The organism is Mesorhizobium sp. M8A.F.Ca.ET.057.01.1.1 (assembly GCF_003952565.1).
Taxonomy (GTDB): Bacteria; Pseudomonadota; Alphaproteobacteria; order Rhizobiales; family Rhizobiaceae; genus Mesorhizobium.
The window spans coordinates 5,006,178-5,062,147 of sequence record NZ_CP034454.1; the positions used below are offsets into that span (position 1 = coordinate 5,006,178).

Sequence of the window (55,970 nt, forward strand, 5' to 3'; positions counted from 1 at the left end):
CCGCTGGCCGCGCTGGAAGCCGAGATTCGGCACCTGGCCAATCCGATGTCGCTCAGCCCGCTGGCCGTTTCGGACGGGATCGAGGACCAGTCGTCGATGGCGCCGCGCGTGGTGGCCAAGACCGCCGAGATCGTCGAACGCCTGCGCTATCTCGTTGCGATGGAACTGATCTTCGCGGCGACGGGCGTTGAATTGCGCGGCGTCGTCGACAGCATGGGCGAAGGACCCCAGCGCACCTTTGCTGCGGTGCGTGCGCTCGTCAGTCCGCTCGACGACGATCGTGAGATGAGCGCCGACATGACGCGGGTCGCCCGTATGGTGGCCGGTCCCCGGGACTGAGACCTCCGGCCTATTTCTGGAAAGGTCCCCGGAGATTGAGGTTCTCGGCCAGAAGGCAGAAGCGGTCGATCAACCGGACAAGCTCGTCGCCCTGTTCGACGACAATCGCGCCTCGCTCGGCAGGCGGGGTATCCGAAAGAGCCTTCCACAGACGGCCTTGCCGATCGCAGAGATCCGCCAGTTCGGCGCAGTCGCTGGAGGTCAGTTTCAAAAGGTGGTCCGCCGTCACAGGTCCGATGCCCGGAGGCGTGGTCGCGCCGAGGGAAAGATAGCCTGGCGGCACGGTGCCTTTCGCATTGGTTACCGATTTGCGGCAAATGACAGCGAATATCTGGTCGACGGCCTGCTTGGCGCCGGCGACGCGCGACGGGTGGTCCGTATCGGCGGCAGCGTGCGGCAGGAGCTCAAGCCTGGCGCCATGCTTCTCGACGAGGCCGAGATAAGGCAGCATCGGCCCGGACAGGCGGCCGGTCGAGGCATCCCTGAACAGATCGGCATCGATCGCCGCATGACGCAGCCGGCCTGTATTCAGAGCTTCATCAAGAGCCTCGATGTCGACAAGTTCACCGCGGTCGTAGTTGACCAGCACCGCGCCCTTGTTCATGCGGGACAAGGCGTCCGCGCCAATGAGCCCGGCATTGGCATAGCGCCCGCTCTGCGTATCCTGCTTGCCCAGGCCGACATGAACGCTGAGCACATCGGCGCCTTCGGCCGCCTCGACAAGGTCCGGGGCAAAGGCAAAGCCCTCGGCTTCTATCCAATCCCGATGCCGAGGCCGCGCGTGGATCACCACGCGCATGCCGAAGGCGCGGGCAAGCTTGGCCACCTCGCGGCCAATATTGCCGTAGCCGATGATCGCGATGGTCTTGCCTTCGAGCTTTTCGGTGGGGAAATTGCGCAGCTCCCTGCCGGTGTCGAAAGCGCCACGCGCCACACGCCCGTGAAGCGTGTCGACCGGAAGAGCGGGCAGCACTTTCAGGATCGCCTTCATCACCATCTGCGCCGTGGCGCGGCTGTTGATGCCGGGCGTGTTCATCAGCACCGCGGTGCCGCCCTCGCCACTGCCGCCACCCCAGGAGCGCGAGCCCATATTGCCGGTGCCGGCGCCGATGCGCACGCCGGCCAGCGGAAAGAAGGTTTCGGCGGGCAGGAAGGTCGCGGCGGTAATGACGGCGTCATAGCGTCCGTCGCCGGCGGCTTCGATCAGCTCCTCCCGGGTGCTGAGATCCGGCTGGTAGAAAAAATGAACGCGCCCGCGTTCCAGAGCGGCCTTGTCGCCGAGTCCGGTCGCATGAAAGCGCCCGCCCTTGGCTTCGATATGGGCCCGCACCTCCGAAGGGTCTGGCTTTCCGTCAGCGTCGAAGCGCAGGCCGATCAGATCGCAGACCAGGACTGCGTAAGCGCGTTGCGGATCGATCGACTCAACGGCGTGTGTGTCTGTGGTCGCGGTCACGTCGTTCCCCTCATGCAGGACGGAAGGCCTACTGGCAGAGCAGGCCCTGAACACTCAGACCCTATCCGCCCGCAACGGCATGAGATCGATCACCGGCGGCAGACCAGCAGCGAGTTGCGACACGATCTTGCCGGTGACCGCGTCGCCGATCAGGCCCCGATGGCCATGGCCGAGATGGCACGCGGCACCCTTCTTCAGGTACAGTGCGATCTCGCCATTGGCCCCTTGAACGGGCAAGCCGGACGCGCGTAAAATCAGGCTATCCAATTGAGTCTGCTACATTCGTTCGGGCTAATGTCCGGATCGGTCTGGGTATTTTCCTTGCACACGGATGCAACCAGCGCGGCCAGGCGCGGCAAATCATTTGCCCATGTGGCGGAAGCCTCCTGGGGCAAGGGCCTCAGCACCTTGCTGCGCATCGTGCGCATGACGCTGCGCCATCCCTGGCAGGTTGCGATCACCCTCATCTCGACCTTTATCGCGGCGACGCTGCAGCTCTTCATTCCGCGCCTCCTGGGACGCGCCATCGATCAGGCGCAAGGCGTGATGGCCGCGGGGGCTGGCACCGCCGCCGAGCAGGCACTCTGGAGTACCGCGCTGACACTGCTGGCCGTCAGCATCCTGCGCGGTCTCTTCACCATGGCGCAGAACTACTATGGCGAGGCCGTCGGCCATCAGACCGGCTATGAGCTGCGGCTCGCCTTCTACGAGAAGATCCAGCGGCTGAGCTTTTCCTTCCACGACAAGGTCCACACCGGCGATCTCATCACGCTCGGGCTGCTCGACCTCGACGGCGTGCGCATGTTCTTTTCCACCGGCATCCTGCGCGTGGTGCTGCTTGGCGTGCTGATCGGCGTCGGCGCCTATCTGTTGATCAGCACCGATCTCGTGCTCGGGTTGTTGAGCCTCAGCTTCGTGCCGTTCGTCGCCTGGCGCTCCTCGGTGACGCAACTCCGGCTGCGCAGCACTTGGCTAACTCTGCAGGAGCGGCTGTCGGTGCTGAGCCGGGTGATGGACGAAAATCTCGGCGGCATCCGTGTCGTGCGCGCCTTCGCGGCGCAGCGGCATGAGCTGGCCAAATTCGACCGCGCCAAGCAGGATGCGCTGGAGCTCGCCAATGAGCGCGTCGACATCCGCGTCTCGAACACCAGCGCGATGAACTTTTCCTTCCTGGCCGCCATGGGCCTGGTCCTCTGGTTCGGCGGCCAGAAAGTGATCTCGGGCCAGATCAGCGTCGGCACGCTGGCCCAGTTTCTCACCTTCATGACCATATTGCAGATGCCGGTGCGCCAGCTCGGCCTGATGGTCAACTCCTTCGCGCGCGCCTCGACCTGTGGCACGCGGCTGTTCGAACTGCTCGACGCCGAACTCGACATCAAGGACGCGCCCGACGCCAGGGAGCTCGTCATCACCGAAGGCGTGCTGCGCTTCGAGAATGTCGGTTTCCGCTATGAGGGCGCGAACGAGCGTCCGACGCTTTCGGGCGTTTCCTTCGAAGCCAGGCCGGGCGAGACCGTCGGTATCGTCGGCCCGCCGGGCAGCGGCAAGTCGACCATCGCGCATCTGATCCCGCGCTTCTACGACGTGACCTCGGGCGCGATCACCATAGACGGACAGGACATCCGCAAGGTCACGCTGCAGTCGCTGCGCAAGGCGGTCGGCGTCGTCCAGCAGGACGCGTTCCTGTTCACCACCTCGATCGAGAACAACATCGCCTATGGCAATCCCTGGGCGCGCGAGACCCGCATCGGCCAGGCCGCCGAGTATGCCCAGCTGCACAACTATATCATTGGCCTTCCGGCCGGCTACACCACGGTCGTCGGTGAACGCGGCGCGTCGCTGTCCGGTGGCCAGCGGCAGCGCCTGACCATCGCGCGCAGCCTGATGCTGCGGCCATCGGTGCTGGTCTTCGACGATTCCACGGCCGCCGTCGACGCCGGCACCGAGCAGCGGATACGAGCGGCGATGAAGCGCTTCGCCCGCGATCGTGTGACGCTCATCATCTCGCACCGGCTGAGTTCGCTGATGCATGCCGACCAGATCCTGTTCGTCGAGGGTGGCCGGATCGTGGAACGTGGCACGCATGAGGAATTGCTGGCGCTCGGCGGACGCTACCGCGCGCTTTACGACCTGCAGCTACGGCCGGACGACGATCGGCTAGAGGGAGCCGCCTGATGTCGACGCAGGACGACGACGAGAAGGAAGACACAAGCCGACGCCCGACCAAGGCGGTCGTCGGCTCGCACCGCGATGAGGAAGAGGTCTTCGGCAAGGCCTACGATCCGCGCATCGTCAGGCGCATCTGGAGCTTCGTCAGACCATATCAGGGCCGGATTTTCATCTCGGTCGCGGCCGTGCTGGTGTTCACGCTGACACAGCTGGCGATCCCGCTGGTCATCCGCTACGCCATCGATCACGGCATGGCGCCGGGCAGGCTCGACCGCTCGGTGATGATCTCCGCGATCGTCGCTTTCACCATGATCATCCTCATCAACTACGCCGCCAGCCATGTGCAGGAAAGCGTCGTCGGCAAGGTGGCCGAGAACGTGCTGTCCGACCTGCGCCGCGCCATGTTCAGCCACCTGCAGCGCGTCTCGCTGAGCTTCATGGACAAGACCGAGGTCGGCCGGCTGATGTCGCGCCTGCAGGGCGATGTCAATTCCATGCAGGAGTTCCTCGAAACGTCCGTCATGTCGGTAGGCGATATCGTGCTTCTTTTCGGCATCGTCACCGTCCTGCTCTGGCTCGATTTCCGGCTCGGACTGCTGACGCTGTCGACCATGCCGATGCTGTTCATCGTGCGCCTGTTCTGGCTGCCGCGGGCCAAGGTCGCCTTCATGGCCGCGCACGAAACCAACTCCATCGCCAACGGAGCGCTGGCCGAAGGTATCCACGGCGTGCGCACGGTGCAGAGCCTGGAGCGTCAGCATGTCAATTTCGACCTTTACGACGAGAAGGTTCTGGCCAATCTCAACGCCCATCTGCGCTCGGCGAAGTATGCGCAGGTGATGGTGCCGATCGTCGACACGCTGACCGGCATCGCCATGGCGACCGTCATCGTCGTTGGTGGTTCGATGGTGCTGTCGCACAGTCTCGATATCGGCGTGATGGTGGCGTTCCTGTTCTACATCCAGCGCTTCTTCGACCCTATCCGCTCGCTCACCATGCAGTACAGTGTCATGCAGCGGGCCATGGCTTCGGGCCAGCGCATCTCCGAAGTGCTCGACGTGCCCGTCGACGTCAGCGACAAGGACGGCGCCATCGCGCTGTCGCGCGACATGGATGGTTCGGTCGAGTTCAGGAACGTCACCTTCGGTTACCGTCAGAATCAGCCGGTGCTGAAGAACATCTCCTTCCGCGTCAGTCCGGGCGAGACGGTCGCGCTTGTCGGCCCGACTGGATCGGGCAAGTCGAGCTCGATGGCGCTGGTGCACCGCTTCTACGATGTCTGGTCGGGCGAGGTCCTGGTCGGCGGCCATGACGTGCGCGACCTGACGCAGGATTCGCTGGGCGACCAGGTGGCCATGGTGCTGCAGGAGCCGTTCCTGTTCTCCGGCACGGTGCTGGAGAACATCCGCTACCACAAGACATCGGCCAGCCGCGAAGAGGTGGTGCGCGCCGCGCAAGCCGTCGGCGCGCACGACTTCATCGAGCAACTGCCCGACGGCTACGACACCGAACTTGAGCAGCGCGGCGGCAATCTCTCGCTCGGCCAGCGCCAGCTGATTAGTTTTGCGCGCGCGCTGGTGGCCGATGCCAAAATCCTGGTGCTCGACGAGGCCACCGCCAGCATCGATTCCTACACCGAGATGCTGATCCAGAAGGCGCTGATCAAACTGCTCGAAGGGCGCACCGGGCTGGTCATCGCGCATCGCCTGGCCACCATCCGCGGCGCCGACCGCATCATCGTCCTGCAGAATGGCGAGATCGTCGAAAGCGGCAACCACGAACAACTGATGCAGAAGAAGGGTCTCTACGCCCGCCTTTACAACATGAACTACGCTTCCTTCGACGACATTTCCGAGGAAGAGATGGGTATGGATGCGGCGGCCGGAAAAGCGACGTGAGCTGGTGCTGGCATGGCGTGAACCGGACGGATTGCTCCATATCCTTGCGGAGAAGACCTTATTTGCGAGATCCCCTGATGTGGCCGCTGACTGCACCCCGTCCTTGGGACCGTGAAAGCCCGATTTCGTGAAGGAACATGTGCAGCGAGGCGCGCGTTCTTTTCCATATGTCTCGAATGAAAAGGAGACATGCTTATGAAAAAGCCAAGCGTATTCCTCTGTTCCATCGTGTTGACGTTGGCGACGAACGTTGTCCCGTTTGCTACAGGCGCCGATGCCGCCGTTGTCAGGCACCACTATGTCCGCGTCACCACCGCCCATAATGGCAACACGCACGCCGCGAACCGCGGACATAGACACCATTACGGTTGGATCGGTAGCGGTTGGACCGGCGAGAATTCGACCGACAACAGCAACTGGATGGACAGCTATTACAATGGCTACGGCAGTTACCGTGGGTATGCCGGCGACTTTTGCGGAACCATCGCATGGACGCTCGAGATATGCAGTCCCCACGGCCCGTAATTCCTCACCGCCGGCGAGACCAACGAAGCTTCACGCCATTTCGGGACGTCTTGAGGCCTCGCGGATCGCCTTGTGCACGCCGCGCTGCAAATCCATGAAGGCCGGCGTTTCCATCACCTCTTCGCGGCGTGGGCGCTCGATGTCGACGTTGAAGGTCTGCATGATGCGTCCCGGGCCGATCCCCATGACGACGATGCGGTCCGACAGATAGACGGCCTCCTCGACGTCATGCGTGACGAACAGCACGGTGAGACGATGCTCTTCCCAGATCTGGGTCAGGAGTTCCTGCATCTGGTGCCGCGTCAAGGCATCGAGCGCGCCGAAGGGCTCATCCATCAGCAGCATTTTGGGGCGATAGGAGAGCGCGCGGGCGATGGCGACGCGCTGCTTCATGCCGCCCGAAAGTTCGGACGGGAAGCGATCGGCGCTTTGGGACAGCTTGACGAGGTCGAGATGCTCGAGCGCGATCTCGCGGCAGGCGGAGCGATCATAGCCGGCGGCCTTGAGGGCAAACTCGATGTTCTGCCGCGCCGTCAGCCAGGGAAGCAGCGTGTAGGACTGGAAGACGACACCACGGTCGAGACCCGGTTGCACGATCGGCGCGCCATCGATGCTGAGATCGCCGGCGTCAAAATCCTGCAGTCCGGCGACGATCGACAGCAACGTGCTCTTGCCGCATCCCGACGTGCCGACGAGGGAGACGAACTCGTTGTCGGCAAGGTCTAGATTGATGTCCCGCAACACTTCCGTGCGCCGCTCGCCCGTGCCGAAGCTCTTGTCGAGACCCGCAATGCGCAATTTGGGAACAGTCATCGGCGGTTCCTCATTGCGAGTGGCCATCCTGCCGGAACAGCACCTTCTCCAACGCCTTCATGACCTGGTCTGTGATGAGGCCAAGCACGCCCAAGAGCAGGATGTAGCCGATGATGGTGTTTGTCTGGAAATAGCGCTGCGATACGGTAATGCGATAGCCCAGACCGGACGTCGCCGCGACCAGTTCGGCCAGCACTAGCCAGGTCCATGCCCAGCCGAGGCTGATGCGCAACGTGTCCCAGATGCCCGGCAAGGCACTGGGCACGACGATGCGCGTCAGGATCTTGCGATCCGGCAGGCCGAGCGTGCGCCCAAGGCCGATGAAATCGGCGGGAACCCGTTTCACATTGTCCATGATCATCAGCACCTGCTGGAAGAAGGTGCCGATGAAGATGATCAGGAATTTCTGGGTATCGCCGGTGCCGGCCCACAGGATGGAGAGCGGTACGAAAGCGACAACCGGCATATAGCGGATGAAATCCACCAGCGGCTCGATCGCAGCCTCCCAGGAGCGGAAACTCCCGATCAGCACGCCGATCGGGATGGACAGTACCGAGGCCAGAAGAAAGCCGATGGAAATGCGGTACATCGAGGCCCTGAGGTCCAGCCACAGCGTGCCGTCGGCCGCGAGCTTGGCGATCTGTGTCGCGACGCTGCCCGGCGACGGCAGGAAGATTGGTTTTACCCATTCCAGCCCGGTCGCCGCCCACCAGGCGAGGCCAAGACCGACAAAGACGGCCACCGCTATCGCCAGAAAACGTGACCGGGCGATCGGCACGCCGATCCCGGAGGATCGGCGGCGCGTGGCCTTCTTCGTGACTGGCTTCGCTGCGGGACGGGCCAGATCGGTTTTCGCGGTGGGCTCTCCGGACATCTCCGTTACCACCGCGATCCGGCCTTCGTCATTCCGCCGCCTTGACGAAGGACGGGTCGATCATCTGCTCCGGCGTCACATCGGCCTGAAGCAGCTTGGCGTTCTTCGCCGCCGCTTCGACATCGGCGAATGTCTTGGTGGTAAAATCGCCAGTGAGCGCCGTCTTGTTTTCGGCCAGGGAATAGTAGCGCACGCCGTCGAAGGCGGTGTTGAGATCCTTGACGTCGGAACCGACCGCCTTGGCGATGATGGCGCGGCCGCCAGGCGTGTCGGCGTTGTAATCCTTCAGCGCGGCGTCCCAGCTCTTGATCATGGCCAGCACCTGGCCGGGCCGCGATTTGATGACCTCGTCGCGCACCACAAGCACGTCGCTGATCAGGCCGGGATCCTCGCCGGCGGTGAACAGCAGCTTGACGTCCTTGTTCTGCGCCATGGCGACGGTGAGATAGGGTTCATAGGTGACCGCGACCGGCACCTGACCCGCGATCAGCGCGCCGCCGGCATCGGACGCCGGCATCGGAACGGCCTTCACGTCGTCGATCGACATGCCGTTCTTGGCGAGCGCGTATTTGAGCAGGATGTCGCTCGTCGTGCCTTCCTCGAAGGCGACCTGCTTGCCCTTGAGGTCCTTGATCGACGTGACGTCCTTGCCGGCGACGATGGCATCGGCCGTCATGGAGACATCGAGCAGCAGCACGATCTTCACCGGCAGGCCGGCCGCAACCATGCCCATCGCCGTGTGGGTGGCGATATTGGCGGCGTCAAGCTGGCCGCTGGCGAGTGCGGCGTTGATATCCTTGTCCTCGGCGAAATTGACGATCTGGACGTCCGAGAGGCCGTTTGTCTTGAACAGGCCCTTGGCATCGGCGACGTGCCACTGGCCATAGCCAAGCCAGGGTTCGATGCCGATCTTGAACGATCCGGCCTCGGGCGTCGTGGGAATGGCCGCATCGGCCGCATAGGCTGTCGGGGCGGCGGTGAGCCCGACGGCAACGGCCATCACCAACGCGCGAAATTGTCCTGCTAGGTTAAGCGTCATCTTCGTTCCCCTTGATGATCAGACCGCTTTTTTACCAGGCATCCGGTCTGGTGAGACTACGGGGTTCTGCTCTTGCGGCACTGTGCCTCGGCGTCTTGCCCGCCACTTCATGGTTGAAGTGCTGACATATTTCAGCGTCAGCGGTAGCGGATGTCAAGGCTAAAATACATACATGCATATACAAGTTGAAGTGACTCAAATTTTGCATTGATTTGGCGCGTCCCCAGCCTGACTAGTCCTGCTTTTCAGGATCGATCCGATCGAGAAAACCGGTCACCCGGTCGGTTCCTCCATCGGGTTCGCTGCCGACCATCACCGCGACTGAAAACCCAATGAGAGACGAGACTGGCGTGTGACTGCGCGCGCCGGCCCGCAGGTTCATCACCAGGGTCGGCGACAGGAACAGCCCCGAGCGCAGCACCGTTCGCCAATCCGCCGGCAGCATGCCGCGACGCCTGAGTTCCAGCAGCAAGGGCCGCCACAGCTCCATCGCCTTCACCTCCAGAAGGTCGCGGCGGATCGGGCTCAAATCCCAGTCCGTGTCGACATGCAGAAAATCGCCATCCAGCCGCGCCCGCGCTTGAAAAGCCTGGGTCGCCATGGCCGGATCGTAGAGCCAGAAGGGATGGGCGAAGATGTTGTGGAACGTCGCCTTCACCTCGGCCAGCAATGTCGGGATGTGCGAGCCGGCAAAGGCTGGATCGAAGAAGGACAGTTCCGCCCTACCTGATTTCTCCACGTACCAGACATTGGCATTGTGGGCGTCGCCATGCGCGACCACGCCGCCGGCATCGGCAAGCCGGTCCGGCCGCAGGCGCTCCGCGGCGGTGCCGAAAAGCGCGCCGATGCTGCTGATGTAGCGCTGCCCATTGATGACGAATTTCAGCCGGGAAAAGCGATCCCAACCGAGCTCCGCACCGGGAAAGACAAACGACTTGCCGACGTAGAAGTCGGCCAGGCGGCCGCCTGGCAACAAACGCGTATCGGCGTCGATCAGCCGCTCATAAAACAGCCGGTGGATCGGCTCCGCCGACACCTGCGCGACGGTCACCGGATGCAGCGTCCCGAGATAGACATCCAGCAGCCTGGCCGACAGGTCACGCTCGGCAAGAACCGCCTCGCGCCGCTTGCCTGCATCGTCCTGCGTATCCAGCGCGAACAGCACATCCGAAAATCTCGGATCCACGCGGCGGCGATAGACAAGGATCTGCTCGCCGGGCTGGGCGGACATGTGGACGGGCTGATCGACCGGCAGGCCGGCGCGCGACAGGATTTCGGCCCGATAATACTCGCCGGCCATCGCCTCTTCCCGTTCCTCCTGATGGAATTTGAAGAAATAGGCTTGGCCATCGCTGTCGAAGACAGCCGTTCAGCGAATTGAGGCTGTATTTGTCGACATTGATGCGGACGTTGCCGGGATTCATCCCGAACAGGTCCCCCAGCAAGGCCGATAGCGCGCGCTGCGCCTCGACGACATCATGCTGCGCGAGAGCCCTGATCCGCGCCGTGCGGCTCATTGCCGGCCTCAACGCCGGGCTCCGCAAACCCGTGCGTCCACCAGCCGAGGCACTCTTATCAAGACATGTATATACATTTTGAACGAAACCTCGGCTTCCATTGGTCGTCGACGTCAGCTTGCCCTGGAAGGCGAGTAGCGGCTGCCTAGCGAGTAGCGGCTGCCGGCATAGGTCAGCTTGCTGATCGTGGCCACGACCGCCCCCGTCCATGTCCGGCGATGCAGGAGAAGGCAGCAACTGCCGACATCGATGCCGAGATGCTGTGCCGTCTCCTTATCGGCCGGGATGGCGGATATGATATGCTCGACCTCGGTGACCGGGGTCTTCTGCATCAGATAGTCATAGGTCGCCGTCCTGGTGAAATCCTGCTTGTCATAATCGGGGATCAGGCCCGGATTGACGAAGCGCTCTTCCAGTTGCACCGGCAGGTCGTTCTCGAAATTGACGACGACGGAGTGATAGATCGAGGTGCGCTTCGCAAACTCGAACGACAGCGCGAGTTCCTTCGTCGGCATGATGGTTTCGAGGACGAGGACTTTGGAGCGATGCCTGTTGCCGCGCTCGACGATCTCGGCGGCGATGTTGTTGATCTCGATCAGCGTCGATTGTGGCCGGGGTGGCGCGATGAATGTTCCGACGCCTTGCAGCCGGATCAGGAATCCCGCGGCGGTCAGTTCCCGCAAGGCCCGGTGAACCGTCATCCGCGACACACCCAGCGAAACCACCAGCTCGTTCTCGGACGGCAGCTTGCGGTCCTTGCCCCATTTGCCCGTTCCGATGTTGGTCAGGATGTAGTCCTTGACCTTCTCGTAAAGGGGGCTCGCCGTATCGGGCAAATCGATCATTTCAAAAATCCTTTCCGGCAGGTTGCCGCGTGCGGATGATTGTTTTCAAGCCATCGCTCTTGCCTGCCAACAGCCGCTCATAGGCGGCCGGAATATCGTCCAGGCCGATCTCGCGGTCGACCAGGGCCAGAAGCGGCTCGCTGAGTTCACCCAGCATGCGGACAGCGTCGGGCAATTCGTCGGCGAAGGCATGGCATCCCAGCAATGCAATCTCGCGCTCGACCAGAAGATTGGGGTCGATGTCGAGCCGGCCATGAAAGATCCCGACCATCGCCACCGCGCTGCCGGGATCGAGAACGCCGAGCAACTGGTTGAACGCAGCGATGCTGCCCGTCGCCTCGACGGCCGCCAGCAGCGGGACCTTGGCGGTGGCTGCCGCAATGGCATCGCGGTCGAGATCGACGATCGTGGCGCCCGTTACCCGCGCCACGCGGGCACAACGTGCCTGGTTTCGGTCGGCGACAAGCACGGTTCCGACGAAGGTTCGGGAGAGCAGCAGCGCGGCAAGACCACCGATCGGCCCACAGCCGACGACAAGCACCGAACCGACCGTTTTCGGCAGACGCCGCACCGCGTGCAGCGCGACCGCGAGGGGTTCGGCCATGGCGGCGACCCGTTCGTCAAGGCCGGCGTCGATGACATGCAGCAAACGTGCGGGCAACACCGCTTGTTCGGCAAAGCCGCCATCGCAGATTTCGCCAACGAAGCCCAGCGCAGCGCAGAGATGCCGTTTGCCGGCTCGGCATTGCGCGCAATCCCCGCACCAGAAGCGGGAATCGGCGACCACTCTGTCGCCGACAGCGATTGTGTCGACGCCCTCGCCCAGCGCGATCACCGTACCGGTCAGCTCATGGCCAGCCGTCGAAGGCGAACGGCTTATCCATTGGCCGGTGCGGAAATTGTGCAGGTCCGAACCGCAGATCCCGGCGGCATCGATCCTGAGCTTTGCCCAGCCGGCATCCGGGACGCCTGGCGCGGCGACATCCTCGATGCGCAGATCCCCCGGTCCATAAAGTCGCGCCGCCTTCATCGCGATGGTCCCCCTCAGCCGGCGAGATAGCGGTCGCGGATCTCCGAAACCGCGTTTTCATGCGAGCTGAAGCCCTCGTAGCGGGCGAGCCGGCGGGCATGCAGCGCCAGTTCCGGATAGGCGGCCGAGGTCACATAGCCAACCGAAGAGCGCTTGACGAAATCCGTCACCGAGAGCGGCCCGTAGGTGCGCGCCCAGCGGCTGGTCGGCAGCACGGCATTCGGCCCGAGAACGAAATTGGCAAGGGTCACCGGCGTGTGCGGACCCATCAGGATTTCCGCCGCCTCGGTGATGTGGCCGAGATGGGCGAACGGCTCCTTCGAGAGGATCTCGAGATGTTCGGGCGCATAGTCGTTGATGAAGCGGTAAGACTCTTCCAGCGACCCGGTCAGCACGATGCCGCCGCGCTTTCCCGTCAGCACCGCGCGCGAGAATTCCACACGCTGTTCGGTCATGCGCGACCAGTGCTGCGGGATAGCGGCCAGGGCGGCCTCGGCAACCTTGCGGCTGTGCGTCACCAGATAGGCAGAGGAATCCGGCCCGTGCTCGGCCTCGATCAGCAAATCGAGCGCGGCAAGGCCTCCATCGACACTGTCGTCGGCAAAGATGATGGCTTCGGACGGTCCGGCCGGCAGACCCGTGTTGATGATCGAGGACAGAACGCTCTTGGCCGCCACCACCCAAGGGCTGCCCGGGCCGACGATCTTGAGTGCCGGCTTCACCGTCTCGGTGCCGTAGGCGACCGCGGCGACGGCCTGGGCGCCGCCGCATTTGTACACGGTCTGGACGCCGGCAAGACGAGCGGCGACCAGTGTGGCCGCGTCCACCGAACCATCCGGGGTTGGTGGCGTCACGATGGCAATCCGCGGCACACCGGCAATGACGGCTGGTACCGACGTCATCATCGTCACCGACGGAAAGGCGCCCTTGCCGCGCGGCACGTAAAGCGCGACCGATGCGATTGGCGTATATCTGTCGCCGGCATACGCGCCCGGGCGGACTTCCTTCAGCCACATGGCTTCCGGCTTCTGCTCCTCGTGAAATTGCCGGATGTTTTCGATGCCGAACCTGATGCTCTCGACGACTTCCTTCTCGACCTTATCGAATGCCGCATCGAATTCCGCTTCCGACACTTTCAGTCCGCCTTCGGCCACGTTGGCCTTGTCGAGGTCCCTGGCGAAGCGGATCAGGGCGGCGTCACCCTCGTCCCTGACCGCCTGGATGATCGGGCGTACCTTTTCGACGAAGACCGACAGATCGCCCTCTGCGCGTTTCAGCAGACCGGCCCGCTGTGCGGCGTCGAGGGATGACAGATCGTGGAAGCTGATGTCGGACATGGATTTTTCCTTCAGTTCAGAGCGCAATGTGCCGACCGGTCACATCTGCGGAAGACGACATTCAAGTCGAAACATCGACGATCTACGTCAGACCGAGGCAAGGAACCCGCCGTCCACCGGAATGGACTGGCCGGTTATGTAGGCGGCGGCATCCGAGGCAAGGAACACGGCGATGCCGTGCAGATCGCGCAGATCGCCGAAACGGTGCTGCGGAATCTTGGCAAGCATGGATTGCTGCCATGCCTCATTGCCGTAGAACACCTCCGTCATCGCCGTCCTGAAATAGCCCGGCGCAATGGCGTTGACCCGGATGCCAAGTTCCGCCCACTCCACTGCCAGCGCCCGTGTCATGCCGAGCAGGCCCGACTTGGAAGAGCCGTACGGCACCGCCGTTGGAATGCCGACTTCTGACGTCAGAGAACAGAGATTGATGATGGCGCCGGGCCGGCCAGCATCCCGCATCTGCCGCGCTGCCGCCTGGGCACAGAAGAACGCCCCCTTGAGATTGGTGTCGACGATCCGGTCCCACAGCGCCTCGTCGACATCGAGCGATGGCCGGACCTCTTCCACCCCGGCATTGTTGACGAGAATGTCAAGGCCGCCAAGCAGGCGGGCTGCCTCGGCAACAGCCGCGCGGCACTGGCCGACATCGGTCACGTCAAGGGCAATGGCGTGCGCAACCCCGCCGCCCGCGCGAATGGCCGCCGCCGTCTCATCAAGCGAGTCCAGACTGCGCGCCGTGACCGCGACGTCGGCGCCGGCAGCACTCAGCGCCTCGGCGATGCTGCGGCCAATGCCGCGGCTGGCGCCGGTGACAAGCGCCTTCCTGCCGGAGAGGTCGAAAAGACCAGCGTTGCGCATGTGATCCTCCTTGGCCGCTCCGGTTGCGTGGCACAGACACTATCAGATCGACTTACATATACAAGCATATACAAACAGCCTGGAGTGCGATAGTGGTGACGTCGCCCGCCCCACGCGCGACCACAAGGTTGGCTCTTTAATACGAGATGCCAAGGGCGGCGATTGTTCGAGGTTTGTCTGGCGACAATAATCGGCCGGCGATGGAGGAGATCAGACATGTCCAACGCCTCAGACATGGTCCGCACCGAAGTCACCCGCCTGTCGCCTTACAATTCCGGGCTGACCATTGCCGAGGTCATGCTGCGATACGCCCCAGCCAGGATCGCCAAACTGGGCTCGAATGAAAACCCGATCGGCCCGAGCCCGACCCTGGCCAAGATGATGCAGGGTGGCTCCGAAATGTTCCGGCTCTATCCGGATCCGGCCGGACGTGAACTGCGACAGGCCATCGCCGCCAGACATGCGGCGGGCGAGGATCAGGTCATCCTCGGCAACGGCTCGGAAGACCTCCTCTCCGTCATCAGCCGTGCCGTCCTGCGGCCCGGCGACGTCGTCGTCACGCTCTATCCATCGTTCCCGCTGCATGAGGACTATGCGACGCTGATGGGTGCAAGCGTCAACCGTGTAACCGTCAACGGCGATCTTAGCATCAATCTCGACGCGCTGATCGAGGCAGTGCGCGAACGGCCGCGTATGCTGCTGTTCTCCAATCCGATGAACCCGGTCGGCAGTTGGCTCTCCGGCGGCGATCTGTCGAGGCTCCTGGACGCTGTCAGCGACGAGACGCTGATCGTCGTGGATGAAGCCTATGCCGAATATGCCGAGGGAGACGACTGTGTTTCGTCCCTGCCCTATCTGCGCAAACGCGATCAACCCTGGATCGTGCTGCGGACATTTTCCAAGGCGTTCGGACTGGCAGGGCTGCGGATCGGCTTCGGCATCGTCGGCGACCCGCAATTGCGCGCGCTGCTCGACAGGGTGCGCACGCCCTTCAACGCCAATGGCGTCGCGCAGGCGGCGGCGCTGGCGGCGCTCGCCGATGAGGAGCACCTTGCCGAGGTCGTCGCGCTGGCCAGGACGGAGCGGGCACGCGTCGAGCGTTTCCTGGCGGGCAAGGGCCTCGAAGTCGCTTCGTCCAGAGGCAACTTCCTGTTCTTCGACTGCCGGCAAGATGCCACCACCTTCGTCGAAGGGCTGCTTCGGAACGGCGTCATCGTCAAACCATGGAAGCAGGAGGGCTTCGACACCTATGTGCGCGTCAGTATCGGCTCACCGTCTGAGAACGACCACTTCATGGCCGCCCTGTCGCAATTGTTGTGATTTCCCGAAAGCCATGCTGAATTGGCTGGCGTAGCCAACGCGAAAGTCTGGGTCTGCCGCGCGTGCAAGATATCGGGCAATTGAAAGCCAGGTATCTAAAGCCAGCCGCCTTGTCGTAAGAGCCTCGTCCATGCCCGCAAGCAGCCCGCCCCAGAGCCTCTATCGCGATACGGTCGGCGGCTCGGGCAATTACCCCGCCCTTTCCGGCGCGCACAGGGCAAGGGTCGCCATCGTCGGCGGTGGCTTCACGGGCCTTTCAACCGCCTTCCACCTGGCGGAAGCCGGTGACGACGTCTATGTGCTCGAGGCCCATCAGCCGGGCTGGGGGGCGTCGGGCAGAAATGGCGGCCAGGTCAATCCCGGTCTCAAATACGATCCCGACACGATCGAGGCGATGTTCGGCCCCGATCTCGGGTCGCGAATGATCGACTTCTCCTACGGTGCGCCGGAATTCACCTTCGGCCTCATCAAGCGCCTGTCAATCGATTGCGAGGCCCGGCAGAACGGCACCATACGCGCGGCCATCCGGCCGAAGCCGGCAGCCGCGGTGCGGGCCACGACGACGCAATGCGAGCGGCGGGGGATGCCGGTCGGCTTGCTCGACGCAAAGGCGATGGCGGCACGAACCGGCACGGACAGATACATATCCGGCATGTTCGATGCCCGCGGCGGCGATCTTCATCCCTTGAAATACGCGCTCGGCCTGGCAGCCGCCGCGCGGAAGGCCGGCGCGCGGATATTCGGCGGCAGCGAAGTCCTCTCGCTGAGCAGGCAGGCCGGACGCTGGGTCCTCAAGACGGCAGACGGCTCCGTCAGCGCCGAGAAGGTCCTTGTCGCGACCAATGGCTATACCGGAAACCTGTGGCCGGGCCTGGAGCAGTCGCTCGTGCCGGTGTTCAGCGCCATCGCGGCGACTGAACCGCTGGCGCCTGCGGTCGCGGCCGCGATCCTGCCGGAAAGACCCGTTCTCTACGAAGCCGGCAACATCACCGTCTATTACCGCATCGATGCGCAAAACCGGCTTCTCATGGGCGGCCGGGGACCGATGAGACCCATCGGCGATGCTTCCGCCATCCGCTACCTTACCGACTATGCGCTACGGCTCTGGCCGGTGCTTGCCGGAACCGGGTGGACACATGGCTGGAACGGCCGGGTCGCGATCACCAAGGACCATCTCCTGCATGTTCATGAGCCGGAAGACGGCATCCTGATTTGCCTTGGCTACAACGGCCGCGGTGTTGCCATGGCCTCGGCAATGGGCAATGCGCTGGCAAATCGTCTTCGCGGCGACGAGACCATGCCCTTCCCGATGCCGATATCGGGGCTGAAGCCAATCCGGTTCCATCGCTTCTGGCCGCTTGGCGTCAAGGCGGCGATCCTTTCGGGCCGGGTGAAGGACCGGTTCGGCCTCTGAGGAGAAGAGCCCGCCCGGTCTCTCCTAGCGAACCTTTGGAAACGCGTCGCCGGCCGGCGCGTTGGCCCAACTCTGCAAGGTCTGGCCGCCGTCGATCAGCCAGTCGACGCCGGTGACGTGCCTTGCCTCGTCCGAGGCGAGGAAAGCCACCGCCGCAGCGACATCGTCCGGCTGGCCGATGCGGCGCAACGGAATCCGGTCGGCGAAATGCTGGACGCTGCTCTTGAAATCGCCCTCGCCGGAAGCAGGCACGCCGAGCGTCGTCTCGATGACACCCGGACAGATGGCGTTGACGCGGATGCCGTAGGGCGCGGCATCGAGCGCCGCGACCCGCGTCAGTCCGACGACGCCGTGTTTCGACGCGACATAGCCGGCGCCGCCTGACAGGACGTCCCACCCGGCCATCGACGACCCCATATTGACGATCGAGCCGCCGGTTCCGGCCTTGATCATGGCCCGGAGCGATGCCTGCAGGACGAGGAAGATACCGCGCAAATTGATGCGGATGATGGCGTCCCAATCCTCCACCGGCAGCTCGTGCACGGGAGCAATGACACCGGAAATCCCGGCATTGTTGAACACCACATTCAGTCCGCCGAAGGCCTCGACGGCCGTTTCAACGGCGCCGCGCACGCTGTTCTCGTCGGTGACGTCGGCCTCGATGGCGATGATTTTTTTGCCAAGCGAGCTGGCCAGTTGCCGCGCCGCGGCGCCGTTGCGATCGACGATCGCGACCCGCGCCCCTTCGTCGAGGAAACGCCGGACCGCGGCGCTGCCAATGGCGCCGGCGCCGCCGGTGACGAGGACCTTCTTCTGGTCGAACCGCTTCATCCCTGGATCTCCGGCTTTGGATAGGAACGCCATGAGTGCTGCGGCTCGAAGCCGATCGTTTCGCGCGCATGGCCCGTATCGAGCACCGAACCGAAGCCGGAAATCGGCCGCGACAGGGCGACGCCTGGATAAACGCGGCGCACGAGCGATTCGGTTTCTTCCTCCATGAAGGTGTCGGCGGCGCTGAACAGGACCCGTAGATGGCCACTGCCTTGCCACTCGAGCGCCCGCAGAAAGCCTTGACCGGCATCGCGCGCGTCGAGATAGCTCCACAGGTCGCGGGCACTGTCGGCGGTGGCGCGGCGCGGACCGACGCCGGCGAAGAAGGACTGCGGGGTCTGGATCCACGGCATGCGGATGCTGACGGCTGAAAACGCGCCGCGGCGCACCGCGGCGTCGACGATCTCCTCACCCAGCCATTTCGACAGGCCGTAGGGATCCTGCGCACTGACCGGATGGTTCATATCGACCGGCAGATAAGGCGGAATGACCGTCTTCTCGAAGAAGGGATAGCCGAAGACGCTGAAGGACGAGGCATAGACGAGGCGCCTGGCGCCGGCCACGGCAGCGGCCTCGACGACATTGTAGGCGGTCGCGATGTTGGTCTTGAACACCTCGCCGCCGGCCCGCCCGGTTGGCCGCGGGATCGCCGCCACGTGCACCACGGCATCGCAATCGCGCACCAGCTGCAGGGTCGATCCCAGATCCGTCAGATCGGCGGTGGCGTGCCGCCATGCGGCGCCGGCGGGCGCCACCGCGTCAATGCCCAGCACATCGTGGCCGGCCGCAACCAGGGCCTCGGCCACATGGCGGCCAAGCAGACCACTGGCCCCGGTGACGATTGTCTTCATATCACGGCCCCCGGCCCGGCTAACTTGGCGATTTGAATATCATTGATGGTCTTACAAATCGCGCACATGATTGCCACCCCTTGTCAAGGCCATGTCGCGCCGGACAAATAGCGCATACGCTTGTGCGAGCAGCGTACGCAAGGCCGGCGGTCACGGCTTTGCGTCGAACGGGATTGACTTGGCATCCGCCAGGGTTTTTTGTATGAGCATCAACGATCGACCCAAGGAGATCGCCATGGCCGTGGACGTCTTTTCCTCACACCGGCACGACGACGCGATGCGCCTCGATCCTCACCGTGCGGCGATCGTGGTCATCGATATGGTCAATGAATTCTGCAAGCCCGGCGGGGCCATGGTCCTGCCTGGCTATGAGACGCTGGTCCCACCACAACTGGCTGTCATCGAGGCCGCGCGCGCCGCCGGCGTCCCGGTGATCTGGGTTCACGACGCGCACCGGCCGGGCATGCGCCGCGAGCGCGAATGGGTGAAGCGCACGCCGCATTGCGTGGAAGGAAGCTGGGGACCTGAAATCATCGAGGACCTGGGTGCCCGCGATGATGAGATCCACGTGATCAAGCGCCGCTACTCGGCCTTCTTTCAGACCGACCTCGACCTGACGCTCAAGGACATGCAGGTCGACCAGTTGGTCATCTTCGGCGTGGTCACCAACATCTGCGTGCGCTCGACCGTCCACGACGCTTTTTTCCAGGGCTATGAAGTGGTGGTGCCGAGCGATTGCTGCGCGGCGACGGGACCGCGCGAGCAGGAAAGCTCGCTCTACGATATAGCGACCCATTTCGGCGTGGTCAGCAGTTCTGCTGATATCGTCGCGGCCCTTCGCGACGGGGCTTCACTGCAGCCGGCTGAAGTTGCGGCTTGAGCCCTGGAGTGAGCAACGTCCAAGACAGGCAACAGGAGTCCGGTTTGACGACCGAAAAGAAATCCGAGAAAGACGCGACACCGAAGCGGCAGCGCGGCAAGGCGGCGCCGCTGAGCCGCGAGCAGGTGCTGCAGCAATACGCGCAGACAGGATACGCGTTGGACCTCCATCCGGCTCACGTCATCCGCAAGGCGCATCAGCGCGCGACGCTGCGGTTCCAGCAGGTGATGGCGGGCGAAGACCTTTCGCCGACCCAGTTCGCCGCGCTTGCCACGATCCTCAAACATGGCGAGGTCTCGCAGAACCACCTCGGCCGGCTGACGGCGATGGACCCCTCGACCATCAGCATCGTGATGCGCAAGCTGCTCAAGCACGGACTGATCACGCGCAGCGCCTCCGACACCGACCAGCGCCTGTCGATGATCGCTCTGACCGAGAAGGGGACCGAGTATACGCTCGAACGGCTTGAACGCAGCGTCGAAGTCGGGCGCCGCTTCCTGTCGCCGCTTTCACCCGCCGAGCAGGCGACGTTGCTCCGCCTGCTCACGCGCATCAATGACGACGATCCATCGAATGGCGACAGCGGCAAATAGGCCGCGTCGGGACCTTCCATACCAGCAGAAGTGAGAACCGATGTCGTCCGACCCCAAGTCGTCTGCCAACACGCTCGTCGTCCGCAATATCGGCCTGATGCTGAGCGGTGACCTCGGCCGACCGATCCTCGAGGCCGACACCATTGTCGTTGCCGACGGGCGCATTTCCGCCATCGGCAAGGCAAGCGAGGTCGACAGCGGCAATGCGGCGACGATCATCGACGCGATGGGCTGCGCCGTGGCGCCGGGGCTCATCGACAACCATGTCCATCCGGTCGCGGGCGATTGGACGCCGCGGCAAAACCAGATCGGCTGGATGGACTCGACCGTTCATGGCGGCGTCGCCACGATCATTTCGGCGGGAGAGGTCCACACACCGGGCCGCCCGCGCGACCTGGTCGGGCTGAAGGCGCTGGCGATCGCGGCGCAGAGGACCTTCTCCAACTTCCGGCCCAACGGCATGAAGATCCTGGCCGGCGCTCCCATACTGGAACCAGGCCTGGTCGAGGAGGATTTCCGCGCCCTCGCCGAGGCCGGCGTGACGCTCGTCGGCGAGGTCGGGCTCGGCGGCGTCAAGGATGGTCCGACCGGCCGCCAGATGATCGGCTGGGCGCGCAAATACGGCATGACTTCGATGACCCATACGGGCGGCCCATCCCTGCCCGGATCCGGCCGCATCGGCGCCGATGTCGTGCTGGAGGTCGATGCGGACATCGTGGCTCACGTCAATGGCGGACCGACGGCACTGCCGGAAGCCGAGATCCGGCAGATCTGCGAGAACGGCTCGCGCGCGCTGGAAATCGTCCACAACGGCAATCTGCGCACCGGCCTGTTCGTGCTCGAGCTGGCAAGGCAGCGCGGCGAACTTTCGCGCGTCATCCTCGGCACCGACAGCCCGGCCGGATCGGGCGTGCAACCACTCGGCATCCTGAGGACGCTGACGATGCTGGCTTCGCTGGGCGGTATCGCCCCGGAAGTGGCGTTCTGCCTTGCCAGCGGCAACACGGCGCGCGTGCGCGGACTGGCTGACCGCGGCATCATCGAGGTCGGCCGCGCCGCCGATCTCATATTCATCGACCAGGCGATCGGCGGCGCCGGTGACGGACTGCTCGACAGCGTGGCGCTCGGCAATTTGCCGGGCATCGGCATGGTGATCATCGACGGCGAGGTGCGAACCGGCCGCAGCCGCAACACCCCGCCGGCGATGCGGGTGCCGGAAGTCAGGGCGGCGTAGCGGCAGCCACCTGCGAACGCATCAACTTACGCCGTCCTTGCCGACGATCTTGTCCTTGGTCAGCCCGCCGACACGGGGATGCGGCCTGCCGGAATCGGTGACGGCGATGGCGACGACGATCTCGTCGGCACGCGGTGCATCGGGAACGCGAACCTCCATGCCGTCGAAATGGCTGCGCACCCGCGCCGCGTCCTTGTGGCCGAGCGGAATGTCGAGCGGCACGCCGAGACCGCCACGCTTCTTCGATGAGGGGATGAGCGCGGCGCCCTTGCCGAGCACATCGCGGAACGGGGCGCCGAGCGTTGGATGAAGGATGGCGGCGGCGTGTTCAAGCTCGCCATCGGCGCCGACGGCGGCGGCTTTGCCGAAGCTCTCGACCTGGTCGCCGCCAATGCCTAGGGCCGCGACGGCCCGTCTGGGCAAGATGTCGCCCAACGCCTCGCCAACGACACTCAGCGCAGACAAATCCTCGACAAAAGTGCCGGCATAGGGGTTACGGATCACCGCGATCGCCGCGGCGCGACGCGTTGGCGGATCGACGGGGCGGCCACCTTCGATCCGGGTTTCCTCGACGATGGTGATAATGCGGCGGATTTCCGGGCTCATCGCAATCCGTCCTCGCCCTTGATATCGGCCGCAGCCAGGCCACCGACCCGTGCGTGAACACGCGCCCCGGTCGTCATCGCCAGGATGACAGCCATCTCGTCGCTGCGCGGCGCATCGCCGACGCCGATCTCGATGGCGTCGAAATGGCTACGCACATAGGAGGCGTTTATGTGCGTTATCGGAATGTCGATGCGCGTTCCCGGGCCACCGACCTTCTTGGTCGACGGTACGATAGCCCTGGCGTTGCCGAGAAGTTCGCGCATCGCGTAGCCGCCCGGATTGTGCCAGAGCGCACCGTGTTCGAGCTCGCCGGCGGCGCCGACGACGGCACCCTTGCCATAGCCTTCGATGGCTGAAACCCCCTCGCCCATGGCGTCGATCAGGCGCCGGGCCATGTCGAGGCCGAGCGGCTTCAGATCCTCCATGAATCCGGTGATCTCTTCCACGTAGCGTCCGGCAAACGGGTTGGCGATGACGGCCACGATCGCGCCGCGCTTGGGCGGGCGCGCCGCGAGGGGGCCGCCCTCATGGAAGATCTCTTCGACCTGAACCAGAAATTTCCTGACCGCAACAGCCGGCATGGCGCGTTTCCTTCGTCCCGTCGTTCTGATGAAACTCGTTAGAGTATCAACAATTATGCATCGCCGATATTTGTCAAGCGTCGACGGGGACCATGCGGACAAAGCGGTGAGAAAACTGCACCGGAGGACGATTGACAGCCTGTTTGGCCGCTCATAAACTCATATGACCATCAACGAACTCGCCAGTGCTCGGCGATATATGGGGATGGTCAAGGCGTGGCTTCAAAAGCTGAAAAAAGCTGAAGGGGAATGACATGACAAGGGCGCTCAAGAGTTTGTTTCTGGCCGGCACGATGCTTGCCGTTTCGTTGGGATCGGCCGCCGCACAGTCCAAGGTTTCCGTGGCCGCCATCTCGGGATATTTCGCACAGGGCTTCGGCGTTTCGATCGTCAACGGCCTCAACAAGGCCAAGACCGATTTCGGCATAGACCTCAAGCTGGTCGACACCGGCAATCGTGCCCTCGACTATGAGGAGCAGTTCGAAAACCTCGCTAAGGGCAAGCAGTACGACCTCATCTTCGTGATGGGCTGGGAGCTGGTGGACTCGTTGCAGAAGGTCAGCAAGGAATATCCCGACCAGCGCTTCGTGTTCATCGACGGCGTGCTCGACAATCCCAACATGATCTACGCCAACTTCGCCGAGGAGCAGGGTTCGTTCGTCGCCGGCGCGCTGGCCGGCATGATCGAAGCCAAGGGCAGTGAATTTCCCAAGATCGGCGACGGCAAGGCAATCGGTTTCGTCGGCGGCCGCGATATCCCGGTGATCCGCAACTTCCTCGGCGGCTACGAGCAGGGCGCAAAATATGCCGCGCCCGATGTGAAGGTGAATTCCGTGTTCGCCGGAACCTTCGACGACCCGGCCAAGGGCAGCGAACTTGCCCAGGCGCTTTACGGCCAGGGTTCCGACATCGTCTACAACGTTGCCGGCCCGACAGGTGAAGGCGTGATGCAGGCAAGCGCCGCAGCCGACAAATATTCGATCGGCGTCGATATCGACATGTGCGGCACGGCTCCCGGGAATGTGCTCGGCAGCATGTTGAAGCGGGGCGACATCGCGGTCTACACGCTGATCAAGGACGAGGTCGGGGGCCACAAGGTGACCGCCGGCACCCGCACGTTCGATCTCGCTTCGGGCGGTGTCGAGTTCAAGGTGTGCGACGATATCGCCCCCAAGATCCCGGCGGACGTGACCGCCAAGCTGGAAGACATCAAAAAGGGCATCGTCGACGGCAAGATCGCGATCACCAAGGCGAAATAGGCCAGCAACAGCGCATCACTCCCAAGAAAGCGCTACGCTGATCCGTCGCGGCTTGCCGCGACGGATCAGCGTCCAGTTTATGAGAGCCCCCAATCTGGGAGAGCATCGTGTCGAACGCGCCGGGGTCACCGCCCCTCCACAGCACCTCCGCGATGGCCGTCGAGCTGGCTGCCATCACCAAGCGTTTCGGCGCCTTCATCGCCAATGACGGCATCGACCTGGCCGTGCGCCGTGGCGAAATTCACGCCATCATCGGCGAGAACGGCGCCGGCAAGACGACGCTGATGAACATCCTGTTCGGCCTGCTCCAGCCGGACGAGGGCTCGATCCAGTTGAATGGCGAGACGACCGTGGTCGCCGATCCGGCCGCCGCCATCAAAGCCGGGCTCGGCATGGTGCACCAGCATTTCAAGCTGGTGCCTTCGCTCTCTGTCGCCGACAACGTCTTTCTCGGCATGGAAATCCGCCGTCATGGATTGATCGACCATGCCGCCCAGATCGAACGCACACGCGATCTGTCGAAGCGTTTCGGGCTGCATGTCGACCCGACCGAGCGCGTCGGACTGCTCTCGGTCGGCATCGAGCAGCGCATCGAAATCCTCAAGGTTCTGGTGCGCGGCGCCCGCACCATCATCCTCGACGAGCCGACCGCCGTGCTGACGCCGCAGGAGAGCCGTGAGCTGTTCCAGACACTGCGCAGTTTCGTGGCCGAAGGCATGACGGTGATCTTCATCTCGCACCATCTGGAAGAGGTGATGGAGGTGTCCGACACGGTGACGGTGCTGCGCAACGGCAGGAAGGTGGCAACCCGTCCGACATCGGAACTCAGCAAGGACGAGCTGGTGCGCATGATGGTCGGCCGCGAGGTCAGTTTCGACCGCCGGCCGCGCGCGGCGCTTGACGGCGACATCGTGCTGGACGTCAAGGATCTGTGGGCGCGTGACGACCGCCGGCTGCCGGCTGTTCGCGGCGCCAGTTTCACCGTTTGCGCCGGCGAAGTGGTGGGAATCGCCGGCGTGGCCGGCAATGGGCAGACGGAGCTGGCGGAGGTGCTTTCCGGCCTGCGGCCGGCAAGCCATGGCGCGGCCTGGCTGAAAGGCCAGGACCTCACCATGCTCTCCCCCGCCGCGATCCGCGAGGCCGGCCTTGCTCATGTTCCGGGCGACCGCATGGTGCGCGGGGTCGACCGCAATGCGTCGATCGCGGCAAACACGCTAATGGGCCGCCAGCATCGTGCACCGTGGAGCCGCGGCGGCGTGCTGGACTGGAAGGCGATCGCCGGGAATGCCGGAGGGCTGATCAAGAGCTTCGATATTCGCGCGCAAGGGTCGGGCGATCCCGTCAAGCGGCTGTCGGGCGGCAATATCCAGAAGGTCGTGCTGGCGCGCGAATTCACCAATGGTGCCGACTTCCTGCTGATCGATCAGCCGACGCGCGGCGTCGACATCGGCGCCCAGGAGGCCATCCATGACGAGATCATGCGCCAGCGCGCGGCCGGCCGTGCGATCCTTCTGATTTCCGTGCAGCTTGATGAGCTGGCGGCGCTTGCCGATCGCATCCTGGTGATGTTCAACGGGCGGATCATGGGCGAAGTCGCCGGTGATGATGCCGACGAGGACCGTATCGGCATGATGATGGCGGGCGTATCGCCTGAGCTGGAGCCCGCATGATGAGCGACCGCTTGCGCGCCTTTTCCGGTCAGATCATCGCCATCGGCGTTGCCTTGCTGCTGGGAGCCATCATCATCCTCATGGTCGGCGAAAGCCCGATCCGTGTCTTGATGACGCTGCTGCGCGGCGCTTTCGGCGACCAGGAGAAAATTGCCGGTACCTTGCTGCAGACGACACCGATCCTGATCTGTGGCGTCGCCGCCTGCATCGGGCTGCGCGGCGGCATGTTCAATGTCGGCATCGAGGGCCAGCTTTTCCTGGGCGGATTTGCCGCCGCCTGGGTCGGCTTCAGCTTTTCCCTGCCGGCGGGCATCCATACACTGGCTGCGTTGGCGCTCGCGATCGTCGCGGGTGCCGCCTGGGTCGCCATCCCCGCCTATTTCCGCGCCCGCTACAACACCAACGAAGTGGTCTCGACAATCCTGTCGAACTACATCGCCGTTCTGCTCACCTCCTATTTCACCATCTTCCTGTTCAAGCGGCCCGGCGGCTGGTCGGAGACACCGCCGATCCTGGCGACGGCCTATCTGCCGGAGATTTTTTCATTCTCGCGGCTGAACTGGGGACTTGCGATCGGCCTGCTGCTGGCGGTCGGCGTCGCGCTGGTCTTCCGCTACACCAGTTGGGGCTACGGCGTGACCATGGTCGGTTCGGCGCCGAAATTCGCCGAATATGGCGGCGTCAACGTGAAACGCCAGGGCTTCGTGGTCCTGCTGCTTTCGGGCGCCGTCGGCGGACTGGCCGGTGGTGTCGAGACTCTCGGCGTGCATCACCGGTTCATGGAAGGCTTTGCTCCTGGCTTCGGCTTCGACGGGCTGATCGCCGCCCTGCTCGCCAACGGCTCGCCGGTTGCCACCATCGTCACGGCGCTGTTCTTTGGCGCGCTGCGCAGCGGGTCGCTGCTGCTCGAGGTCGATACCAGCGCGTCACGCGAAATCATCACCGTGATCCAGGCTCTGATCATCCTCAGCGTATCGGCGCAGGTTCTGATCAAGCGCCGCGGCGACAGCCAGGCGGGGGAGCGGCGATGGAAATTCTAGATAAGCTCATCAACGTCGCGCTGATCGCGGCGACGCTGCGCACCACCGCGCCCATTCTCCTGGTCGCTCTCGGCGGGTCGTTCACCACCAAGGCCGGCATCTTCAACATCGGTCTAGAGGGACAGATGCTGGCCGGCGCCTTCTTCGCCGTCATCGGCTCGATCTGGACGGGTTCGGCCTTCGCGGGTGTCGCCTGCGGTGTCGCCGCGGCACTTGCCTTCGCGCTCGCCTTTGCCGTTTTGGTGGTGACCTTCCGGGCCAATGAAGTGGTCGTCGGGCTGGCGCTCAACATCCTTGCCGGCGGCATGACGATCTCGCTGATGAAAGCGATTTTCGGCACGCGCGGATCGATCGTCGGTCACGGCATTGTCGGCCTGCCCAAGGTGCAGATACCCGGCGCGCAGGCACTGCTCGGCTCATGGGCGCCGCTGATCTCGGGGTTCACGCCGATCGTCTATGTCGCGTTCATCGCGGTGCCGCTGCTGGTGCTGTTCTACAACCGCACCCGGCTCGGGCTCTATATCCGCGTCGTCGGCGAAAAGCCCGAGGCGGCCGAGGCGCTCGGCATCTCGATCACCCGCGTCCGCTACATCGCCTCGCTGCTGTGCGGATTGCTGGCGGGACTGGCCGGCGCGCATCTGTCGCTCGGCTACATCACCATGTTCACCGAGAACATGTCGTCGGGTCGCGGCTTCATGGCGGTGGCGATCCTGATCTTCTCCAACGGCGATCCGCTCAAGGTGCTGGCCGGCTGCCTGCTGTTCGGCTTCGCCGACGCCTTCTCGCTGCGCCTGCAGACCTTCGGATTTCCGTCGTATCTGGTGCTGACCGTGCCTTATGTCGTGGCACTGACCGCGCTGTTCGCGCTGTCCTACCGGGCACGGCCAAAGATCATCAAGGAGACGCTGGCGTCGATGCAGAAACTCTTGTCGGCGGACAGGAACAGCGCCGCGGTCGACAAAAATCCGCAATGAAGGAACTCTCATGGAACGCATAATCCTCGACGTGGATTCCGCCGGCGACGACATTCTGGCCGTGCTGTTTGCCGCGGCGAACCCGAATGTCCGGCTCGAAGGCGTGACCACCGTGACCGGCGCGGCAGGCCCGATCGAGCAGGTCACCAATGTCGTGCTCAACACGCTGACGCTTGCCGGGCGCGACGACATCCCGGTCCATGCCGGCGCCTGGCGGCCGATCGTCGGCAATGCCAAGGCCGACATGGAGGCGCCGGTCCATTTCGAGAAGCGGCTCGTTGCCCGCTTCGGCGACCGGCTGAAGAAGTTCAACCCGCCGGCGCCGACCCCGTCGCGCCAGGCGACGCCGGGACATGCCGTCGATTTCATCATCGATACGGTAATGGCCAATCCGGGCGAGATCACGCTGGTGACCACAGGCCCATTGACCAATGCGGCGATGGCGCTGCTGCAGGAGCCGCGCCTGACCGGCGCGCTGAAGCGGCTCATGGTGCTGGGCGGCAACTTCCAGACGCCCGGCAACATCACGCCGCTGTCGGAATACAACATATGGGCAGATCCTGAGGCCTCGCGCATCGTGCTCAACGCCGACGTCGACAAGATCCTGGTGCCGCTCGATATCTGCGAGGACAACCGCGTCGCCGCCTCGATGCTGACGCGCGACGACATCGCCGACATGCAGGCCGTGGCGCGGAAGAATGCCGTCCTGGACATGATCACCGACAGCTTTCCGATCTACATCGACATCTGGCGCGAGTTCTTCGACCTCGTCGGCTTCCCGATGGATGACGTCATCACCGTGGCGCTGGCCTTCGATCCGGCCCTGGCCACGATGACCGAACCGCTCTTCGTCGACGTCGTACTGGACGGGCGCCTCGCGCGCGGACAGACGGTTGCCCATCGCGGCCGGCAGCTGCTGCCCGGCGGCGGACCGAAGACCACGCGCATCTGCACCGATCTCGACGGCCGCCGCTTCCTGAACATCTTCAAGCAAACCATCGCGCGCTACGAACAAGCGGCGTGAGGACCGATAGAATGACCATTGCAACTCCCATCCTGTTCGACTGCGATCCCGGCCATGACGACGCCATTGCGCTGGTCATGGCGCATCGCTCGCCGGCTATCGAACTCGTCGGCGTCACCACGACATGCGGCAATGCCGAGGTCGAGAAAACGACCGCCAACGCCTTGCGCATCCTGGAGTACATCGGCGCCGGCGACGTGCCGGTCGCGCGGGGGTGTCACCGTCCGCTGGCGCGGCCGCTGGTCCTCGGCACCGCCGACGGCCCGAGCGGCCTCGAGGGCTCGCCCTATCTGCCGCAGGCCACGATCAAGCCGGTCGACCGGCACGCCGTCGATTTCCTGGCCGACAAGCTCCGCGCCGCGCCCGAGCCGATCCTGGTCGTCGCCACGGGACCGCTGACCAATATCGGCCTGATGATCCTCAAGCATCGCGATGTGCTGTCTAAGATCAAGGAACTGATCTGGATGGGCGGTGTGTTCTACCGCAAGAGCGAGATCATCACGCCGACGGAATTCAATGCCTTCTGCGACCCGGAGGCTCTGAAGATCGTGCTGGACAGCGGCGTGCCGATCCTGATGGTCGGCCTCGACGTCACCATGCAGGTGCTGATCGAGCCGCCGCAATATGCCGAGCTTGCCACGATCGACACGCCGCTCGGCAAGCTCGTCAACGACTGGCTGCTGTTCTACGAGAAGCTGCACCGCAACTCGATGGGCGTCGGCGGCGCCATGCACGACCCGTTGGCTCTGGCGCTGGCCATCGACCCGACACTGGTGCGCACGCGCCCGGCTCATATCGGCGTCGATCTGTCGGGCACCTATGCGTTCGGCGCGACGGTTGCCGATTTCTGGGGCGAGCGCGGTGAAAAGGACAATGCGCGTATCGCCTGTGAGGTCGACGCGGACCGTTTCTTCAAGCTGATGTTCGACCTGCTGCGGGGTTAGACTTCAGACTTCAGCATCCAACAATCTGCGGGCGTGCCATCTCAGATGGTCGTCCATGAATGTCGAAATGAAGAAATACGAGTGATCGTAGCCGTCCTGCATGCGCAGCGTCAGCGCAATGCCGGCCTTGGCGCAGGCCGCTTCCAGGAGCCAGGGCCTCAGTCCGTCGTCGAGAAATCCATCCGATGTCCCTTGGTCGACGAAAAACTCGGCGAAGCGGTGGCCATCCTCGATGAGCAAGGTGGCATCGTAGCGCCGCCATGATTTCTCGTCGGAACCGAGATATTTTTCGAAGGCCGGCTTCGACCAGCCGGCGGTGCTGGGCTGTACGATCGCCGCGAAGGCCGAGCAGCTCTTGAAGCGTTCGGGATTCTTCAGCGCGATGGTCAATGCGCCATGTCCACCCATCGAGTGGCCGAAGATCGCCTGACGCGTCATGTCGGCCGGAAATTCCGCCGCGATCAGCGCCGGCAATTCCTGGGTGACATAGGAATACATGCGATAATTACTGGCATAGGGTTCCTGCGTGGCATCGAGATAGAAGCCGGCGCCGCTGCCAAATTGCCAATTGTCCTTCTCGTCGGGAATATCGGCGCCGCGCGGACTGGTGTCGGGACAGACGACGATCAGGCCGAGCTCGGCGGCCATGCGCCTGTACTCTCCCTTGTCCATGACATTGGCGTGGGTGCAGGTGAGACCGGAGAGGTACCATACGACAGGGCAAGGTCTTTCACGGGCCTGCGGCGGCACGAAGACGGCAAACGTCATGTCGCAGGCGCAGACTTCCGAAGGGTGGGAATAGACGCCCTGCACGCCGCCATGCGACCTAGCAGCGGAGATGATCTTCATCCGATCCGACATGTGTTCTTCTCCGCCAACGGAAACCGTGATTCACCGCCGCTTGTCTACGGCATCGGCTGGGACCACGGCAACCTTGACGGATTGGACATTTGGATTGCTGGCTACGTCCGATTTCTACCCGGACGGCCAAGAGGTTCAGGTAGCCCCTGGAAGTCGCCCCACCGCGCGCCTGACGAGGTTGGCGCGCGGGATATATATTCCGGAGCACGCTACTCGGCGGCGATCCTGGCGCGCTGCCTGCCGAAGAGCGCCAGGCCGACATCGTCAACCGCAAGGCCGACGCGGCTCCGGATCGCTTCGGATGCCAGCACGCCGTCGACGAAATCCTTCTCCGAGGCGTAGACGGCCGTCGGCAGCGCAAAGGCTTCAAAGAAGCCGAACAGCGGCCGCAGCTGATGCTCGACGATCAGCGCATGGCGGTCGCCGCCGCCGGTCGCCGCCAATAGCACCGGCTTGCCCCTCAGGGCCGCCGGATCGACGAGATCGAAGAAATGCTTGAACAGACCGGTATAGCTGCCCTTGTAGGTGGGCGAGCCGACCACCAGGACATCGGCGGCCAGGATCCGCTCGAGAATGGCGCGGGCCTGTCCATCCAGGTCGCGCGTCCCCTTGGCGCTGCCAAGACTGGGACCGAGATCGACGATGTCATGAGTGCTGGCGGAGAGTCCGTATCGCCCGGCAATCTCCGTCACGATATGGTCCACGAAGCCGCGGGTCTTGGAGGGCCGCGTGAAATTGCCGGAGAAGCCGACAATGGCCGGATTGGTCATGATGGACGCCTTGTTGTATGTTCGAACCGGTGTGCCAGAATGTCCATAGTTTTTATAGACATTGATGTCGAACGAAAGGAATTGACGATCACTGTAGGACGAAACCGGAGAAGATTTTTCTTCCCGGGACGCGCTGAAGAAGAAGCATGGCGGTGTCTGGCAGCACGCGCATCAATCGGCTCGACGGGATTGCCTGCGAGGGCGAGCCCGGCCATGAAGCGGCCCGGCAGGCACGGAAGTGTATGGCCATGCTCTCATTCCTAAAAGACTGCCTCCCGAATTGGCCGCCCGGGAGATGACTATCCCGCGACCCGCACAATGAGCTTGCCGAAATTCTTTCCCTCGAGAAGCCCCAGAAAAGCTTGCGGCGCATTCCCTATACCGTCCACGATATCTTCCCGGTACCGCACACGCCCGGACGCTATCCATTCGGCCATCTCGCGATAGAAGGCTGGACGTTGATCGACAAATTTGCGCTGGATGAAGCCCCTTATCGTCAGGCTGCGATGCAGCACCTGCTGCATCAGCGCCGGAAGCCGGTCGGCGCCGGAATCCGCAGGGATGTTGTACTGCGCGATCAACCCGCAGACCGGAACGCGCGCGAACTCGTTGAGCAGCGGAAACACCACATCCCAGACCGGACCGCCGACATTCTCGAAATAGACGTCGATGCCTCCGGGACAGGCAACCTTCAGTTGCTCGGCAAAATTTTCGGCATGGTGGTCCACGACCGCGTCGAAGCCGAGCTCCTGCCGCACGAAAGCACATTTTTCGGGGCCGCCGGCAATGCCGACCGCACGAGCCCCCTTGATGCGCGCGATCTGGCCGACGGCCGATCCGACCGCGCCGCTGGCGGCCGCCACGACCACGGTCTCGCCGGCTTTTGGCCGTCCTATGGTGAGCAGGCCGGCATAGGCGGTGAAGCCTGGCATGCCGAGCACTCCGAGGGCGGTGGTGACGGGCGCCGCCGCTGGTTCGAGCTTGCGCAGCCCGACGCCGTCGGAAACGGCAAAGCTCTGCCATCCCGAGTGAGACAGCACGATATCGACCTCGGCGAAGCCGGCATGGCGGGATTTGACGACACGCGCCACCGTGCCGCCCTCCATCACGCCGTCGATCTCGACCGGCTTGGCGTAGGACCTGGCGGCGTTCATGCGGCCGCGCATATACGGATCAAGCGACAGATAGAGGATCTGCAACAGCAGTTCGCCCTCGCCCGGCTCGCCGATGGCGACGGACTCGACGCGGAAATCGCTCTGCTTGGGCCGCCCTTGCGGCCGCGCCGCGAGCACGATGCGGGTGTTCGTCAGCGTCGACATTGCATAGCTCTCCCCGGATGACGTTCTACGCAAAGAACCTGTTGGGAGGCCGCCTCAGGCCGAGATTCTCCCGCAGCGTCGATCCTTCATACTGCGTCCTGAATATGCCCCGCCGCTGCAGTTCAGGCACGACCTTGCCGACAAAATCGTCAAGTCCGGCTGGCAGATAGGGAAACATGACGTTGAACCCGTCGGAACCCTCGGCGATGAGCCATTCCTCCATGTCGTCGGCGATGGTCCCTGGCGTGCCGACGAAGGCAAGGCCGGAATAGCCGCCCAGCCTTTGCGCGAGCTGCCTGACGGTGAGCTTCTCCTGGCGCGCCAGTTCGATGACGCGCTCGCGGCCGCTCCTGCTGGCGTTGGTTTCGGGAATGTCCGGCAGGTGCGCGTCCGGGTCGAAGCCGGATGCGTCATGTCCGAGCGCGATCGACAGCGAGGCGATGCCGCTTTCGTAATAGACGAGGCTGTCGAGCCTGGCCCGCTTGGCCTGTGCTTCCTCGGCGCTGTCGCCGACGATGACGAAGGCGCCGGGCAGGATCTTGATGTCGTCGCGCGAGCGGCCGAGTTTCTGCGCCCGGCCCTTGACGTCGGCAAAGAAACGCTGCCCGGCGGCGAGGTCGGCATGGGCGGCGAAGATGACCTCCGCCGTCTCGGCCGCCAGTTGCCGTCCGGCTTCCGACGCGCCGGCCTGGACAATGACCGGCCAGCCCTGCACCGGGCGGGCGATGTTGAGGGGGCCCCGCACCGAAAGATGCTCGCCCTTGTGATCCAGCACATGCAGCCGGGCCGGGTCGAAATAGAGCCCGCTCTCAGGATCGCGGATGAAGGCGTCGTCGGCAAAGCTGTCCCACAGCCCGGTCACGACATCGTGGAACTCCCGCGCCCGCCGGTAACGCTCGTCATGCTCGACATGTTCGTCGAGACCGAAGTTCAGCGCCGCGTCGGGATTGGACGTGGTGACGATGTTCCAGCCGGCGCGGCCGCCACTGATATGATCGAGCGAGGCGAAGCGGCGCGCGACATGATAGGGCGCGTCGAAGGTCGTGGATGCCGTGGCGACCAGCCCGATATGATCGGTGACGGCGGCCAGCGCCGACAGCAGCGTGAATGGCTCGAACGACGTTGCCGTATGGCTGCGCCGGAGCGCTTCGATCGGCATGTTGAGCACTGCCAGATGATCGGCCATGAAGAAGGCATCGAACTTCGCCGCCTCAAGCGTCTGGGCGAAGCGCTTCAGATGGGCAAAATTGAAATTGGCGTCCGGATAGGCACCAGGATAGCGCCAGGCGCCTGTGTGCAAACTGACCGGGCGCATGAACGCACCGAGCCGCAGCTGCTTTTTATGTGTCATGGGCTGGGCACCCCGAGTGGCATTGAGTAATCGGCCGAAGTTCCGGCATGGCGGGATTGACCGCGATCCGCCGGAACTTCAGTTCAGTCGGCGACCTGCTATGCCGCCGTCGGATAGTCCGTGTATCCCTTCGAACTGCCCCGTAGAACGTATTGCTGTCTGGTGCGTTGAGCGCGATGCCTTGCTGTAATCTGCCTACGAGATCGGGATTGGCGATGAACAATTTTCCGAAAGCGACCAGATCGGCACGCCCCTCCCCGACCGCAGCTTCCGCGAGTTCCCTGTCATAGCCATTGTTGACCAGCCAGGCGCCGGCGCCGCCCGCATCGCGATAGGCCGCCTTGAAAGCGGCATAGTTGAACGGCCGCTCGCCTTGCTGGAAATCGCGGGCCCCACCGGTCGCGCCTTCAATGACGTGAATATAGGCCAATCCATGGCGGCCGAGTCTCCTGGCCACGTATTCGAACAACGGCTGAGGTTCGGGATCGGAGGAGTCATTGGCCGGCGTCACCGGCGAGAGCCTAATGCCGGTCCGCCCGGCGCCGACTTCCCCGACGACCGCCTCCACCACCTCGAACAGGAAGCGGGCACGGTTCTCGATCGGACCGCCATACGCATCGGTCCGATTATTGCTGCCCGAACGCAGGAACTGGTCGAGAAGATAGCCATTGGCCGCGTGGATCTCGACGCCGTCGAAACCGGCGACCTCGATTGCCGCTTTCGCCGCGCGCCGGAAGTCTTGCACGATACCCTGGATCTCGCCTTCCTCCAGCGCCCGCGGCTCGGACGTCTCGGCAAAGCTGCCGCTGCCGTCGGCTCCGACCAGGAAGGTCTTGGATTTCGCGCGGATCGCCGACGGCGCGACGGGCTTGCCGCCACCCGGCTGCAGCGATGTGTGCGAAATCCGACCGACGTGCCAGAGCTGAACGACGATCTTGCCGCCTTCGGCGTGCACTGCGTCGGTGACCTTCTTCCACCCGGCGAGTTGTTCTGGCGCGTAAAGACCCGGCACATTCGCATAGCCCTGGCCCTGATGAGTGATCGCGGTCGCTTCGGTCACGATCAGGCCCGCGGTGGCACGCTGGCGGTAATAGGTGACGGACAGATCCCCTGGAACCGCATTCGGTGAACGATTGCGCGTCAACGGCGCCATGACGATACGGTTGGCGAGGGCGAGGTCGCCAGCCGCTATCGGGTCGAAAAGTGTGGTCATCGGAAGGCCTTTCATACTCAAGCAAATGCAGGTTCAGATATCGGAGAGCGAAGCGCGGAAAGCGGCGATCGTTTCGTCGTTCCGCTTGTAGAAGACCCATTGACCAAGGCGGCGCGTCGTCACCAGATCCGCCGATGAAAGCGTGGCGAGATGGGCCGACACGGTTGATTGCGACAGACCGCAACGTTCGAACTGCCCCGCGCAAACGCCCATGGCCAGCGGATGTTCCTGGCTCGCGAAATGCCTTTCCGGCTCTTTCAACCAGTTCAGCATTTCGCGCCGAACCGGATGGGCCAACGCCTTCAGGATGGCATCGTGATCCATGAGTTCCCTATATATCGCCAGTAGCCGATATTTATATCGCACCTATGCGATCCGTAAGGAACGACATTCTGTTTTTGCCGGCCGATGCGAAACACTTGCCCTGCCGGCACAGCCTGAATGGCAGTTCAAAGGCGTTTGTTCGGAACCTGATCGGCTCGCGGCTGTTTTGCGTTCAGGCAAACACGGAGGCAGCCATGGCACGCGACAGGACCGAATATGAAACCGGCGCACGGAAATATCCCGCCAGGACCGCCCCGGATCCGAGCGACGATTTCTCGCCCGACGCGGCGGGCAACAAGCCGCCGGCAAGCGGAATGGGGCTCACGCGACCGGCGGATCAAACAAATGAGGAAACACATCAGTCCGAAGGGCAGAACCCGTCCGGCAAGGCGACACCCAGCCCTGCAACCGAAAAGACATCCGGTGCAGGCCCGGCGATCTCCGAACACTCGAAGGACGCGAAGTCTCCAAGATCGGGCCGCCAACCCGGCGCCTATGTCAAGGACTGACGCGGGCGGGGCGGCGATACCTTCGACAAGCTTATGCGTCGCGCTGAATTTTCGGTTTGCCGCGCGTTGAACTTTCTTCAGCGAGGAGACAACCATGCAGACGAAATCCCGGACCGCCGGTGAAGCCGCCAAACAGCGCCATATCCAGCGCGGCGTCGATGCCAGGGACAAATCGAAGCGCAACGGCAAGGCGGCGCACGCCATGCAGGCAGGCGCGCGCACCTATCCCGAGCCGCCCTTCCCCAAGCAACATCAGGCCAAACCCGGGCATGAAGCGGCGATCGAACCTGCCCCGCTCTACGATGCTCCCTATTATCTCGGATCAAGGAAACTCGAGGAGAAGGTGGCTCTCATCACCGGCGGCGATTCCGGCATCGGTCGTGCGGTGGCGGTATTGTTCGCCCGTGAAGGCGCCGATATCGCGATCGTCTACCTAGCCGAGGACAGGGACGCCGAAGAGACGAAATCCGCCGTCGAAAAAGAAGGTCGACGCTGCATCCTGATCAAGGCCGACGTCAGCGAACGGCAGGACTGCCACGATGCCGTGGCGGCCACGGTCAAAACATTCGGCCGCATCGACGTGCTGGTCAACAACGCCGCCTTCCAGATCCATTCCAGCGACTTCAGCGACCTGACCGAAGAACATTTCGACACGACGCTGAAGACCAATCTCTATGGCTATTTCCATATGGCACAGGAAGCGGTGCCGCACATGAAGCCGGGCTCGGCGATCGTCAACACCGGTTCGGTTACCGGCATAGACGGCTCGAAGCAACTGGTCGACTATTCGATGACCAAGGGCGGCATCCATGCCTTCACGCGCGCGCTTTCGGGCAATCTCATCGCCAAGGGCATCAGAGTGAACGCGGTCGCGCCTGGCCCGGTGTGGACGCCGCTCAATCCGTCCGACAAGCAAGCCGACGACGTCTCGAAATTCGGCGCGGACACGCCGATGAAACGGCCGGCACAGCCGGAGGAACTGGCTCCGGCCTATGTGTTCCTGGCCTCTCCGCAATGCTCGAGTTACATCACCGGCGAGATCCTGCCGATCGTCGGCGGCTACTGAGGTCATCGCAATGTATTTCATTGCCTTGGCGACCGATTATGACGGGACGCTCGCGCATGACGGGGCTGTCTCCAAGAAGACGCTCGCCGCATTGGAGCGGTTCAAGAAAAGTGGCCGCAAACTGCTTCTGGTCACCGGACGCGAGCTGCCCGACCTCAAGCGCGTGTTTCCCGATGTCGGCCTGTTCGACAAGGTCGTCGCCGAGAACGGTGCCCTGATCTACACCCCGGCGAGCGAGGAGGAGCGGGTGATCTCGCCATCGCCGGAGCCCAAATTCGTCACCAGGTTGAAAAAGCAGGGGGTGAAGCCACTTTCGGTGGGACGGTCGATCGTCGCCACCTGGGAGCCACATCAGGCGACCGTGCTCGAAGTCATCAAGAAGATGGGGCTCGAGCTCGAAATCATCTTCAACAAGGGCGCGGTGATGATCCTGCCGAGCGGCGTCAACAAAGCCACCGGGCTGGCGGCTGCGCTCGAGGATCTTCGCCTGTCGCCGCACAATGTGGTGGGTATCGGCGACGCCGAGAACGATCATGCCTTCCTGCAGGCCTGCGGCTGCAGCGTTGCGGTCGACAATGCCATTCCCGCGGTCAAGAGCACCGCAAACCTGGTCACGCGCGGCGTACGCGGCAAAGGCGTCGAGGAACTGATCGCCAAGCTGATCGAGCGCGACCACGGGATCGTACCGAGGCGTCATGACGGCATTGTTCTGGGATCGTCCGGTGGCGACGACATCTATCTGTCGCCGACCGAAAGCGTGCTCATCGCCGGCAGTTCGGGCATCGGCAAATCGACCCTGGCCACCGCGCTGACGGAACGCTTCGTCGAGAACCGGTTTCAGTTTTGCGTCTTCGACCCCGAGGGCGATTATGATGGCCTCGAGGGTGCGGTTCGGCTGGGGGACGGATCGAGCGCGCCGACAAAGGCGCAGGTGCTGGATCTGATCGCCAAGGCCGACAGCAATGTCGTCGTCAACGGGCTCGCGCTGCGTGTCAACGAACGGCCTGACTTCTTTGCCGACCTGCTGCCTGGCCTTGGCAGCTTCCGCCGCCGCACCGCCAGACCGCATTGGCTGGTCATCGACGAAGCGCACCATCTTCTTCCGAAGCGGCGCGACGATACGCGCTCCGTGCTCTCCCTGGAACTGCCGGGAACAATCCTGATCACCGTCCATCCCGAAGCGATTTCGACCGACGCCCTGCGCCTGGTTACGGCCGTTATCGCCCTTGGCCCGAAGGCGAAGGACGTGGTGAAGGCCTTCTGCCGCGAGACCGGCATCGAGCCACCGAAGGAGATCCCCACACCCAAGGGCGACCGGGTTCTTTTCTGGCGGCCGCAGGTGCGCAAAAAGCTCACTACGGTCAAGGTGATCGAACCTCGCCAGTCTCTCAAGCGCCACAGCCGCAAATATGCCGAGGGCCAACTCGATGAAACCGGCAGCTTCTATTTCCGCGGTCCCGACGATGCAATGAACCTCAGGGCCCACAATCTGATGATCTTTGCGCAGATGGCCGAAGGCATAGACGACAAGACCTGGGAGTTCCATCTGCGCGCGGGCGACTATTCGAAATGGTTCCGCCACCAGATCAGGGACAAGGACCTTGCCCGCGAAACCGCCGAGGCGGAAAAGGACAGGAAGCTTTCGGCGGAAGAGAGCCGCAAACGGGTGCTCGATGCCGTTCGACGGCGCTACACGGCACCCGCGACGGCGCCTGAGGGGTAGCAGCCAAGCCGCGGTGATGGCGATGTCGGGAACGGCCGGTTCGCCGACCGCGTTGGAACCAGGGCGCCGACCTGACGTTCAACCTCCAGCGAGAAGGAGTAACGATCATGCCACGAGGCGAGAAATCCAAATACACCGACAAGCAGGAACGCAAGGCCGACCATATCGCCGAAGGCTATGAGAAGCGTGGCGTTTCCGACAAGGAAGCCGAGCGACGCGCATGGGCAACGGTCAACAAGGACGATGGTGGCGGCAAGAAGGAAGGTGGCTCCGGGCGTGGCAAGCACACCGGCCATTCAGCTGCGCACAAGGGCGGCAAGAGCGGCGGAAAGGCGTCCGCTTCCCGATCGGCCGCGAGCCGGTCCGAATCGGCAAAGAAGGCGGCGGCGACGCGCAAGAGGAATGCCGAACACCACGCCCATTGATGGGCCACAAGGATCGGAACAGCCGTGAAATCGCGACTGGTCAGCGAAGCCGACAGGCAACGGACATTCGTCGTCGTGCTTGACGCTGGCGAGGAAGCATTCACGGCGCTGACCAGCTTCGCGGCCAAGCACAACATCGGTGGGGCGTCCCTGACGGCGATCGGCGCGTTCCAACGGGCCACGGTCGGCTGGTTCGACCCGGAGACGAAGAGCTATAGAAAGATCCCGATCGACCAACAATGCGAGGTACTGAGCGCGATCGGTGACATCGCGACGGGCGATGACGGCAAGCCCAGTCTTCATGTCCACGCGGTGCTTGGCCTGAGCGACGGCACGACCAAAGGCGGCCATCTGATCGAAGGCACCGTTCGCCCGACACTGGAAGTCACCGTGGTGGAAGTGCCGGGCCATCTGCGGCGCCGCAAGCGCGCCGAGTTCGGTGTGGCTTTGATCGACCTCGGTGCCTGAAGCCGCCGCGAGCTGTCTTGTGGGTGGGGGTTCGCGACGCGACGGCGGCGGCCCGGAGGGCGATGGTGAAGCCAATGACGGACAGGTTTGCCCTCCCCCTGAACACGCCTCCCATGGAGGCCAAGGCTGCTGATGCCCTGCCGGAAGGGGAAGGCCTTTGGCAATACGAGCCCAAATGGGACGGGTTTCGCTGCCTCGCCTTCAAAGGCCACACGGATGTCGACCTGCGCGCGAAATCCGGCAAACCTCTCGGCCGTTACTTCCCGGAGCTCGTCGCCATGCTGCAGCAGGTCGAGGCCGGTAACTTCGTTGTCGATGGCGAAATCGTCGTCGAATTTGAAGGCCGGCTTTCCTTCGACGCCCTGCAGATGCGGCTTCACCCGGCCGAAAGCCGCATCCGCAAGCTGAGCGCGCAAACGCCGGCGCGGCTGATCCTGTTTGACATGCCGGTTGCGCCGGGCGGGACGATCCTGCTTGACGAGCCGTTGTCGAGACGCCGCCGGGCGGTCGAGGGCTTCGTTCAGGAGTGCGCCAAACCCGGCTTGCGGCTCTCGCCAAGCGCGACTGATCCGGCGGCCGCCAGGCGCTGGCTGGAGGGGCCGGCCACGGCCCCACCGATGGCGTGGTCGCCAAATTGCTGGCCGGCCCCTACCGGCCTGGCGAACGCACGATGGTCAAGGTCAAACGGTTGCGTACGGCCGACTGCGTGGTTGGCGGATTTCGCTATCTGGCCGGCAGCAAGGAGGTCGGCTCGCTCCTGCTCGGCCTCTACGATGAAAGCGGCAAACTCGACCATGTCGGCTTTACCTCGACCATCGGCAGGGACGACCGGGCCGGCATCACCCGAAAGCTGGAAAAGCTGCGTGGCGGACCTGGCTTCACCGGCAAGGCGCCAGGAGGACCGAGCCGCTGGAGCACGCAGCGCAGCGGCGAATGGGAGCCCCTGCGGCCTGAACTGGTGGTTGAGGTCCGCTTCGATCACGTTACCGGCGACAGGTTCCGGCATGGCACCAAATTGTTGCGCTGGCGGCCGGACAAGGCGCCGCGTCAGTGCACCATGCGGCAGATCCAGTGACGGAGTTGGCCCCACGGTGGCGCGCGCGCCGAGCCGGAGGCAGCCTCTTTGCGAGACGGCTGGAACAACCGTCCTGATAGCAAGTTGTGCCCCAGCTACACCGCTGGTGGGCTTCACGACAATTGGAGATGACAATCATGGCGACTGCGAAGAAAGCGGCAACGAAGGGCCTTGAAGCCCTGTTCCTCGACGGGCTGAAGGACATTTACTATGCCGAGAAGAAAATCCTGAAGGCGCTGCCGAAGATGGCAAAGGGCGCCGAATCCGAAGACGTTGCGGCGGCGTTCGAGAAACATCTGGCGGAGACCGAGGGCCAGGTCGATCGCCTCGAACAGGTCTTCGAGCTTCTCGACAAGCCGGCACGGGGCAAGACCTGCCCCGCCATCGACGGCATCCTCGAAGAGGGGTCGGAAATCCTCGAGGAATACAAGGGCGCCCCGGCGCTGGACGCCGGGTTGGTTGGCGCGGCGCAGGCCGTCGAACACTACGAGATCGCGCGCTACGGCACGCTGATTGCCTGGGCCGAACAGGTCGGCAAGAGCGATGTGGTCAAGCTCCTCAACGCAACCCTCGAGGAGGAGATGGCGACCGACGAGGCACTTTCCAGCCTTGGCGAGGGCGGCGTCAACGAGCGTGCCCTGGAACAGGCCGCCTAGGTGGCAAGTTTGTGCCCCGGGCGCCAGGCGACCGGGGCAAACTCCTCAGGATTTCGGAGAACGACGATGGACCCCGCAAAACAGAGCAACCCGCGGTGCAGGCCGAAGACACCAGCGAAACCGAACGCCCCGCCATGGAGCAGCAGGACTGGGACGCGCTCGAAGGGGCGAAAATCCTTCCCGACAACGCGGCGGTGGAAGACGAGGCTGAGGGCGACTTGCCCGAGGAAGACGACGACAACCCCTACCAGGAAAGCGACGAGGCATTGCCCGACGATGTCGAGGAGGCGGTCATTTCACGCGATCCTTCGCGGGAAGGCGGCCGCTTCGACGAAGAGTGATCCAAGGACGTGCGCAATCCGGTCAGCCCGCAGCATGCATCGGGGCTCTTCATTCTCATCAGGATTGGGTAACGGCGCCTCGTCGGGCAATCCGTCCGGCTCCGGTTCGCCGATCGGCTCGGGCTTCCAATTGGGAGCTGGCATGGGCACGTCACGGTTGGGATCCGGTTCTCTAGGATGGGACATCAAAATCCTTTTCTCTCGGTTTGCTGGCCGGCAGTGAACCGGGCGGCTTTCGATGAGTGGTGTGACATGCAGAACCCATCCCGATTGCTCGGGACGGGCTCGGTGCCATCAGCTCTGGCTAGCGATTCTTGTGGCTTTGCTGGCCAGCCTTCACATGCTGTTCATGGGTCCCGCCGCGCGTGCCCGAGCCATCACCTTGCTGGCGTTGGCTGCCGCCCGCCGCCTGCTGCTGACGGTTCTTGTCGTCCATGTTCTTATGGCTCTGCTGGCCTGCTTTCACATGCTCCTCATGGCTTCCACCTTGATTGGGCATCCTTGATCTCCTTTGGAGTTTTGAACGAGGCGACATCCGCCTCGATTGTCAAAGCTACCGGCGGCCCGGGCGTTCCCTCACGTAATATTTCGTGACTGGTGCCGCCGATCATGGAGAGTCGTCGGGAACGAGATTTCGGTCCCGAAGCTGGGCAGCTTCTGTCGAAGCAATCAGTCAATCCCGCAATGCCACGCCAGTTGGATGGCGGCCGGTCTTCAACTGGGGATCATACCGCTGGAGGAATTTGCGCAGCGGCAATTCGAATCGAATGTACATTCGCCAAGCGAAAAGAACTGATGTGGCTGTGCCGATCACGATGATGAGGTCGGCAGGAATCGGAAAAACGGTCCACACCATCAGAAGCAGCGTTATCGGCAGAGTGTGGATCAGATAAAGCATGTAGGAGGCATCGCCGAGAACCGTCCATGCGCTCGGCTGTGCGTCGATCTGCATCGTGCCGAAGACGATCATCGCCGCCGGGAGACCGTAGACCAGCACGCGCTGGAACCCGTTATCGCCGGCGAGAAACTCCATCGTCCCCCCTTGCGGCGCCATCCCGATGAATCCCACGGCGATCATCGCCGCGGCGCCGATCGGCAGGCACCACACCGCCGGTTTCCACCTGGGTGTATAGGCGAGAGCGATGCCAAAGCCGAACTCGATGATCAGCGGGTTGCCAAGAAACTGCAGCACCGGACCCGCCGAGCGAAACATCATTGCGAGGCCGAAGATACCGAGGAGGCCCCACAGCAGCCGCCGGTCGACGAGAACGATGGTTGCGGCGGCGTAGAACAGCATTTCGAAGCACAGCGTCCAGGCTGCGGGCAGCGCTGGCGCGGTCATTTGATCCGTGGCGGGCCACAGCAGGAGTGTCGCCACCGCGTCCCGCCAGCCGAAGCCGGTTTTGTAGGCGACGATCGCATAGGGGATGCTGATCAGCAGGTAGAGCGGAACAATGCGCCGGAACCGTCTCCAAGCGAAGGATCGCCAGGTCAGGCCAGGTGCCGTCCTGGCAATGATCACCCCTGATATGACAAAGAAGATGTCAACGCCGGCGAAGCCGGCCACCTGCAAATCGTGAGGTAACAGGCCATTGGATCCGGTGGCCGTAACGGCGGTCTGGGCCGCGTGGACATATACGACCATCAGCGCGGCAACGAAGCGAAGTACTTGCAAGGACCAGATCAAGGGCTAGTCCTGACTATCGGCCGCCAGAATCTGGTATGGCCCCACCAAGGAACCTTGGCAAGATCATTGGGACGCGCCTAGCGTAATCGTCGTACTCTGGGAAGGTTTTCCGAAGAATAGACTCTTCATTTTTCGCGCGTCTATACTGCAAAAGAAACTGAAACGCGCCAAGTGCCACCATCAGCATTGAAAAATGCGAAAGGATCATCCCGAGAACGAATACCCCTTCACAGATGTAAAGCGGATGCCGGACAATCGAATACGGGCCAGTGGTAACAAGGCGACGAGCTGTCGCCATGAGAGAGAAGGAACGGCCCAGCCAATAAAGACAGAAAATCGAACTTGCCGTACCGATGAGGACCAAGCAAAGAGCTGTCACTTGAGCGGCCTCATTTTGCAATGCCGGCGTCAGGCTCAATGCGAGCAGCATCATAAATGTACCAGCTACCGAGATTACTCTCGGTTCAATTCCCTGCGCAGTTCCCTTTGGCGGAAGGCGGGCGATCGTCATCACAAGCTGCAACAACAGAAAAACCGTTGAAGCCAGTTGAGTAACGATTGCGAGCGAAATTACTGAAGCATCCTGACGAAAATAGAGGAACAGAGGTATCGCGCTGGACGTTGCCAAAACCGTCATGGCAAAGATAATGGCAATTCGGCCAAGAAAATCCTCGTTCAACATTTTCATCCTCCCTAAGCAGTCATTGAAACATCACTTCCGCGCTCCGACAAGAAGATGGTTTCCAAAGAGTTAACGGCTATGCCGTCTCAGCTTTTGATGCCCGTGAATGCGGCTGGATGGCCGGCGCTTCGCACAGCAGAGCGAACTGCCGCCGTTCAGTTAAGCTGATTCAGGATTCCAGAACTGCTCGCCAACACCACACTTTCATAGATCACGAGGGCTGTCGTGCAGATCGCCGCGACCGAGATTGGCACGCCGAACGGCACAACGCCTTTGCGATCGAGATGCTGGACGTAGAGGCGGAAGGCGCCCGCGGGCAGCAGGAATGGATTCTTCATTGCCCCTGCGGTGACGAGGGCGAAAACCAGGAGCAGCACGGAAAAGACGACGAGGTCTTCGCCGCCGGTCAGAAAAGGGACGACCGCCATCAGCTTGACGTCGCCGGCGCCGATCTTGCGCAAGACCCAGAACGGGAACAAGGCTACAAACAGCACGAGGCCGGCAGCCGCGCTCAAGCCCATGTCCCACCATGATCCGGATCGGAGCACCAGCAGCAACAGCGACCCCACTCCCAGGCAGAGCAGCAGCAGCACGTCGCGATTGGCAATCCTCTGCGTCGTGAAGTCGAGCCACGCAATCCTGGCGAGCAGCGGGATGGCCAGGGCCTTCAACAGCAGCGCTTCGACGAGCAGCATGCTAGCGCTCGATGTTCTGCACGCTCGACGACAGCAGCTTCAGATTGTTGGCCACGGTCGGATCGTTGGGTGCCAGCTCATAAGCCTTGAGGAAATTGCCGCGCGCGTCCTGCAGCTTGCCGCGCAGCAGATCGGAATAGCCGACATTGTTGTAGTATTCGGGCGACGGCCCCATCAGCTTGAACGCGCGGCCATAGGCACGGTCGGCGAGGTCGAAGCGGTGGATCCGGTCGCAGGAAGCGGCCAGTCCCATCCAGGCGCCGCCGTCATTGGGGGCCAGTTGCGTCGCCTTGAAGAACAGCGCGCCGGCGTTGCCATAGTTTTCCGCGCGGAACTGGTTCTTGGCTTCGGCCACGGCCTGGTCCGATGCGTAATATTCGACGTCGCTGACCGTCTTCAATCCGTCGAACGCATCGCCAAAGGACGTCACATCGCCTTTCGAGGGTTCATTGGTGCGCACGACACCGCCAGTGGAGTCGGTGCCGTTTGTCTGACAGCCGGCAAGGGCCGCCATCAACAGACTGGCAGCGACGACGGTTGCGAGGCGCATTGGCCCTGTCATTTTATCCCCCAGAGTCCGGCGACTCTATTTTAGAATCAAAGCATAGAACGATTTAGAAGAAAATGCCCTTCATGCGGATGATCACCGGCAACATGATCACCATCATGACCACCGGGAAGATGCATAATCCCAACGGGATCATCATTTTGACAGGCAGGGCGTTGGCCTTCTCCTCAGCGCTCAGAATTCTTTGTCCGCGCATCTCGTCGCTATAGACGCGCAGTGCATCCGTCAGACTGGTGCCGAGCTCTTCCGACTGCCGGAACAGCACGGCGAGCGAGCGCGCCTCTTCCAGCCCGATGCGGTCCGCGAGTTCACGCAGCGCGTCCCGCAACGGTTTGCCGGCCCGTAACTGCAGGTTCATGATCGCAAGCTGGATACCCAGCCATTTGTGGGTGCCGGCCAGTTCGGCGCCGACACGCTCGACCGCCGCCTCCAGGCTCATGCCGGCGTCGGCACACGTGATCATCATGTCCATAAAATCGGGAAACCCGCGACGATAGATTTTTTTTTGGGCATTCTCGAAGCGATCGAGCAGGATAGCTGGAATCACGATGCAGGCGAGTCCGAACAACGCGGAACCGGCAAAGGCTATGAAAGCTGGGAGTTGAGGCGGGAGTACCCGTACAAGGAGCGCATAGGCAGCCAAAAAACCGATACAGACCGCGGCCAGTCGCGACAAGGTGTAGATGAGCGGAGCAATGGGTTGATAAAACCCGGCGCGAAAAAGCTTAGCCTCGAGCGCATTCGGCTCATTGCGTTCCTTCTCCATCGATCGAAAGTAGGCATCAACCGGACGCTGTGCCGAGATTTTGACCAACTGTTCCTGCCCCGCGAGCGAGCGGCGGTCGACGATGCCTTCCGACGTCAGGCTCTGGGCAACCAGCTTGCGTGTCTGCAACGCCGGCAAGAAGACAAGCGCGCCGAACAGAAACAGCGACGCAGCCGCCACGAACACCGCGGTGGAAACCAGGAAACTCAGTCCCTGAATATTCGATAGCAGGTTTATGGCTCGCTCCTGTCAGAAATCGAAATTGACCATGCGATACATGATGAAGTCACCCAGCAGCGCCCATGTTCCGAAGATCAGGAACACCGGCGTGATCAGAGAGTCGTGCCATATCTCGCCGTAATATGCCGGCGCTGCGAGCTGGAGAATCAGAAACATTACGAGGGGAAAGAGCGAGATGATCCACGCGGACACCCGGCCCTCGGACGAAAGCGCCCTGATCTTCATCCTGAGTTTCTGACGTTCGCGCAGAACCGACGACAGATTGGCCAGGATCTCGGTCAGGTTACCGCCCGTTTTCGATTGGATCGACAGTGACACCGACAGCAGATGGAGGCCTTCGAAGCCTACGCGCTGGGAAAGCTTCCGCACCGCCTGTTCGATACTCAGTCCGAAGGTGATTTCGTCGGAGACGATGCCGAATTCGGTGCCGATCGGATCGGGCATTTCGCGCGCGACCAGACCTATGGCCACCGTTGCCGGGTGCCCCGCCCGCAGCGAACGCACGATCATGTCGAGTGCATTGGGGAGCTGCTTCGCGAATTTCTGGATCCGTTTGCTGCGCGCACGACGCAAAAGGAGAAGTGGCAAGACAAATCCGGTCACCAGAAAAATCAGGATGCAAGGCAATACGGAAAAACGCAGAAGGAACGAGAACAGCAGCGCAATTACAAGGGCCGAGAGCAGGAACATCGCGGCGAAAACCAGCGGGTTTCCGGTAATGCCGGATTGGGTATAGAGCCTGTTCAGGCCGACCATGCCGAAAAGGAAGTCACCCGTATCCGTCAGGCCGCGTTCGCGCAGCAATCCTTGCAAGGTCTTTTCGGCCGGAGCCTCGTCGGACAATCGCTTCAGCCGCCGGTTGATCATGCCGGCACGGGAACGGCGATCGGCGAAGGACAGATAGAGCGCCTCGCTGGCGAGAATGACTGCCGCGGCCGCGAGCGTGTAAATAAAGTAGAGCAAGGTCTGGCCGGTGGGCATCAGAGCGCAACCTGGGGATTGAAGGCGTCCTTGGCGAAATGGTGCCCGAGTGTCGCCGCTTCCGGGGCGAATCGTGGGCGAACACCGGTGGCGCGAAATTCCCCGACGATCTGACCGTCAGCCGTCACCTCGCGACGCACGAAGGTGTAGATCTCCTGCATCTGGACGACGTTTCCTTCCATGCCGGTAATCTCCGATATCGATGTCACGCGCCGGCCGCCGTCGGACAGGCGCTGTGTCTGCACGATGACGTCGATGGCGGATGCAATCTGCGCTCTGATGGACTCATGCGTCATCGGCATTCCCGCCATGCCGACCATCTGCTCCAGCCGCGATATCGCATCGCGCGGCGTGTTGGCATGGATGGTGGTCATCGAGCCCTCGTGGCCGGTGTTCATGGCCTGCAGCATGTCGAAGGCCTCTTCGCCGCGGACTTCGCCGACAATGATACGGTCGGGACGCATGCGCAACGCGTTCTTGACCAGTTCGCGCTGGCGAACCTCGCCTTTCCCTTCGACACTGGGCGGGCGTGTCTCCAGCCGGCCGACATGAGGCTGCTGCAATTGCAGTTCCGCCGCATCCTCGATGGTGATCAGGCGCTCCCTGGACGGGATGTAGCTCGACAGCGCGTTGAGCAGCGTCGTCTTGCCGCTGCCCGTCCCTCCCGAAACGAGGATCGACTTGCGCGCCTGCACGGCTATCCGCATCAAATCGACCATTGGCGGACGGATCGAGTTGAGCGCCACCAGGCGTTCGAGCGAATAGGGATTCTTGGAGAACTTCCGGATCGACACCAACGGGCCGTCGACCGAGATCGGCCGCACCGCGATGTTGACGCGGGATCCATCTTCCAATCGGGCATCGACCATCGGCGAGGATTCATCGACGCGCCGGCCGATGGCTGAAACGATCTTGTTGATGACCCGCAGCAGATGCGCCTCGTCACGGAACCGGATGGCCGTCTCTTCAACCAGGCCACGCCGCTCGATAAAGACGCGTTTGTGGGTGTTGATCAGGATATCGGTGATCGTGTCATCCTTGAGCAACGGTTCGATCGGGCCGAGCCCCAGCATCTCGTCGGCGGTCTCGCTGGTAATTTGATCAAGCTCGCGTGCGTTCAGCGGCACGCTGTGGCTGCGCACGAACTCGCGCACGATCGGGCGGATCTCGTTCAGGATCTCGTCCTTGGACGCGGTTTCGAGCGCGGATAAATTGAACCGGTCAATCAAATGGCGATGCAGTTCGACTTTCAGCGTCAGGAAGTCGTCGCCATGAGGTTCTATATCAACAACCGGAGAAACCGCCGGAACGATGGGCAGTACAGTCAGCGGCTCGGCCTTTGTCGCGGCCTGCTGCTCGCTTGGTCCCTTGATAAACCGCCCCAGCATAATCCCTTATACCCCTCCAACGCATATTAGCGGAAACTAAACGTTAACCAAGCGACGCACAAGCGCCGGGGCGCCTCACATGCCGGCAATACTTTCAACATAGTTAAGGAGCGCCTCCAAAAAATATCGTTTTTATTTATGGTACCCGCGTTGCCAAACATGAGTGAGCGACTAAGCTTTAGAGCCGCCTGAGCCCCTGCGTGGTCCGACATCGGAATCCACTCCATATCTGGCTATAACCCCTTAGATATAAAGGGATATGCCATATGGCTAAAGTAGCGATCACTTTATTAGGGCCTACGCATAATTGTGAACGAATGGTTAAGGGCGCTTGAAAAATTAGACGAATCAAGCTCTTGCTCAAATCCAAAGCCGCGTTCAACTCGCAAGTTCATGTATTGGGAAGTTAAGGAACCGTTAATCCCGTTTGACTCTGCAATTTCTCGGGACCTAGGATCGAGATGACGGGGGATGCTTGGGTATGGAGTTCATCCTTGGCTCTGTCTCGTCGGGTTCAAACCTCCAATGGGAGAAATTGACATGAAGAAGCTCATGACGATGACCCGGCAGTTCCGCGATGACGAAAACGGCGCTGCCATGGTCGAATATTCTATCCTGATCGGCATCATCGCCGCGGCATCGATTGTTGCGGTCATCGCTATCGGCGGATGGGTCGGCAGCCAGTTCACCGGCCTTTGCGCGAAGCTGAGCGGCAAGGGTCTCGACGCCGCTGGTACTGGCACTGGCACTTGCGCCACGTCCAGCTGATCGGGCGAAAGTAATAAGTCATGAAGTGGCTTATCGAATCGGCCAGGCAGTTTCGCGATGATGATAACGGCGCTGCCATGGTGGAATACTCGATCCTGATCGGCATCGTTGCAGCGGCATCGATCGTTGCGATTATTGCCATCGGCGGATGGGTCGGCAGTCAATTCACCGGCCTTTGCACGAACCTGAACGGCAAGGGTGTATCCAGCACCGGCGGTGCCGGTGGCACCTGCTAAAACATTCTGGGCCGGAATCGTTCGATTTCGGCCCAGAGCATAGTGCTTCGAAGGGGCTGACATTCGCCCGGCGGGCGATGGTGGGGTGGGAAGATGCGCGCTAATACGCTTATCATGATTGTTCTCGCCGGCGTGTTCGGCGTACTGGCGGTGGTGCTCGCCAATATCTGGCTTGCCAGCCAGCGCAATGCCATGGCGCGGACGGATGACGTCCCGCATGATACGGTGGTGGTGGCGGCCATACCTTTGAAATTCGGTGACACGCTGACCGAGGACAAGTTGCGCGAAATCGCGTGGCCGGCCGGCGCTGTTCCGGCCGGCGCTTTCAAGACAACGAAAGAAATGCTGACTGGCGAAGGCGTAAAGCAGGCGCTGCAGGCGATCGGCACCAATGAGCCTGTTCTCGCCACCAAGATCACCGGCCCCGGCCAGCGCGCCACGCTCTCTGCAGTGCTTGGCGAAGGCATGAAAGCCGTTTCCATCAGGGTCAACGATGTGCTTGGGGTGGCTGGATTCGTTTTCCCCGGCGACCGCGTCGATATTCTGCTGACGCGCACGGTGCGTGGCGACGACGGTGCGGACAAGAGTTTTGTCGACGTGCTGCTGCAGAGCATGAAGGTGCTCGCCATCGACCAGGTTGCCGATGTGAGCAAGGACAGCCCGACCGTCGTCAAGTCAGTGACGCTCGAGGTCAGCACCAAGGATGCGCAGAAGCTGACCCTGGCAGCCGGCGCCGGCCAATTGTCCCTGGCGCTGCGCCAGGCGGCGGCCAGCAAGGGCGAGGCCACCGAGCGGGTGACGCTTTCCGACCTGACCGGCGAAATGCCCGAAGACGTCGCCAAACGACAGGCCGAACTCGAGAAGAAAGCGGCCGCGGACGCATTGGCGGAAGCTGAGCGCAAGCGTGCCGAGGAAAAGATTGCCGGGCTCACCCAGGCTGTGGAGCGCGTTGGAAGCCGGCTTGACGAGCTGGGCAAGGCTAAGCCCGCTCCCGCGGCCGCTGAAGTGCGGGAAGTCGTCAAGGAAGTGGTCAAGTATGTGCAGCCCGAGCCGCCGAAGAATGTGTCAGTAGGCGTGTTTCGGGGCGTGAAGCTCGAGACATATGACGTGCCGCGACAACCATGATAATATAGCGCCATAATACCGCGCGACACGGTGGCTGCCTTAAGCAGCATTTGGGAGACGGGGATGCAGGGGACTTGGTTGAGGATGGCGGCGGGCGCGTTGGCCTGTCTGGTGGCGTTTTTGCTGTCGAGCCTCGTGGCCGAGGCGGCTGACCGCTTCATCGACGTGTCCAACCCCAGCGTCCATCGTGTTTTCCTGCCGATGTCGCAATCGGTGACAATCCAGGTAAATGCCAATCTCGGCGACATCGTCGTCGGCGACGAGAAGATCGCTGATGCCCAGCCAATGACCGACCGCACGCTCTATGTCATCGGCAAGGGCGCCGGCACCACCACGGTCAACCTGTTCTCGCCGGACAAGCGCTCGCTCGGCGTCATCCAGATCGAGGTCGGCGTCGATGTCAGCGACATGGCGGCGGCGATCCGCCAGGTTTCGCCGAGGTCGCGCATCGAAATCGGCTCGGTGAATGGCAGGGTGCGGCTTGGCGGCCATGTCAAGGACGGCGCCACGCTGGCGGCCATCATGGAAGTGGCGCAGCAATATGGGCCCGACGCCATCATCAATGCCGTCACGGTCGACGACAGCCAGCAGGTCAACCTCGAAGTGCGTGTGCTGGAAGCAAAACGCAATGCCGGCCGCGACCTTGGCGTGTCGATCAGGAGCAGGAACAGCAGCGGCACGACCCGGCTGGGCACAGGCAGCGCTGCCGTTGACGAGGATAATGTGGTGGCAGGGCCCGGAAATGTCATCACGGGGCTGTTGTCGAACTCCAACCCATTTGCAGCACTGATTGCCCGCGTCATCGACAGCAACATCAAAGTTGACTTGCTCATCGAGGCGCTGGAAGCCAAGGGGGTGGTGCGCACGCTTGCCGAGCCGAACCTCACCACGCTTTCCGGCGAACCCGCCAGTTTCAACGCCGGCGGCCAGGTTCCCATCCGCAGTGTCAACAAAGATGGCGAGGTCCAGATCGAGTACAAGCAGTTCGGCGTCAATCTCCTGTTCACGCCGGTGGTGCTCGCCGACGACAAGATCCACATCCAGCTGGCGCCGGAGGTCAGCGACCTGACCGGCTTCACGACAGCCGGCGATCCGATCTTCACCAACCGCAAGCTGGAAACCGTCGTCGAACTGCGCGACGGCCAGAGCTTCGCGGTCGGTGGGCTCCTGTCGAGCAAGACCACCAAGCTTCAGAACCAGGTGCCGTGGCTCGGCCAGGTGCCGGTCATCGGCACGCTGTTTCGCAATTCAAGCAGCCAGAAGGAAGAGACGGAATTGGTCGTTGTCGTCACGCCGCATATCGTGCGGCCTGTGAAGCCCGGCGAACAGCTGGCGACGCCTTTCGACAAGACCCGGCCCGCGAACGATCCGGAGTTCTTCGTGCTTGGCCAGCTCGAAGTGAACAAGGACATGATCCGCAAATATGAAACAGGCGACGGCGTCACCGGCCCCTATGGCCACATGCTGGACTTCAAATCGAAGGACAAGATGCTCTATGTCAAGAAATAGCGCCTTGATCCTCATTCTGTGTGCCGGGTCGCTTTCGGGCTGTGCCGCGGACTATCTGAACCACTACGACACGGTGACCTTGGCCGCCGGCGACACGCAGAAGTTCAACTCGATGCTTCAGACGGTCGACCCGCTCAATCCGGCCTCCAGGAACACGCATATCGAGGGCGACGGTACGCGCGCCGCCGCTGTTGCGCACAGCTACAAATTTCCGCCGCCACCCCCGCCACCGCCGGCCATCACGGTCAATGTCGGCGGGTCGGGTGTGACGACGCAGTCGAATTGAACGGAAGGATGCGGAGGGCGCTGGGCATGCGAGGAGCCCTTGCGCGACAAAGCAGAGAGTAAGGTCATGTTGGGGACCATTCGTGCCTTCTGGAACGATCAACGCGGCATAGCGATGATCCTCGTGGCGATTATGATACCCGTGCTCATCGGCTTCTCGGTGCTGGCCTTCGATCTGAGCCGGGCCAACAGCCTCCACAACGATCTGCAAAAGGGTATTGATGGCCTAGCGCTGGCGGCGGCCGGCGAACTGGACGGCAGAACAGACAGCATCACCAGGGCCAACAACGCCGTTGCCAGCCTTGTCTCGAACGGTACTTTGTTTTCGACGTCTGGCTCTCATGCGATCGTCTTGGCCGATGTGACCGTGACCTATCTGACCGGGATACCAGCCAGCGACGACACGACTCTCAGTGCAGCAGGCGTCGATGCCAATGGCGTCAACTGGGCAAGCACCGACCCCAAAGCAGTGTCCTTCGCGGAAGTCACTGTCAACGCGGCCGGCGCAGGTTCCTTCGCGACGGTCTTCCCCGCAAGTCTCGTCGGCAGCACGGATACCATGGACATTCGACCACAAGCGGTGGCCGGGTTTGTTCAATCTATCTGCGAAACGGTTCCACTTTTCATGTGCAACCCGTTCGAGACAACGGACCCGTTGACCAGCAAGACGATCCAGCAGGCATTTGCATCGGGAGATACCTACGGACGAGAGTTCCGTGTTTTGAAAGTGGATTCCAACCCTGGCCCCGGCAATTTCGGCCTGATCGACAACAATCTCAGTTCGCTGCGGGATGCCATTGCGATCGGGACTTCGGGAACCTGTTACAATCGCAACGCACTGACCACGAAGACCGGCGTCACCCTTGGCCAGGTCAACACTGGCCTCAACACCCGATTCGATCTCTACAGCGGCTCGTTGAACAACGACAGCAAGGACTTCAATTACAGGCCGGCGACCAACGTTCGCAAGGGCCAGAAGACCGGCTGCAGCAAGTACGATCCCGTGACGGACAACACCGCGTTGCCTTTGCCTCCGGGCTCCAATTATGACGATGCGAAAGGCATGTCCGACCCGATCGGATCGCAGAGCTTCTGGACAAGCTACTGGCAGGTCAACCACGGGACGGCGTATCCGAACGTCCCCAGCACCACCAACCCGACCGGCTCCACGAGCGCTCCCGCATCAAGATATGACGTCTACAAGTACGAGATCGCCAAAAGCCTTGTCGGTGACAAGTCGCTGAATCCGACCAAGGAAAGCGGCGATCCATCCTGCTACAAGGGTCCTAACCCGACACTCGATCCAGATCGCCGGCTGCTCAACATGGCGATCGTCAACTGCCTCGCCAACGAGGACAAGCTAAACGGTCACGTCTCGATCAAGCCGGACGGCTATGTCAGCGTATTTATTAACACGCCGGTTCAGAAGCAGGACAACACGAAGGATCCAGACGATCCTTCCTCAGGCGAGAAACCCATCAGTCTGGAGATCGTCGACGTGGATGGCGCCTTTGCCAATAATACCCTTGTCGACAAGGCATTCCGCAACGAAGCCCAGTTGTACCGGTAGCGCCATGTTCATCGCACTCAGACAATTCCTCCGGCGGTTCCACCACGACGAACAAGGCTCTGCCCTGGTCGAGGTGGCGATCGTTACGCCATTCGTGTTGCTGCTGTCGGCCGGTGTCTTCGAGTTCTCGAACATCTTCAACACGCGTCTGCTTCTCGAAGCCGGCGTCGAGGATGCTGCTCGCTACATGGCGCGCTGCAGCAGCGACTGGAATACATGTTCGGGGTTGGCGACAAAACTGGCCGTGAACGGGGCCGTCACGGGCGGTAGCGCGAGGGTCACAGGGTGGACCACGGGTCAAGTCACCATCACCAAGGCACAATCGATCCAGGCGGTCGATGCCACCGGCAACGAACTCTATCTCAGCAGCACCGGTACAGTCATTGTCGTGCAGGTCAGCACTGCGTATCCATATCCCACTCTGGGCCTCTGGTCTTATCTTGGCTTTGGTAACGTCAACCTCACCGTGTTCCATCAGGAGCGTGTCTTCGGATGGTGATCTCGCGCGGGACGTTCTGGAGAGACCACTCCGGCGCGACAATGGTCGAGATGGCCATCGCGATGCCCATGCTGCTCACTCTGCTGCTCGGATTCGTCGACTTCGGCTACGCTTTCTATCAATGGAATGCCGGCAACAAAGCGGTGCAGGCCGGCGCCAGGCTGGCACAGATTTCCGCTCCGATCGCCAGTGGACTTCTGCTGGAGGCGAATACACCCAGCAACTCGCTGGATGTGGGAAAGGCGGTTCCAGCCAACACTTACAGCTACATCTGTACGGCCAGTGCCGCCGGAGCTGTATCTTGCACATGTGGAACAGGCGCCACGTGCCAGAACCTCAATGTGAGCCAAGCCGCTTTCGACTTTATTTTAGCGGCAGCAGCAACCGGCCGGGAATGCTGACATTCCTGCCAACCCTTCTGAAATCCGAGGTCCAGATCCAATATCAGGCTTCAGGCCTCGGTTACTGGACACGCCCCAGTGGGCCGGTGCCAACGATCACCGTCAGCATTGTCAATCATCCCTTCCAGTTCTTCTTTCTGGCCGGTTTTCTTCGATTCGGAACCATCACCATGCCCTCCATGCTGAGCACGGTCACGGGCGAAGACATGAAGAGCACATATCCATGAACGCCATCAACACCAAGGTCCTGCCCACCAAGCGAAAGCAGGTTGCGCTGTTTTCCTCCGATCCGAATTTCAAGCGCGATGTGGCGACACGGCTCGACGCCCTGGCGATCTATGATGTGCGGGTTGCCGAGACGGGCGACTTCCTCAAAGGCCCGCCGGCCGACACGCGCCCGGGCATCGTCATCCTCGATCTCGGCAATGGCGAATTGCTTGGCAATCCAGGCATCGTCGAGGCGCGTGCGCGGTGGGCAGCCGTGCCGCTGATCGCCGTTTCGGACGAGCTGACGTCGGAGCAGACGCGCGTCCTGGTGCGCATGAATG

Annotated in this window: 59 protein-coding genes and 3 pseudogenes (2 of these 62 cut by a window edge); 33 read left to right on the forward strand and 29 right to left on the reverse strand. The window is 62.6% G+C overall.

The features are described from left to right. Window positions 1–339 carry the 3' end of an HAL/PAL/TAL family ammonia-lyase gene (gene hutH, locus EJ077_RS23885; protein ID WP_208696813.1) on the forward strand. Its footprint begins 1,284 nt before the window's first position, so the window shows 339 of its 1,623 coding nt (coding positions 1,285–1,623); the start codon falls outside the window, past its left edge; the stop codon is at window positions 337–339. A gap of 10 nt (window positions 340–349) precedes the next feature. Here the strand turns inward: hutH and EJ077_RS23890 are convergent, their stop codons facing one another. Both EJ077_RS23890 and EJ077_RS23895 read right to left on the reverse strand, forming a co-directional pair. After that, window positions 350–1,792: an NAD(P)-dependent oxidoreductase gene (locus EJ077_RS23890; RefSeq protein WP_208696815.1), complete on the reverse strand. Its 1,443-nt coding sequence runs from the start codon at window positions 1,790–1,792 to the stop codon at window positions 350–352. A 54-nt stretch (window positions 1,793–1,846) separates the two neighbouring features. Then, window positions 1,847–2,059: a hypothetical protein gene (locus EJ077_RS23895; RefSeq protein ID WP_208696817.1), complete on the reverse strand. Its 213-nt coding sequence runs from the start codon at window positions 2,057–2,059 to the stop codon at window positions 1,847–1,849. A gap of 54 nt (window positions 2,060–2,113) precedes the next feature. On the opposite strand from EJ077_RS23895, the gene EJ077_RS23900 reads away from it, so the two are divergent. The 3 genes from EJ077_RS23900 (at window position 2,114) to EJ077_RS23910 (ending at window position 6,384) form a co-directional block, all read left to right on the forward strand. After that, entirely contained in the window at window positions 2,114–3,967 is a 1,854-nt protein-coding gene (locus EJ077_RS23900) for an ABC transporter ATP-binding protein (protein ID WP_208696819.1), read from the forward strand. Further along, window positions 3,967–5,859, forward strand: a complete 1,893-nt coding sequence (locus EJ077_RS23905; RefSeq protein ID WP_208696821.1) for an ABC transporter ATP-binding protein — start codon at window positions 3,967–3,969, stop codon at window positions 5,857–5,859. The genes EJ077_RS23900 and EJ077_RS23905 overlap by 1 nt, the downstream gene beginning before the upstream one ends. A 195-nt stretch (window positions 5,860–6,054) precedes the next feature. Next, a complete protein-coding gene (locus tag EJ077_RS23910; protein WP_208696823.1) occupies window positions 6,055–6,384 on the forward strand; it encodes a hypothetical protein in 330 nt (109 codons plus the stop codon). A gap of 30 nt (window positions 6,385–6,414) precedes the next feature. On the opposite strand, the gene EJ077_RS23915 is transcribed toward EJ077_RS23910, so the two are convergent. From EJ077_RS23915 to EJ077_RS23950, 8 genes and pseudogenes are all read right to left on the reverse strand, one after another. Continuing rightward, window positions 6,415–7,197 carry an ABC transporter ATP-binding protein gene (locus tag EJ077_RS23915; RefSeq protein WP_208696825.1) on the reverse strand — a complete coding sequence of 261 codons (783 nt, stop codon included), beginning with the start codon at window positions 7,195–7,197 and terminating at the stop codon, window positions 6,415–6,417. Window positions 7,198–7,207: 10 nt separating this feature from the next. Then, window positions 7,208–8,071 carry an ABC transporter permease gene (locus EJ077_RS23920; protein WP_245458519.1) on the reverse strand — a complete coding sequence of 288 codons (864 nt, stop codon included), beginning with the start codon at window positions 8,069–8,071 and terminating at the stop codon, window positions 7,208–7,210. A gap of 28 nt (window positions 8,072–8,099) precedes the next feature. Further along, on the reverse strand, window positions 8,100–9,110 hold the full coding sequence (locus EJ077_RS23925) for an ABC transporter substrate-binding protein (RefSeq protein WP_208696827.1): 1,011 nt from the start codon (window positions 9,108–9,110) through the stop codon (window positions 8,100–8,102). 232 nt (window positions 9,111–9,342) lie between these two features. After that, a pseudogene (locus EJ077_RS23930) lies at window positions 9,343–10,627 on the reverse strand (hypothetical protein). 113 nt (window positions 10,628–10,740) lie between these two features. After that, window positions 10,741–11,472 carry a histidine utilization repressor gene (gene hutC, locus EJ077_RS23935; RefSeq protein WP_208696829.1) on the reverse strand — a complete coding sequence of 244 codons (732 nt, stop codon included), beginning with the start codon at window positions 11,470–11,472 and terminating at the stop codon, window positions 10,741–10,743. Window position 11,473: 1 nt separating this feature from the next. Further along, window positions 11,474–12,502 carry a zinc-dependent alcohol dehydrogenase gene (locus EJ077_RS23940; RefSeq protein WP_208696831.1) on the reverse strand — a complete coding sequence of 343 codons (1,029 nt, stop codon included), beginning with the start codon at window positions 12,500–12,502 and terminating at the stop codon, window positions 11,474–11,476. A 14-nt stretch (window positions 12,503–12,516) separates the two neighbouring features. Next, window positions 12,517–13,839: a histidinol dehydrogenase gene (gene hisD / locus EJ077_RS23945; protein ID WP_208696833.1), complete on the reverse strand. Its 1,323-nt coding sequence runs from the start codon at window positions 13,837–13,839 to the stop codon at window positions 12,517–12,519. 87 nt (window positions 13,840–13,926) lie between these two features. Next, on the reverse strand, window positions 13,927–14,700 hold the full coding sequence (locus EJ077_RS23950; protein ID WP_208696835.1) for an SDR family NAD(P)-dependent oxidoreductase: 774 nt from the start codon (window positions 14,698–14,700) through the stop codon (window positions 13,927–13,929). A gap of 216 nt (window positions 14,701–14,916) precedes the next feature. Between EJ077_RS23950 and EJ077_RS23955 the strand changes: the two genes are divergently transcribed. Both EJ077_RS23955 and EJ077_RS23960 read left to right on the forward strand, forming a co-directional pair. Beyond that, the gene (locus EJ077_RS23955; protein ID WP_208696837.1) at window positions 14,917–16,020 is read left to right on the forward strand and encodes a histidinol-phosphate transaminase; all 1,104 of its coding nucleotides are present in this window, start codon (window positions 14,917–14,919) and stop codon (window positions 16,018–16,020) included. Window positions 16,021–16,150: 130 nt separating this feature from the next. Next, complete coding sequence (locus tag EJ077_RS23960; protein WP_208696839.1) at window positions 16,151–17,434, forward strand: NAD(P)/FAD-dependent oxidoreductase; 1,284 nt, start codon at window positions 16,151–16,153, stop codon at window positions 17,432–17,434. 24 nt (window positions 17,435–17,458) lie between these two features. On the opposite strand, the gene EJ077_RS23965 is transcribed toward EJ077_RS23960, so the two are convergent. Further along, entirely contained in the window at window positions 17,459–18,265 is an 807-nt protein-coding gene (locus tag EJ077_RS23965; protein ID WP_208696841.1) for an SDR family NAD(P)-dependent oxidoreductase, read from the reverse strand. After that, window positions 18,262–19,116, reverse strand: a complete 855-nt coding sequence (locus tag EJ077_RS23970) for an NAD-dependent epimerase/dehydratase family protein (RefSeq protein ID WP_208696843.1) — start codon at window positions 19,114–19,116, stop codon at window positions 18,262–18,264. Before EJ077_RS23970 ends, EJ077_RS23965 begins: the two co-directional genes overlap by 4 nt. A 235-nt stretch (window positions 19,117–19,351) precedes the next feature. On the opposite strand from EJ077_RS23970, the gene EJ077_RS23975 reads away from it, so the two are divergent. Genes EJ077_RS23975 through EJ077_RS23985 form a run of 3 tightly spaced genes read left to right on the forward strand, consistent with a single transcriptional unit; the run spans window position 19,352 to window position 21,823 of the window. Then, the gene (locus tag EJ077_RS23975; RefSeq protein WP_208696845.1) at window positions 19,352–19,996 is read left to right on the forward strand and encodes a cysteine hydrolase family protein; all 645 of its coding nucleotides are present in this window, start codon (window positions 19,352–19,354) and stop codon (window positions 19,994–19,996) included. 44 nt (window positions 19,997–20,040) lie between these two features. Beyond that, entirely contained in the window at window positions 20,041–20,589 is a 549-nt protein-coding gene (locus EJ077_RS23980; RefSeq protein ID WP_208696847.1) for a MarR family winged helix-turn-helix transcriptional regulator, read from the forward strand. Window positions 20,590–20,629: 40 nt separating this feature from the next. Beyond that, window positions 20,630–21,823 carry an amidohydrolase family protein gene (locus tag EJ077_RS23985; RefSeq protein ID WP_208696849.1) on the forward strand — a complete coding sequence of 398 codons (1,194 nt, stop codon included), beginning with the start codon at window positions 20,630–20,632 and terminating at the stop codon, window positions 21,821–21,823. A 21-nt stretch (window positions 21,824–21,844) separates the two neighbouring features. Here the strand turns inward: EJ077_RS23985 and EJ077_RS23990 are convergent, their stop codons facing one another. Beyond that, on the reverse strand, window positions 21,845–22,429 hold the full coding sequence (locus EJ077_RS23990) for an amino acid synthesis family protein (RefSeq protein WP_208696851.1): 585 nt from the start codon (window positions 22,427–22,429) through the stop codon (window positions 21,845–21,847). Continuing rightward, window positions 22,426–23,010 (reverse strand): amino acid synthesis family protein, encoded by a 585-nt coding sequence (locus EJ077_RS23995; protein WP_208696853.1) that lies wholly within the window; start codon window positions 23,008–23,010, stop codon window positions 22,426–22,428. The genes EJ077_RS23990 and EJ077_RS23995 overlap by 4 nt, the downstream gene beginning before the upstream one ends. A 254-nt stretch (window positions 23,011–23,264) precedes the next feature. Here EJ077_RS23995 and EJ077_RS24000 point away from each other — a divergent pair, with 254 nt between their 5' ends. From EJ077_RS24000 to EJ077_RS24025, 6 genes are all read left to right on the forward strand, one after another. Then, entirely contained in the window at window positions 23,265–24,269 is a 1,005-nt protein-coding gene (locus EJ077_RS24000; RefSeq protein ID WP_208696854.1) for a BMP family lipoprotein, read from the forward strand. 104 nt (window positions 24,270–24,373) lie between these two features. Beyond that, the gene (locus EJ077_RS24005) at window positions 24,374–25,939 is read left to right on the forward strand and encodes an ABC transporter ATP-binding protein (protein WP_208703109.1); all 1,566 of its coding nucleotides are present in this window, start codon (window positions 24,374–24,376) and stop codon (window positions 25,937–25,939) included. Beyond that, window positions 25,939–26,979: an ABC transporter permease gene (locus tag EJ077_RS24010; RefSeq protein WP_208696855.1), complete on the forward strand. Its 1,041-nt coding sequence runs from the start codon at window positions 25,939–25,941 to the stop codon at window positions 26,977–26,979. The genes EJ077_RS24005 and EJ077_RS24010 overlap by 1 nt, the downstream gene beginning before the upstream one ends. Further along, window positions 26,967–27,953, forward strand: a complete 987-nt coding sequence (locus EJ077_RS24015) for an ABC transporter permease (protein ID WP_208696857.1) — start codon at window positions 26,967–26,969, stop codon at window positions 27,951–27,953. Before EJ077_RS24010 ends, EJ077_RS24015 begins: the two co-directional genes overlap by 13 nt. A 10-nt stretch (window positions 27,954–27,963) precedes the next feature. Further along, window positions 27,964–28,977, forward strand: a complete 1,014-nt coding sequence (locus EJ077_RS24020) for a nucleoside hydrolase (RefSeq protein WP_208696859.1) — start codon at window positions 27,964–27,966, stop codon at window positions 28,975–28,977. Between the two features lie 11 nt (window positions 28,978–28,988). Next, complete coding sequence (locus tag EJ077_RS24025) at window positions 28,989–29,921, forward strand: nucleoside hydrolase (protein ID WP_208696861.1); 933 nt, start codon at window positions 28,989–28,991, stop codon at window positions 29,919–29,921. 3 nt (window positions 29,922–29,924) lie between these two features. Here the strand turns inward: EJ077_RS24025 and fghA are convergent, their stop codons facing one another. From fghA to EJ077_RS24055, 6 genes and pseudogenes are all read right to left on the reverse strand, one after another. Continuing rightward, a complete protein-coding gene (gene fghA, locus EJ077_RS24030; RefSeq protein ID WP_208696863.1) occupies window positions 29,925–30,782 on the reverse strand; it encodes an S-formylglutathione hydrolase in 858 nt (285 codons plus the stop codon). A gap of 209 nt (window positions 30,783–30,991) precedes the next feature. Further along, window positions 30,992–31,552, reverse strand: a complete 561-nt coding sequence (gene msuE / locus EJ077_RS24035) for an FMN reductase (RefSeq protein ID WP_208696865.1) — start codon at window positions 31,550–31,552, stop codon at window positions 30,992–30,994. A 299-nt stretch (window positions 31,553–31,851) separates the two neighbouring features. Continuing rightward, window positions 31,852–32,871, reverse strand: a complete 1,020-nt coding sequence (locus EJ077_RS24040) for an NADP-dependent oxidoreductase (protein WP_208696867.1) — start codon at window positions 32,869–32,871, stop codon at window positions 31,852–31,854. A 25-nt stretch (window positions 32,872–32,896) separates the two neighbouring features. Further along, on the reverse strand, window positions 32,897–34,222 hold the full coding sequence (locus EJ077_RS24045) for an LLM class flavin-dependent oxidoreductase (RefSeq protein WP_208696869.1): 1,326 nt from the start codon (window positions 34,220–34,222) through the stop codon (window positions 32,897–32,899). 98 nt (window positions 34,223–34,320) lie between these two features. Then, a pseudogene (locus tag EJ077_RS24050) lies at window positions 34,321–35,435 on the reverse strand (alkene reductase). A gap of 33 nt (window positions 35,436–35,468) precedes the next feature. Further along, entirely contained in the window at window positions 35,469–35,759 is a 291-nt protein-coding gene (locus EJ077_RS24055) for an ArsR/SmtB family transcription factor (protein ID WP_208696871.1), read from the reverse strand. A 194-nt stretch (window positions 35,760–35,953) separates the two neighbouring features. Here EJ077_RS24055 and EJ077_RS24060 point away from each other — a divergent pair, with 194 nt between their 5' ends. The 8 genes and pseudogenes from EJ077_RS24060 to EJ077_RS24095 all read left to right on the forward strand — a co-directional run bounded on the left by EJ077_RS24060 (window position 35,954) and on the right by EJ077_RS24095 (window position 42,022). Then, the gene (locus EJ077_RS24060) at window positions 35,954–36,268 is read left to right on the forward strand and encodes a hypothetical protein (RefSeq protein ID WP_208696873.1); all 315 of its coding nucleotides are present in this window, start codon (window positions 35,954–35,956) and stop codon (window positions 36,266–36,268) included. A 94-nt stretch (window positions 36,269–36,362) separates the two neighbouring features. After that, window positions 36,363–37,334 carry an SDR family oxidoreductase gene (locus EJ077_RS24065; protein ID WP_208696875.1) on the forward strand — a complete coding sequence of 324 codons (972 nt, stop codon included), beginning with the start codon at window positions 36,363–36,365 and terminating at the stop codon, window positions 37,332–37,334. A gap of 10 nt (window positions 37,335–37,344) precedes the next feature. Continuing rightward, window positions 37,345–39,057 (forward strand): HAD-IIB family hydrolase, encoded by a 1,713-nt coding sequence (locus EJ077_RS24070; protein WP_208696878.1) that lies wholly within the window; start codon window positions 37,345–37,347, stop codon window positions 39,055–39,057. A gap of 107 nt (window positions 39,058–39,164) precedes the next feature. Beyond that, window positions 39,165–39,482, forward strand: a complete 318-nt coding sequence (locus EJ077_RS24075) for a plasmid stabilization protein (RefSeq protein ID WP_208696880.1) — start codon at window positions 39,165–39,167, stop codon at window positions 39,480–39,482. 24 nt (window positions 39,483–39,506) lie between these two features. Continuing rightward, the gene (locus EJ077_RS24080) at window positions 39,507–39,950 is read left to right on the forward strand and encodes a PPC domain-containing DNA-binding protein (protein ID WP_208696882.1); all 444 of its coding nucleotides are present in this window, start codon (window positions 39,507–39,509) and stop codon (window positions 39,948–39,950) included. 74 nt (window positions 39,951–40,024) lie between these two features. Next, window positions 40,025–41,025 (forward strand): annotated as a pseudogene (locus tag EJ077_RS24085) (ATP-dependent DNA ligase). A gap of 137 nt (window positions 41,026–41,162) precedes the next feature. Then, the gene (locus EJ077_RS24090; protein ID WP_208696884.1) at window positions 41,163–41,681 is read left to right on the forward strand and encodes a ferritin-like domain-containing protein; all 519 of its coding nucleotides are present in this window, start codon (window positions 41,163–41,165) and stop codon (window positions 41,679–41,681) included. 95 nt (window positions 41,682–41,776) lie between these two features. Then, window positions 41,777–42,022 carry a hypothetical protein gene (locus EJ077_RS24095; RefSeq protein WP_208696885.1) on the forward strand — a complete coding sequence of 82 codons (246 nt, stop codon included), beginning with the start codon at window positions 41,777–41,779 and terminating at the stop codon, window positions 42,020–42,022. Here the strand turns inward: EJ077_RS24095 and EJ077_RS32325 are convergent. The 9 genes from EJ077_RS32325 to EJ077_RS24135 all read right to left on the reverse strand — a co-directional run bounded on the left by EJ077_RS32325 (window position 41,978) and on the right by EJ077_RS24135 (window position 49,029). Continuing rightward, window positions 41,978–42,208, reverse strand: coding sequence for a hypothetical protein (locus tag EJ077_RS32325; protein WP_245458520.1), 231 nt, complete (start codon window positions 42,206–42,208; stop codon window positions 41,978–41,980). The two genes, EJ077_RS24095 and EJ077_RS32325, sit on opposite strands and share 45 nt — an antisense overlap. Window positions 42,209–42,326: 118 nt before the next feature. After that, window positions 42,327–42,521 carry a hypothetical protein gene (locus EJ077_RS24100; RefSeq protein WP_208696886.1) on the reverse strand — a complete coding sequence of 65 codons (195 nt, stop codon included), beginning with the start codon at window positions 42,519–42,521 and terminating at the stop codon, window positions 42,327–42,329. A gap of 174 nt (window positions 42,522–42,695) precedes the next feature. Further along, the gene (locus EJ077_RS24105) at window positions 42,696–43,709 is read right to left on the reverse strand and encodes an acyltransferase family protein (RefSeq protein WP_208696887.1); all 1,014 of its coding nucleotides are present in this window, start codon (window positions 43,707–43,709) and stop codon (window positions 42,696–42,698) included. A 13-nt stretch (window positions 43,710–43,722) separates the two neighbouring features. Then, complete coding sequence (locus EJ077_RS24110; protein WP_208696888.1) at window positions 43,723–44,391, reverse strand: methyltransferase family protein; 669 nt, start codon at window positions 44,389–44,391, stop codon at window positions 43,723–43,725. 155 nt (window positions 44,392–44,546) lie between these two features. Further along, the gene (locus tag EJ077_RS24115; protein WP_208696889.1) at window positions 44,547–45,086 is read right to left on the reverse strand and encodes a prepilin peptidase; all 540 of its coding nucleotides are present in this window, start codon (window positions 45,084–45,086) and stop codon (window positions 44,547–44,549) included. A gap of 1 nt (window position 45,087) precedes the next feature. Then, window positions 45,088–45,648: a tetratricopeptide repeat protein gene (locus EJ077_RS24120; RefSeq protein ID WP_208696890.1), complete on the reverse strand. Its 561-nt coding sequence runs from the start codon at window positions 45,646–45,648 to the stop codon at window positions 45,088–45,090. Window positions 45,649–45,700: 52 nt separating this feature from the next. After that, window positions 45,701–46,651, reverse strand: coding sequence for a type II secretion system F family protein (locus EJ077_RS24125; RefSeq protein ID WP_208703110.1), 951 nt, complete (start codon window positions 46,649–46,651; stop codon window positions 45,701–45,703). A gap of 18 nt (window positions 46,652–46,669) precedes the next feature. Beyond that, window positions 46,670–47,641 (reverse strand): type II secretion system F family protein, encoded by a 972-nt coding sequence (locus tag EJ077_RS24130; RefSeq protein WP_208696891.1) that lies wholly within the window; start codon window positions 47,639–47,641, stop codon window positions 46,670–46,672. Further along, window positions 47,641–49,029 carry a CpaF family protein gene (locus EJ077_RS24135; RefSeq protein ID WP_208696892.1) on the reverse strand — a complete coding sequence of 463 codons (1,389 nt, stop codon included), beginning with the start codon at window positions 49,027–49,029 and terminating at the stop codon, window positions 47,641–47,643. Before EJ077_RS24135 ends, EJ077_RS24130 begins: the two co-directional genes overlap by 1 nt. 540 nt (window positions 49,030–49,569) lie before the next feature. Here EJ077_RS24135 and EJ077_RS24140 point away from each other — a divergent pair. The 10 genes from EJ077_RS24140 to EJ077_RS24180 all read left to right on the forward strand — a co-directional run. Further along, complete coding sequence (locus EJ077_RS24140) at window positions 49,570–49,797, forward strand: Flp family type IVb pilin (RefSeq protein ID WP_208696893.1); 228 nt, start codon at window positions 49,570–49,572, stop codon at window positions 49,795–49,797. Between the two features lie 20 nt (window positions 49,798–49,817). Then, entirely contained in the window at window positions 49,818–50,033 is a 216-nt protein-coding gene (locus EJ077_RS24145; RefSeq protein WP_208696894.1) for a Flp family type IVb pilin, read from the forward strand. Window positions 50,034–50,126: 93 nt separating this feature from the next. After that, complete coding sequence (cpaB, locus tag EJ077_RS24150) at window positions 50,127–51,158, forward strand: Flp pilus assembly protein CpaB (protein ID WP_208696895.1); 1,032 nt, start codon at window positions 50,127–50,129, stop codon at window positions 51,156–51,158. A gap of 63 nt (window positions 51,159–51,221) precedes the next feature. After that, complete coding sequence (locus EJ077_RS24155; protein WP_208696896.1) at window positions 51,222–52,667, forward strand: type II and III secretion system protein family protein; 1,446 nt, start codon at window positions 51,222–51,224, stop codon at window positions 52,665–52,667. Between the two features lie 4 nt (window positions 52,668–52,671). After that, a complete protein-coding gene (locus tag EJ077_RS24160; protein ID WP_245458521.1) occupies window positions 52,672–52,953 on the forward strand; it encodes a hypothetical protein in 282 nt (93 codons plus the stop codon). A gap of 39 nt (window positions 52,954–52,992) precedes the next feature. Continuing rightward, window positions 52,993–54,522 (forward strand): TadE/TadG family type IV pilus assembly protein, encoded by a 1,530-nt coding sequence (locus EJ077_RS24165; RefSeq protein ID WP_208696898.1) that lies wholly within the window; start codon window positions 52,993–52,995, stop codon window positions 54,520–54,522. 4 nt (window positions 54,523–54,526) lie between these two features. Next, on the forward strand, window positions 54,527–55,021 hold the full coding sequence (locus EJ077_RS24170; RefSeq protein WP_208696899.1) for a TadE/TadG family type IV pilus assembly protein: 495 nt from the start codon (window positions 54,527–54,529) through the stop codon (window positions 55,019–55,021). After that, complete coding sequence (locus EJ077_RS32330; RefSeq protein WP_245458522.1) at window positions 55,015–55,422, forward strand: TadE/TadG family type IV pilus assembly protein; 408 nt, start codon at window positions 55,015–55,017, stop codon at window positions 55,420–55,422. The genes EJ077_RS24170 and EJ077_RS32330 overlap by 7 nt, the downstream gene beginning before the upstream one ends. Further along, a complete protein-coding gene (locus EJ077_RS32335) occupies window positions 55,416–55,649 on the forward strand; it encodes a hypothetical protein (RefSeq protein ID WP_245458523.1) in 234 nt (77 codons plus the stop codon). Before EJ077_RS32330 ends, EJ077_RS32335 begins: the two co-directional genes overlap by 7 nt. After that, window positions 55,646–55,970, forward strand: partial view of an AAA family ATPase gene (locus EJ077_RS24180; protein ID WP_208696900.1) — the beginning only. It continues 839 nt past the right edge of the window; only the first 325 of its 1,164 coding nucleotides appear in the window; its start codon is at window positions 55,646–55,648; its stop codon lies beyond the right edge, outside the window. The genes EJ077_RS32335 and EJ077_RS24180 overlap by 4 nt, the downstream gene beginning before the upstream one ends.

Coding starts and splice junctions, on each gene's coding strand:
- EJ077_RS24075 (WP_208696880.1), top strand. CDS start 39,165: ATGCCACGAGGCGAGAAATCCAAATACACCGACAAGCAGGAACGCAAG.
- EJ077_RS23985 (WP_208696849.1), top strand. CDS start 20,630: ATGTCGTCCGACCCCAAGTCGTCTGCCAACACGCTCGTCGTCCGCAAT.
- EJ077_RS23970 (WP_208696843.1), bottom strand. CDS start 19,116: ATGAAGACAATCGTCACCGGGGCCAGTGGTCTGCTTGGCCGCCATGTG.
- EJ077_RS24020 (WP_208696859.1), top strand. CDS start 27,964: ATGGAACGCATAATCCTCGACGTGGATTCCGCCGGCGACGACATTCTG.
- EJ077_RS24055 (WP_208696871.1), bottom strand. CDS start 35,759: ATGGATCACGATGCCATCCTGAAGGCGTTGGCCCATCCGGTTCGGCGC.
- EJ077_RS24065 (WP_208696875.1), top strand. CDS start 36,363: ATGCAGACGAAATCCCGGACCGCCGGTGAAGCCGCCAAACAGCGCCAT.
- EJ077_RS24090 (WP_208696884.1), top strand. CDS start 41,163: ATGGCGACTGCGAAGAAAGCGGCAACGAAGGGCCTTGAAGCCCTGTTC.
- EJ077_RS23995 (WP_208696853.1), bottom strand. CDS start 23,010: ATGCCGGCTGTTGCGGTCAGGAAATTTCTGGTTCAGGTCGAAGAGATC.
- hisD (WP_208696833.1), bottom strand. CDS start 13,839: ATGTCCGACATCAGCTTCCACGATCTGTCATCCCTCGACGCCGCACAG.
- EJ077_RS24025 (WP_208696861.1), top strand. CDS start 28,989: ATGACCATTGCAACTCCCATCCTGTTCGACTGCGATCCCGGCCATGAC.
- EJ077_RS23915 (WP_208696825.1), bottom strand. CDS start 7,197: ATGACTGTTCCCAAATTGCGCATTGCGGGTCTCGACAAGAGCTTCGGC.
- EJ077_RS24140 (WP_208696893.1), top strand. CDS start 49,570: ATGAAGAAGCTCATGACGATGACCCGGCAGTTCCGCGATGACGAAAAC.
- EJ077_RS24115 (WP_208696889.1), bottom strand. CDS start 45,086: ATGCTGCTCGTCGAAGCGCTGCTGTTGAAGGCCCTGGCCATCCCGCTG.
- EJ077_RS24060 (WP_208696873.1), top strand. CDS start 35,954: ATGGCACGCGACAGGACCGAATATGAAACCGGCGCACGGAAATATCCC.
- EJ077_RS24145 (WP_208696894.1), top strand. CDS start 49,818: ATGAAGTGGCTTATCGAATCGGCCAGGCAGTTTCGCGATGATGATAAC.
- EJ077_RS32335 (WP_245458523.1), top strand. CDS start 55,416: ATGCTGACATTCCTGCCAACCCTTCTGAAATCCGAGGTCCAGATCCAA.
- hutC (WP_208696829.1), bottom strand. CDS start 11,472: ATGATCGATTTGCCCGATACGGCGAGCCCCCTTTACGAGAAGGTCAAG.
- EJ077_RS24110 (WP_208696888.1), bottom strand. CDS start 44,391: ATGTTGAACGAGGATTTTCTTGGCCGAATTGCCATTATCTTTGCCATG.
- EJ077_RS24045 (WP_208696869.1), bottom strand. CDS start 34,222: ATGACACATAAAAAGCAGCTGCGGCTCGGTGCGTTCATGCGCCCGGTC.
- EJ077_RS24070 (WP_208696878.1), top strand. CDS start 37,345: ATGTATTTCATTGCCTTGGCGACCGATTATGACGGGACGCTCGCGCAT.
- fghA (WP_208696863.1), bottom strand. CDS start 30,782: ATGTCGGATCGGATGAAGATCATCTCCGCTGCTAGGTCGCATGGCGGC.
- EJ077_RS23955 (WP_208696837.1), top strand. CDS start 14,917: ATGTCCAACGCCTCAGACATGGTCCGCACCGAAGTCACCCGCCTGTCG.
- EJ077_RS23950 (WP_208696835.1), bottom strand. CDS start 14,700: ATGCGCAACGCTGGTCTTTTCGACCTCTCCGGCAGGAAGGCGCTTGTC.
- EJ077_RS23910 (WP_208696823.1), top strand. CDS start 6,055: ATGAAAAAGCCAAGCGTATTCCTCTGTTCCATCGTGTTGACGTTGGCG.
- EJ077_RS23960 (WP_208696839.1), top strand. CDS start 16,151: ATGCCCGCAAGCAGCCCGCCCCAGAGCCTCTATCGCGATACGGTCGGC.
- EJ077_RS23990 (WP_208696851.1), bottom strand. CDS start 22,429: ATGAGCCCGGAAATCCGCCGCATTATCACCATCGTCGAGGAAACCCGG.
- EJ077_RS24130 (WP_208696891.1), bottom strand. CDS start 47,641: ATGCCCACCGGCCAGACCTTGCTCTACTTTATTTACACGCTCGCGGCC.
- EJ077_RS23975 (WP_208696845.1), top strand. CDS start 19,352: ATGGCCGTGGACGTCTTTTCCTCACACCGGCACGACGACGCGATGCGC.
- EJ077_RS24170 (WP_208696899.1), top strand. CDS start 54,527: ATGTTCATCGCACTCAGACAATTCCTCCGGCGGTTCCACCACGACGAA.
- cpaB (WP_208696895.1), top strand. CDS start 50,127: ATGCGCGCTAATACGCTTATCATGATTGTTCTCGCCGGCGTGTTCGGC.
- EJ077_RS24015 (WP_208696857.1), top strand. CDS start 26,967: ATGGAAATTCTAGATAAGCTCATCAACGTCGCGCTGATCGCGGCGACG.
- EJ077_RS24010 (WP_208696855.1), top strand. CDS start 25,939: ATGAGCGACCGCTTGCGCGCCTTTTCCGGTCAGATCATCGCCATCGGC.
- EJ077_RS32330 (WP_245458522.1), top strand. CDS start 55,015: ATGGTGATCTCGCGCGGGACGTTCTGGAGAGACCACTCCGGCGCGACA.
- EJ077_RS24135 (WP_208696892.1), bottom strand. CDS start 49,029: ATGCTGGGGCGGTTTATCAAGGGACCAAGCGAGCAGCAGGCCGCGACA.
- EJ077_RS23925 (WP_208696827.1), bottom strand. CDS start 9,110: ATGACGCTTAACCTAGCAGGACAATTTCGCGCGTTGGTGATGGCCGTT.
- EJ077_RS23965 (WP_208696841.1), bottom strand. CDS start 18,265: ATGAAGCGGTTCGACCAGAAGAAGGTCCTCGTCACCGGCGGCGCCGGC.
- EJ077_RS24040 (WP_208696867.1), bottom strand. CDS start 32,871: ATGTCGACGCTGACGAACACCCGCATCGTGCTCGCGGCGCGGCCGCAA.
- EJ077_RS24000 (WP_208696854.1), top strand. CDS start 23,265: ATGACAAGGGCGCTCAAGAGTTTGTTTCTGGCCGGCACGATGCTTGCC.
- msuE (WP_208696865.1), bottom strand. CDS start 31,552: ATGACCAATCCGGCCATTGTCGGCTTCTCCGGCAATTTCACGCGGCCC.
- EJ077_RS23940 (WP_208696831.1), bottom strand. CDS start 12,502: ATGAAGGCGGCGCGACTTTATGGACCGGGGGATCTGCGCATCGAGGAT.
- EJ077_RS24120 (WP_208696890.1), bottom strand. CDS start 45,648: ATGACAGGGCCAATGCGCCTCGCAACCGTCGTCGCTGCCAGTCTGTTG.
- EJ077_RS24155 (WP_208696896.1), top strand. CDS start 51,222: ATGCAGGGGACTTGGTTGAGGATGGCGGCGGGCGCGTTGGCCTGTCTG.
- EJ077_RS23920 (WP_245458519.1), bottom strand. CDS start 8,071: ATGTCCGGAGAGCCCACCGCGAAAACCGATCTGGCCCGTCCCGCAGCG.
- EJ077_RS23905 (WP_208696821.1), top strand. CDS start 3,967: ATGTCGACGCAGGACGACGACGAGAAGGAAGACACAAGCCGACGCCCG.
- EJ077_RS32325 (WP_245458520.1), bottom strand. CDS start 42,208: ATGTCCCATCCTAGAGAACCGGATCCCAACCGTGACGTGCCCATGCCA.
- EJ077_RS24100 (WP_208696886.1), bottom strand. CDS start 42,521: ATGCCCAATCAAGGTGGAAGCCATGAGGAGCATGTGAAAGCAGGCCAG.